Raw genomic sequence first — 57,671 nt, 5'->3', positions numbered from 1 at the left:
TGACCGTTTCACACTGACCACCTCGACCTTCCCGCTTGATAACAAGGAAAAGGGCGGCGTGCCGACGGGTGGCAATTCGGCGGTGATCCTGACGCAGGATAAGGCGAAGCAGGAGGCCGCGTGGAAATATCTCAAATGGATCACCGGCCCCGAGGCGCAGAACGTGATCGTACGTATCACGGGCTATCTGCCGACCAACAAAAACGCCACCGGCGAGGCCTATCTCGCGCCCTATTACGCAGAGCATCCCAATGTGAAGACCGCCTCGCTTCAGGCCGATAAGTCGCTGCCTTGGGCGGGTTATCCGGGTGGGGACTCGGTCCGTATCTGGCGCACCCAGCGTGACATTATCGGCACCGTCATGCGTGGCGAGGTCTCGCCCGAGGATGGCCTCAAGCAGATCGTCGAGCAGACCAACGCGCTGATGGAATGACCCAACTGATGCGGGGGGCTCTGGCCTCCCGCATGACCTTTGAAAGCAGAGCCATGAAGATCATCCAGCTGACCGACACCCATCTGATGCCCGCGGGCCAATTGGCCAATAGGGTGGACCCCGAGGCGCAGATGCGCGCGGCGATTGACGATATCCTGACCCGCCATGCGGATGCCGACCTGATGGTGATCACCGGCGATCTCTGCAATCACGGCGACGCGCAAGCTTACGACCTTCTGCGCGAGATCCTCGCGCCTGTGCCCTTCCCCGTGCGGCTGATGCTGGGCAATCATGATGATAGGCCGAATTTCATCGCGGCCTTCCCCGAGCATCCGCTGGACGGAAATGGCTATGTGCAGGGCTGGCAGGACACGGATTTCGGGCGGCTGATCTTTCTGGATACCCATGAGGCGGGCGTCATCGGCGGGATCTTCGGGGCCGACCGGATGGAATTTCTGGATGAGGCGCTGCAAGGCGCGGGGCCATTGCCGCCCACGATCTTCATCCACCATCCGCCGATGGACGACGGCATCGGCCATTTCCGGCAGATCAGCCTGCATGACGAGGGCCGCGTGATGGCGCGGTTGGCCGCCCACCCGCAGGGCATCCGCCATATCGTCTTCGGCCATATCCATATGCCGCTTGCGGGCACCTCGCCCGAGGGCATCGCCTACAGTGCAGGTCAGGCCTGCGCGCATCGCTTCATCACCGAGATCGACCGACCCGACCCGTGGTGGACCACAGGCCACGCCCATTACCGCGTGATCTTCCTCGACGGGCTGGGCTTTCGGGCCTTCATGGCCGAGGCCGGACAGCTGCCCACGGTGCAGGCCCCCATCTGCGACGGCCCCTGAGCCGCCGCCGCCCGTGCCGCTCTGTGTCCCAAGGCAACGCATCTTCCGGTCAGGGGGCCGTGACGACAGGGGACCTTGACGACAGGGGGCGCGCGGACGGGTATATAGCAACAGGCGCTTTGCGACTGGCGGGAGGTTTGCGACTGGCGCGACCGCAGCTGGGAATGGGCCGGTTCCAGCACGACCACGGCGGCGGATGGAAGGCGGAGGCGGCTCGACAAGGCGAGAAAACGCCTCTCCTGTCAGAATGTTGGCGGTGTACAGGCGCTAATGACGACGCAGGGTTCGGCTCCGACCTGCCGGAAACGGTGCGGCAGACGGCTGTCGAAGTAATAGGCATCCCCCGGCCCGAGCACCTTGCGTTCCTCGCCCACGGTGATCTCGACACGGCCCGAAATGACGATCCCGCCCTCCTCGCCCTCGTGGCCATACATCACACGGCCCGTATCAGCCCCCGGTTCATAGGTCTCTTGCAGGATCATCATCGCGCGGCCAAACAGCGTGCCGCCGATCTGGCGCAGCGACAATTTCCCCTTGCCGATCTCTGTCAGCTCGGCGGATTCATAGAAAATCTGCCGTTCCGCATCGGGCTGGAATTCGAAAAAAGCCGAAAGGCTGATCGGTATCCCGTCAAGGATCTTACGCAAAGCCCCGACCGAGGGGTTCATCTTTCCCGATTCAATCAAGGAGATAGTCGAATTGGGCACCGCCACCTTTTTGGCAAGGGCGCGCTGCGACAACCCCGCACGCTCTCGAATCACGCGCAGCCTGTGGCCAAGCTCCTTATCCTGAGAAGTCGTGTTGTGAGTGTTCACCATTGATCAAACCTTACAAATTCATGACGAGTATACAACACCTTACCCGCAACAAGAAACAGACTTTTTAAGTTTCCAAATCCCGATAGGCTGGGTTCCAATCATTGCTTCTCAACAGGATCACCCTCATGGCAAACGCAGACATCGAATCCCGCCGCAAAGCCGCCCTCGCCCGTGGCGTCGGCGTTCTGACCGACCACTATGCAGTTCGCGCAGAAAACACCGAAATCTGGGATGCCGATGGCAACCGTCTGCTGGATTTCGCCTCCGGTATCGCCGTGCTGAACACCGGCCACCGTCACCCGAAAGTCATCGAGGCCGTCAAGGCGCAGCTGGATGCCTTCACCCATACCTGCCACCAAGTCATCCCCTACGAGAACTATGTGCGTCTGGCAGAGCGCATCAACGCCCTGGCACCGGGCGATTTCGCCAAGAAAACCGTCTTCGTGACGACCGGCGCAGAAGCGCTTGAAAACGCTGTGAAAATTGCACGCGCTCACACCAACCGCTCGGCTGTGATCACCTTCCAAGGCGGCTTCCACGGCCGGACCTTCATGACCATGGCCATGACCGGCAAAGTCGCGCCCTACAAAATCGGCTTCGGTCCGCTGATGGGCGATGTCTTCCACGCGCCCTACCCCTATGAAGCACATGGCGTGTCGATCGATGACAGCATGAATGCCATCGAGAAACTGTTCAAAGCCGATGTCGATCCGGCCCGCGTGGCCGCCATCGTGCTGGAGCCCGTGCAAGGTGAAGGCGGTTTCGTGCCCGCACCGAAAGAATTCGTCAACCGCATCCGTGCCCTTTGCGACAAGCATGGCATCGTGATGATCGCAGACGAAGTCCAAACCGGCTTCGCCCGCACCGGCACCGTCTTCGCGATGGAACAGCATGAATCGGCCGCGGACCTGATCACGATGGCGAAATCGCTGGGTGGCGGCTTCCCGATCGCAGGCGTCGTTGGCCGCGCCGAAATCATGGATGCCGCAGGCCCCGGCGGTCTGGGTGGCACCTATGGCGGCAACCCGCTGGCCATCGCGGCAGCCAATGCCGTGCTGGATGTGATCGCGGAAGAAAAACTCTGCGACCGTGCAAACCTTCTGGGCGACAAGCTGAAAACCAAGCTGGAAGAGCTCAAGACCATCGTGCCGGAACTGACCGAAGTGCGTGGCCCGGGCTTCATGGTTGCCGCAGAATTCATGAATGATGACGGCACCCCCGCAACCGAGCTGACCAACAAGATCCGTCTGGCAGCCCTGGAACGCGGCCTGCTGCTGCTAACCTGTGGCGTCTATGGCAACGTCATCCGCTTCCTCGCGCCGATCACCATTCCGGATGCGCAATTCGACGAAGCCATGACCATCCTGACCGACGCGGTGAAAGCCGTGAAAGGCGCCAAGGAACTGGCCAATGCTTGATCGCGCAGATCTCGCAGCAAAACTGAAGGACGCGTCTCTGCTGGAGACGCGCGCCTATATCAATGGCGAATGGGTGGCTGCGGCCAAGACCTTCACGGTCGACAACCCCTCGACCGGCGAGAAACTGGCCGAAGTGCCGGATCTTACCGTCGAGGACACCCAACGCGCGATTGACGCAGCCTTCGCAGCGAAAGCGGCCTGGGCGGCGAAAACCGGCAAAGAGCGTGGCGCGATTCTGCGCAAGCTGTATGACCTGATGGTGGCCAATGCCGATGATCTGGCCACGATCCTGACCGCCGAGATGGGCAAGCCCTGGGCCGAAGCCCGCGGCGAAGTCCTGTACGGGGCCTCCTATGTCGAATGGTTCTCGGAAGAAGCCAAACGTCTTTATGGCGACTTCATTCCGGGCCATGCGACCGATATCCGCATGGTTGTGATCAAGCAGCCGGTGGGCGTTGTGGGGGCGATCACGCCGTGGAACTTCCCCAATGCGATGCTGGCCCGCAAGCTGGCTCCCGCCTTGGCCGCAGGCTGCACGATGGTGGCCCGCCCCTCCGAGTTCACGCCGCTTTCGGCGCTGGCTCTGACGGTGCTGATCGAGCGCGCAGGCGTGCCCGCAGGTGTGTTCAACATCGTCACCGGTCTGGATGCGTCGGGCATCGGCAAAGCCCTTTGCGACAGCCCGAAGGTCGCCAAAATGACCTTCACCGGCTCCACCCGCGTGGGCAAGATCCTGATGCGTCAGGGGGCCGACACGGTCAAGAAGATCTCGCTGGAACTGGGCGGCAATGCGCCGTTCATCGTGTTCGACGATGCCGATCTGGATGCGGCGGTGCAAGGCGCGATGATCGCCAAGTTCCGCAATAACGGTCAGACCTGCGTCTGCGCAAACCGCATCTATGTGCAGGCAGGCGTCTATGATGCTTTCGCCGAAAAGCTGGCCAAGGCGATGGGCGCGCTGACGCTGGGCGATGGCTTCACCGAAGGCACCACCACCGGCCCGCTGATCAACACCGCGGCTCTGGCCAAGGTCGAGGATCACATTGCCGATGCCGTGTCCAAGGGCGCGACCGTTCTGACGGGCGGCAAACGCTCCAATCTGGGCGGCACCTTCCACGAGCCGACGCTGCTGGCAGGGGTGACGCAAGAGATGAAGGTAGCCTCGGAAGAGACCTTCGGTCCTTTGGCACCGCTGGTCAAATTCGACACCGAAGCCGATGCGGTCGCCTTTGCCAATGACACCGAATTCGGTCTGGCGAGCTATTTCTACACCGGCGATCTCAAACGTGCATGGCGCGTGGGCGAGGCGCTGGAAACAGGGATGGTGGGCATCAATACCGGTGCCATCTCCTCGGAAATCGCTCCCTTCGGCGGGATCAAGCAATCCGGTCAGGGGCGCGAAGGCTCCAAATACGGCTGCGATGACTATCTCGAAATCAAGAATCTCTGCTTCGGCGGGATCAAATAATCTCAAAAGCCCCCGGTCATACGGGGGCTTTTTTCTTGGCCCCTCTTCTTGGCCCGTCTTTGCTGGCTCGTCGCACGCGCCCCCCTGCCGGAAGACAGGCCGGATATGGCAATCCAAGCCGGCATCACATAATAAATTACATTTTAGCTTCTCTCGCGGATGCAGCAAAAATAGCCCCCGAAGCTGCATTCTATTCCAAATGCTTAGGGGGAATATGCTGCAATCGGAGGCATTTTGATACACGCGGCGCGGGAAAGAGGACTTTAATATATCGCGCCTAATGCTGACAGCACTCCAATAAAGGTGATCCGCAGATGTCAGCTCCGAAACGCCATGTCTCTTTGAAACAGAAGATCTCGCGCCTGCTTGTTCTCCCGCTTCTCGCCGTGATCCTGCTTTCCGGACTCATGATTTTCGAGCGGATTTCCAGCAGCCAGAAAGCCAGAAACCTGAGCACCCTCATGGAATTCGCGTCCTCCCTGTCCAATCTCGTGCACGAGCAGCAAAAGGAACGGGGCGCGACGAGCGTCTTTCTCAGCAGCAAGGGCAGCCTGTTCAAAGACGAGCTGGCAGCGCAGCGCGGCCAGACGGATCAACGCCTTAAAGCGTTCACACAGATGGGCGACCGCCTCGCCGGCACCTTCACCCCGCGTCTGGCGGCAAGCTATGCCAATCTTCAGGCGCAAATCGCGCAACGTGCGAAGATCCGCGCGCAGGTCGATAGCCTGACACTCCCCATACCCGAAGCGCTTGGCCATTATACAACGATCAATGCGGATGCGATCAACATCATCGGCCAGCTTTCCAAACTGGCGATCAGCGCAGAGCTGGCCAAAAAGCTCGGGGCATTGACCTCTTTCATGGCCACAAAAGAACGCGCCGGCATCGAACGGGCCATTGGTGCGGGCGGCTTTGCCTTGGGCAGTTTCGACATGGCCCGACTGGCCTCGCTTTACAAACTGGTGTCACAGCAGGATATGGGCCTGGAGTTTTTCCGCGATTTTTCTTCTCAGGCACAAGCCGCCGAGCTGGACACGCTGGAACACAGCCCCGAATTCACAGATGTCGCGCGACTGCGCGACATCGCCTTTGCCTATCCAGAAACCCGAAGCACGCAAGGCGTGACCGCGCAGGAGTTCTTTGATGCCACGACAAAACGTATCGGCATGCTGAAGACCTTCGAGGACGGGATTTCTGCGGATATCATGGCCTCTGCAAAAGAGTTTGTCCGGCATCAAATGGTTCTCTTGGCGCTGAATATCGTGGCGATGTTTGGAGCCTGTGGCATGATCCTGCTTCTCGCACGCCGCATTTCCACAAAAATGGCGCAGGAAGTCGGCCATATCTCGCAACGGGCGACCCAGATGGCAACCGGTCAGATGGATAGCGAGATGCCGAAGACGACCATTCTCGAATTCGGTCGGATCAACGACGCCATCGAAGCCTTCCGTCAAAGCATCCTGCGCGCGCGGCGACAGGAAGAGGCCCATGCCAAAGAGACCCAGATGCGCGAACTCTCGGAGCGGGAGCATGCCGAGCATCTTCTGGAGCAGGAAAAGCTTGCGGCAGAGCAACAGCTTGCCCATGCCGCAGCGAAACAGGCCGAAGATGAAGCGATTGCCGAAGAAATCAACGAGGTTGTCACGGCCTGCGCCAGAGGCGACTTCACCAAGCGCATTCCGCTCCAAGGCAAAACAGGCCTGATGGCCGAACTCTGCAAGGGCCTGAACGAGATCGGCAGCTGCGTCGAACAGGGCATGACCGAGGTCGAAACCTCGATGCGGAGCTTCGCACAGGGCAATTTCACCTATCGCATGCCCGATACGTTGCGCGGCAGCTTCCATCGTGTCGCGCAATCCAGCAATCAGGCCGCCAATGCCCTTTCGATGACCATGCAGACCATCTCCGCGTCCTCGCAACGCATCGAAAGCTCGACGCAGGAAATCGCGGATGCCTCTGCCGATCTGGCGCGCCGGTCGGAGAAGAATGCCGCCGTTCTGGAAGAGACGACTTCGGCCCTGACAGAGATGTCCGCCTCGGTCACCAGCTCGTCGCGAGCGCTTGACGAGGCCCAGAAGACCATTGGCGATATCAGCGAACGTGCCGAGCGCGGACACCAGATCGTGGTCAATGCAATCGCGGCAATGGACAGTATCGAAAGCTCGTCTGCACAGATCGAACGCGTCTTGCAGGTCATTGACGATATTGCTTTCCAGACCAATCTGCTGGCGCTCAATGCGGGGGTAGAAGCCGCACGCGCGGGAGAGGCGGGACGCGGTTTTGCGGTTGTCGCCTCGGAGGTGCGGGCGTTGGCGCAGCGCTCGGCTGATGCCTCGCAAGAGATCAGCAACATGATTTCGACCTCGGGCACGGATGTCCAGCGCGGCGTCTCCATGGTGAACTCCACCGGATCGGCCTTGGCGGATATCGTCAGCGGTGTACATGACATCCGTAGCCGGATCGAGAGCATCGTGACGGCCACGCGGGAGACGACGATCGGCATCAATGAAATCTCCGGCGCGACCCTGGAACTGGATCAGACCACACAGAAAAATGCCGCCATGTTCGAAGAAACCAATGCCGCCATCGCGACCTTGCGGACGGAAACGGAGGCTCTTGCTGCGGAAATCGGCACCTTCCAGATTGATCCCGGAGATGTCGAATTTTTCGCCCCGCCCGAACGTCTGGCCAGCTAGGCGCGAAAAAACGCAGTTCCCGCTTTGCACATCGGCTGCGCCTGAGAGAACATCCGGCAACCTTGCGGCACCGCCCTGCGCGCGCCTACATGCAGGGGAAACGGAAGGATCACTCGTATGAAAAAGATCGGCTTTCTCTCTTTCGGACATTGGGCGAACGATCGCGGCTCGCAAGTCCGCTCGGCGTCGGATGTCCTGTTGCAATCCATCGATCTGGCTGTCGCGGCAGAGCAGATGGGGCTGGATGGTGCCTATTTCCGCGTGCACCACTATGCCCGTCAACTGGCCTCTCCCTTTCCGCTTCTGGCGGCGGTCGGTGCCCGCACCACCAGCATCGAGATCGGCACCGGCGTCATCGACATGCGCTATGAAAACCCGCTCTATATGGTCGAAGATGCCGGAAGTGCCGACCTGATCGCGGGCGGCAGGTTGCAACTGGGCATCTCGCGCGGATCGCCCGAGCAGGTCATTGATGGCTGGCGGCATTTCGGCTATCAGCCCGCCGAAGGCGAGACCCCTGCCGATATGGCGCGCCGTCATACGCAGGTTTTCTTGCAGATAATCGAAGGGGAAGGCTTCGCCCAGCCCAATCCCCGCCCGATGTTCCCCAATCCGCCGGGCCTTCTACGGCTGGAACCGCAAAGTCCGGGCTTGCGCAACCGTATCTGGTGGGGGGCGGGTTCCAATGCCACCGCCGAATGGGCTGCGAAACTGGGGATGAACCTGCAAAGCTCGACGCTCAAGGATGACGAGACGGGCGAGGCCTTCCACATCCAGCAAGCCAAGCAGATCCGCGCCTATCGGGCCGCGTGGAAAGAGGCCGGCCATAGTCATGCGCCACGGGTCTCTGTCTCGCGCTCGATCTTTGCGCTGATGAACGATCAGGACCGGATGTATTTCGGGAACGGCTCGAAAGATCAGGACCAGATCGGCATTATCGACCAGACCCGTTCTGTATTCGGCAGGGGCTATGCTGATGAGCCGGACCGCTTGATTGACCAGCTGCGGCAGGACGAGGCGATTGCCGAAGCCGATACGCTGCTGCTCACCGTGCCCAATATGCTGGGGGTTGATTACAACACCCATGTGCTTGAAAGCCTTCTGACCCATGTCGCGCCCGCATTGGGTTGGCGTTAACCACCTTAAACCGCGCCTTGCCTTGGCGCGGTTTTCTTGCTCTGATCCGGCGAAAATACCACAGCAGGGATTACTATGAGCATCGTCGTCTATCTTCCAAGCCCGAAAACCAGTGCCAAATGGGTGGCGCGGCTGCAGACCGTTCTGCCCGAGGCCGAGGTGATTTCAGGCCATGAGCCGTTCGACGCGGCGCAGGTGGAATATGCCGCGGTATGGCAACCTGCCCACAGCTTTCTGGCTGGCCTGCCAAACCTGAGGGCGATTGTGTCGCTGGCCGCGGGGGTCGATCATCTTGCCGCAGATCCCGAACTGCCGCGCCAGATCCCTGTCATTCGCACGATCGGGTCGGATCTCACCCAGCGTATGCGGGAATATGTGGCGATGCAGGTGCTCAATCTCCATCGCGGCATGCCCGAAATGCTGGCCAGCGCGCAGCAGGCAAAATGGACACCGATTGTGGCGCCGGTCGCAGGTCAGCGCAAAGTCGGCATTCTCGGCCTTGGCAATCTGGGTGCAGCGGCGGCAGCGCTGCTGGCGCAGATCGGCTTCGAGACCAGAGGTTGGGCCCGCAGCCCCAAGGATATCGCCCAAGTGACGTGCCATCACGGCCCCGAAGGCCTGAAGAGATTCCTGCAAGATTGTGAAATCGTAGTAAATCTTCTGCCACTCACCCCCGAAACCCGCCATATTCTGGACGCTTCGCTGTTTCAGGCCCTGCCAAAGGGGGCCTGTCTGGTGAATTGCGGGCGCGGCGATCACTTGCACGAGGCCGATCTGCTGGCCGCATTGGACAACGGGCAGATTGCCCATGCGATCCTTGATGCCTTCCCTATCGAGCCGCTGCCCGAAGAGCATCCTTTCTGGACGCATCCCAATGTGACGGTCACGCCGCATATCGCCTCGCAGGTCGATCCCGATACGGGCAGCCGGATCATTGCCGAAAATATCCGCCAGTTTGCCAAAGACGGGCGCTGCGGCGATATGGCCGATATGCAGCGCGGTTATTAACTCCCGCTGAGGGAAAACGGGCGCGAAACCCTCGCGCCCGTTTCCTCTGCATTTTCAACATGGCGGAAGCTTCAGAAGCTTAGCATAGCGCCATCGCCCGACGGCGCTCTTTTGCAACGTCAAAACGGTCAAGCATCATCACTTTGTGCCAGGCTTTCACGAAATCGCGCACCAGATAGGCCTCGCCATCATCTGCGGCATAATATTCGGCCAGTTGGCGCAGCTCGCTATTGGAGCCAAAAACCAGATCGCAACGCGAGGCGGTATAGGATGCCCCCTCTCCCGCACGCGGTCGGATATCGAACATCTCTTCACCGTCCTGCGGGTGCCATGCATAGTCCATCGATACCAGCACGCGGAAATAATCGTTGGTCAACTGACCCTTACGATTGGTGAAGATCCCCGTTTCCGACCCATCATAATTCTGGTCAAGCGCCCGTAGCCCACCGGCTAGTGCCGTCCATTCCGGCGCGGTCAGCGCAAGTTTTGCGGCCTGATCAAGGAAGAGCTGCTCTGCCGGAACCTGATAGCGGATGCCCGGATGCCGGTAATTGCGGAACCCGTCCACCACGGGCAGCAACCAGTCGAAGGTCTCGGCATCGGTCCATTCGTCGCTGGCATCCGTGCGTCCCGCCACGAAGGGCACGCAAACGTCATGCCCCGCCGCCTTGGCCGCAGCTTCAACGGCCGCACAACCTGCCAGAACAATCAGATCGGCCATCGAAACCTTGGCCGCCCCCTTGGCGTCAAAGTCGGACTTCACCTGTTCCAATGCGGACAGCACCCGCGAGAGTTGGGCGGGGTTGTTCACCGCCCAATCCTTTTGTGGCGCAAGGCGGATGCGCGCGCCGTTGGCACCTCCGCGTTTGTCGGTATCGCGATAGGTCGAGGCCGAAGCCCATGCCGTAGCAATCAGCTCGCGCAGCGGAAGGCCGGTCGTCAGGCAGGTCTTTTTCAGCTCTGCAATATCGGCCTCGCTGATCGGCGGATACTCTGCCTCGGGCGTCGGGTCCTGCCAGATGAACGTGCCGCCGATCTCCGGCCCGAGCCAGCGCGAGGTCGGCCCCAGATCGCGGTGGATCAGCTTGTGCCATGCCTTCGAGAAGCAATCGGTGAAATAGTCGAAATCCGCCAGAAAGCGCTCGCAGATCTTGCGGTATTCGGGATCGACCTTCAGCGCCAGATCCGATGTCATCATCATCAGCGGATTCATCTGGCCCTCGACATGCGCATCAGGCGTTTTCGGCGCGTCGGGGTCTTCGGGGGTCCATTGCACGGCCCCCGCCGGAGATGTCTCCTGCTTCCATTCATATTTGAACAGGTTTTCTAGATAGGAATTGTCCCACATCGTGGGGTCGGGGGTCCAGCTGCCCTCGATCCCGTTGGTCATGGTATATTGCGCAAACCCGAGGCCTTCGGGGTTTTGCCAGCCCAGACCCTGCGCCTGAATCGGCGCCCCTTCCGGCGCAGGACCGATTTCATCGGCGCTAACCATCCCGTGCGATTTCCCGAAAGCATGCCCGCCCGCAATCAGGGCAACGGTCTCTTCGTCATTCATCGCCATGCGGGCAAAGGTCTCGCGGATATCGCGGGCGCTGTCTTGCGCATTCCCGTTGCCATTGGGGCCTTCGGGATCGACATAGATCAGGGCCTGATTGGCATTGGCCAACGGCGCTTCGAGATCATAATGATCAGACCGGACATCCCCTTCCCAACGCAGGTCACGGGTGACCATCTGGTTCGGATGGCCTTCCAGCGGACCTTGCCCGACCTCCGAAGGACGCTTGCCGTTCCACCCCTCGGGGCCCCAATATGTGGCGCGATCTGCTTCCCACGCATCCACGCGACCAAAGGCAAAGCCTTGGATCGGCAGGCCCATATCCTCCAACGCAAGCGTGCCGGCCAGCATCATCAGGTCGGCCCAGCTCAGTTTTGCCCCATATTTCTGCTTGATCGGCAATAGAAGACGGCGGGATTTATCGGTATTGCCATTGTCCCACCACGAGTTGATCGGCGCGAAACGCTGCATCCCTTCGGCCGAACCGCCACGCCCGTCGGCGATGCGATAGGTGCCCGCCGAGTGCCACGCCATACGCACCATTTGCGGCCCGTAATGCCCGTAATCCGAAGGCCACCAGTCTTTCGAACTATGCAAAAGCGCGCGCAGGTCGGCCTTGAGCGCGGCAATATCCAGATCCTTGATCGCTTCGGCGTAATCATAGTCCGGTCCAAGCGGGTTGGCCTGCACCGGATTCTGATGCAGAAGCTCCACTTTCAGCCGGTTGGGCCACCAGTGATCCAGTTGCGGCTCGGAGCCGATTGCCCCCCCGATACGGGTTCCGCGAAACGGGCAAGCGCCTTGGGTTGCGCCATCATGGTCTTTCATGGGGGGTCTCCTTGCACAGTGACTTGGCCCCGAACCGCACCCGAAACTGCGCCAGAGCCTTTGCTACTGTTCCAACACCCGAAAGCCCGATCAGTTTCATAGAGGGCCGAGGAAATTCACCCTCGCCCCGCGATCCACGCAAATGACGCTACGGCAAAACTGAAAAAGGACGGCCTGCAAGCAGACCGCCCTTCTTCACTGGAGATGCACATCTCCTGATGTGCAGCGTGTGGACCTAAGGCCTTATTGGTCCCGGCCTTGGCCCAAATAGGGAACCGGCAGCGGCGTAACTTCGTGACGGGCATCGCCCGACAGGATGAAGGCCGCGTCTTGTGCGTTGTGGTCACGCAGATCGCTATCCACCGTCACCAGCTCGGCCAGCGTGTATTTGCTCGGGTCAACGCCAAGCTGCGCAGCCAGCTGTGCTTTACCGGCAGACACTTCCTGCGCAGGAGCCGCGACACGGTTATCGTGGTTGAGGAAGTAGTTCACGGTGCTGTTGTCGCCGTCGCGGCGGGCCTCGTCGATCGAGGTCAACTCGGCGGTGGTGAAGTCGGCCCCGTTCAGACCAAGCTGTTGCGCCAGTTGGGCATGGCCTGCCCCCTCGGCGGACGCGATCCCTGCACTGGCGGTAAGGGCGACAACTGCGGCAATAACGATATTTTTCATGATCAATCTCCAAGTGATCCGCAAATCGTCAGCACCCTGAATGAAGCGGGCGATCTGCTGTGTTTCTTTCTGAAGACTTATCTAGGAGTGTTCCTCCGAATGTTAAATATACAAAATTAGCACGCTAAGCGTTTATATATGCACATATCTGTTTTCGGGCTTTTTCCCCTGTCGCGCATGAAAACGCGCCCGAGGTTGCCCCCGGGCGCGGCGAAAGCCATCGCATAGGCGTGGATTATTTGGCGTCGGCCATTTGCTTGGGCAGACGGAAGGTCCAGACGGTGCCACCTTGATTGAGGTAGTTCACACGCTTGGCAACCTCACCACCCCAAAGCGGCACGGCGCCCCCCCAGCCGGAAATCACCGAGACATATTGCTCGCCATCCTGCTCCCAGGTGATCGGCTGGCCAACAATGCCCGAACCGGTCTGGAAGGACCAAAGCTTGTCACCGGTCTCGGCGTCGAAGGCCATGAATTCGCCTTCGGGGTTGCCAGTAAAGACAAGGCCACCCGCCGTGGACATCACCCCGCCCCAGAGCGGTGCAGAGTTCTTATATTCCCATTTCACCTCGCCAGTATTCGGGTCCATCGCTTTCAGCGAACCGATATAGCTTTCGAAAAGCGGCTTGATGGTGAAGCCTGCCCCAAGATAGGCCGCGCCTTTCTTGTAGGAAATCGGCTCGTTCCAGATATCCATGCCCCATTCGTTGGAGGGCACATAGAACAGGCCTGTCTGCTGGCTATACGCCATCGGCATCCAGTTCTTGCCCCCAAGGAAACTGGGCACCGAGAAGACCTGCTGGCCCTTGCCATCCTCGGAGGCCGTATCCGGCGCACCAGGGCGATTCTGCTCGTTATAGATCGGGCGACCGGTCTCATCGATCCCGCTGGCCCAAGAGATATCCTTCACGAAAGGATAGGCCGCGACGAATTTGCCGTCTTCGCGGTTGAGGATGTAGAAGAAGCCGTTCCGGTCGGCAGTCGCATAGCGCTTGTTGCCATCCTTATCGACAAAGCCCACGACCTCGTTCACACCGTCGAAATCCCAGCCTTCACGCGGGGTGGACTGGAAGTGCCACTTGATCTCGCCGGTCTTGGGGTCGATGCCGAGGCGGGACGCCGCGTAGAGGTTGTCGCCCTTATTGCCCTCAACTGGGGTGCCCGCATTGCGCAGGTGGCTGTTCCACGGCGCGGGGTTACCGGTGCCGAAGATCAGCGTATCGGTATCGGCGTCATAAGAGCCACCCAGCCATGTTGCCCCGCCACCGGTTTTCCACATATCGCCCGGCCAGGTCGCGTTCAGCTCGCCGGTCATGGTCGAGGGTTCGCCATTGAGCGTGCCCATATGGCCTTCGATCACCGGACGGGTCCAGACCAGCTCGCCGGTTTCCGCATCGCGCGCCTGCACCTCGCCCACGATCCCGAATTCACCGCCCGAATTGCCGGTGATGACAAGCCCGTTTACGATCAGCGGCGCGGCGGTATAGCTGTAACCCTCTTTGTAATTGGCGATTTTCTTGTTCCAGACGACATCGCCGGTTTTCCGGTCAAGCGCCACGATCCGCGCATCCAATGTGCCGAAATAGATATTATCGCCATAGATAGCCGCACCGCGATTGATCACGTCACAGCAGGGCAGAATGCCCTCGGGAAGGCGGGCATCATATTGCCACAGCTCTTTTCCGGTATGGATATCAATCGCATAAAGGCGCGAATAGGAGCCGGTGATATACATCACCCCGTCATAGACGATCGGCTGGCTCTCCTGCCCGCGCTGCTTTTCTCCGCCAAGGCTGAATGCCCAAGCCGGAACGAGGTTTTTCACGTTGTCACGGTTCAGCGTTTCCAGCGGGCTGAAACGCTGCAAATTGCGCCCCATCCCGTTGGTGAGCACATCGCCCACCGTCTGCTGATCCGCGCGAAGATCCTCCTCGGTAACCCCTGCTTGAGCGTCTCCCAAAGCCCAGCCGCAGGAAATGGCCAGCACTGCGGCCAAAACGAAACGGTTCATTGCGTAGTCCTCCCTGTCGTCCTGTCCGCGCCTCGGAAAAAGAGGGCGGATCAGACATTCCCGAAGTATTGGACAGGGGCACACGGGCGGATATTGTCCATTGGTCTTACTTAGACGTCACGCATGCCCCTGATGAGGGTTACTGACTGTTCAGATAGGTTACGATAAAGTCCTGAACCGTCGGATCGACAATGCCGACATGACGCATTTTCGTACCCGGAATGAAGGCGTCATTATCTTCCATCCAAGCCCGCAGCGCCCCTGGCGTCCAGACGAAATTCGCCTGTTTTAAAGCGTCGGAATAGGGGTAATCGCCATAGCTTCCCGCCTTGCGCCCCACGACCTTCTCCAGCAGCGGCCCATAGCTTGCCCGATCCGCATCGACCGAATGGCACCGCTGGCAATTCGCCTCGAAGAACTGATGCCCCGCGTCGATCTTGATCCGCTCCGTAGTGTCGGCCTGCGCGACCTGCACGCAAGCGGCTGCCAGTATTGCACTCAGAACAAGGCTTGTTTTCATGACCATTCTCCTACTTTCTACCCGTCTCGAAAGTAGGTCCGCTGCAGGTCGGCACGGTTGATCCATATCAATGGCCGCATACGACTTTGGTCGCGATTCTGGCTGTTATCCCTGTGGCAGATAGCGCGCTTCGTCGGCATCCGGGGTCACCGCGCGCCAATCATAGTGCGCGCCCTGCAGCTCTTGGGCCTGTGGCAGGCCCGCCCGCGCCGCACGGTCGATCATCGCCTGTCCCTGAGCGATGTCGCGCACACCTCCCCGACCGCGCAGCAGATCCAGACCACGGTTGAACTGCCCGACCGGATCGCCCGCCTCAGCCGCGCGCCGGTCCCATTCGGCCGCAGCCGCCGGATCTTCCACGGCGCCCAGACCATTATCCTCCAGCGCACTCATCCACGTCATAGCCCCTGTCCAACCACGCTCGGCACATAGGCCGAAGACCTCGCGCGCCGCAGCATGATCGCCGGATTTCGTCATGAAATAGCCCGAGGCGCAATTCATCATCGTGACCTCGCCCCGCGCTGTATCACGCAGCACACGGTCCAGGCTCATCTCGGGCGGATTGAGGTCGCCGCCCGGCTCCTCGGCCAAGGCATCCGCCAGCGCGGGACAGGCCAGAAACGACCCAAGAAGCAGGGCCAGACAGCCCCTGTGCAAACCTGCCATCATGGTTTCCTCCCTTGACAAAAAACAGGCTAACACGGCGCACCGCCCCCCGGCCCTAGACCTTAGTCCTATTGCATCCGCCCACCCGAGCAGATGCAGTGTCCTCAGGGAGAGAGACATGAAATTTTTAACAACCGTGGCGGTTGCATGGTTGGCATGTGCTTCGGCGCAGGCCGAGGTGCTGCGCCTTGACTGGCTTGAACGTCAGGTCACGCCACCCCCCGTTTTATCCAATCTTGCCGGTGACCCTGACGATCTGGGCATCGCAGGTGCCCGTTTGAGCCTTGAAGACATTACAAAGACAGGAAAATTTCTGGGAATCGACTGGCAGCTTCACGAAACCCGTGTGCCGCCGGACGCACCGTTTCTGACCGCCGCGAAAAAGATTCTGGCCGAGGGGGCACAGATATTGGTGACGCGCGCTCCGGCGGAAGACCTCTTGGCGCTGGCGGATCTGCCCGAGGCAAAGGATGTGCTGATCTTCAATACCAGCGCCGAGGACATGCCGCTTCGTGGCACGCAATGCCGCGCCAATATCCTGCACAGCATCCCTTCCGTCGCAATGCGTACCGATGCGCTGGCGCAGGCACTGGTGGTCAAACGCTGGACGAAGCTGGCGCTTGTCACCGGCCCGCATCCCGAAGACAAAGCCTTTGCCGAAGCGCTCAAGACCAGCTTGGGCAAGTTCGGGCTGGCCCTGGCTGGCGAGAAGGACTGGCCCCTGACCGCTGATATGCGCCGTTCTGCCGCCGCCGAGGTGCCGCTGTTCATGCAGGATCTGCCCGAGCATGACATCCTGCTGGTGGCCGATGAACGCGGCGATTTCGGGCGCTATCTGCCCTATAACACATGGCTGCCGCGTCCGATTGCGGGCTCCGAAGGGTTGCGCCCGCTTGGCTGGGCCGGTGTGGTCGAGCAAAACGGGGCCGCACAGCTACAGGACCGGTTCCGCATGGCCAGCGGTCGCGACATGCGCGCCGCCGATTACGCGGCATGGGTGGCGGTGGCCGCTGTGTCGGATGCCCGCACCCGCTCCGGTGCCGGTGACCCGCGCAGCCTGCGCGACTATCTGATCTCCGATAAGGCACGGATCGCGGGCTTTCTGGGCCAGCCGCTTTCCTTCCGCCCGTGGGATGGCCAGATGCGCCAGCCCCTGCCACTGGTCACAGAGCGCGCGGTCATCGCGACCGCCCCCTTCGAGGGGTTTCTCCATCACGCCAACGAGATGGACACCCTTGGCACCGACCGTCCCGAAACCCTCTGCAAAGCTTTTGGAGGCTGAATGCTGCGCATCCTGTTCCTGACGACCGCCCTTGCGGCCAGCCCCGCCCTTGCCGACGAGATCTGGGTGACCAACGAGGCCGATGACACGGTCAGCGTGATCGATGTCCAGACCCTCGAGGTGGTGCGCAGCTATCCTACGGGCGAACGCCCGCGCGGCATCACCTTCTCGCGCGATTTCAAGCGGCTTTACATCTGCGCCTCCGATAGCGACGCCGTACAGGTGATGGACCCCGAAACAGGCAAGATCCTGCATGACCTGCCCTCGGGGGAAGACCCCGAGCAATTCGTGCTCGCCCCCGATGACCGGCTGCTTTACATCGCCAATGAAAACGACGCCGTGACCACCGTCGTCGATACCCAGACCCGCCGTGTGGTGGCCCAGATCGATGTCGGAATCGAACCCGAGGGCATGGGCATCTCGCCCGATGGCAAGGTGCAGGTGACCACATCGGAAACCACCAATATGGCGCATTGGATCGATACCGCGACCCATCAGATCGTCGCCAACTCGCTGGTGGATGCACGCCCGCGCCACGCCGAATTCTCGCCCGACGGGTCCGAGTTATGGGTCAGCTCGGAAATCGGCGGCACGGTCAGCATCTTCGATACCGCAACCAAGACCGAGAAGGGCAAGATCCGCTTTGCCATTGCGGGTGTGCGCTCGGAAAAACTGCAACCCGTGGGGATGCTGTTCTCGCCCGATAAGACCAAGGTGTTCATCGCCTTGGGCCCCGCCAACCATGTGGCTGTCGTGGATGCAAAAACCTTCGAGGTCGAGCAATATCTGATGGTCGGGCGGCGGGTCTGGCATCTGGCCTATTCCCCCGATGAAACCCTGCTGTTCACCACCAATGGCGTTTCGGGCGATGTGACGGTGATCGATGTCGCCACATTGGAACCGAAAGCCACGATCAAGGTGGGCCGTTTCCCTTGGGGGGCCGCAGCCCGCCCCACCCCTCCCCAGCCGATTGCAGACTGACCCAAGCCTATACAGGAGTTTTCCATGCGTTATTTCCTTTCTGCCCTAGTGATTGCCGCCCTTTCGGCCACCACCGCCTTTGCCGATGCCGATGATGACAACGAGGCCGGTCCGCCCGCGGGTCTGATGGCGGCAGGCAATCGCGACAAACTGCCCGAGGTGATGCTCTCGGTTGGCGAGCCTCTGGGCGGGCCGTGGCATCTGAAATCGGGCCGCTATTACACCGTCGAGATCACCTCGGACGGGTCGGGCGAGATCGGCCTGTCGGGGGCCGATTTCTTTCATGCTGTCTGGATCGACGAGGTCGTGGTCGAAGGGCTGGAAGTCCGCCCCACCGGCCTCAACTCGGTAGAATTCGATGAACCCGGCACAATGAAAATCACCTTTGTGGCGGTCAAGCCGGGAAGCTATGCTTTGTCCATTCCCGGCTCGTCGGGCGAGGATCAGCGGCTTGACATCACCATCGACTAACCCCGCGCTGAAGGTCAGCGGACTCAGCCACCGCTGGGGAACGAAGCTGGCCCTTGACGGGGTCGGCTTTACCCTGCCCGCAGGATGTTTCTGCGCCCTTCTGGGGCCGAACGGGGCGGGGAAATCCACCCTGATGTCGGTGCTGACAGGGCTGATCCGGCCCCGTCCGGGCGTGGTCGAGGTGGCGGGCACGGATATGGGGCGCGCGCCGCGCAGGGCCTTGGCGGGGATCGGCGTCGTTTTCCAGCAACCCACCCATGATCTGGACCGGAGCGTGGCGGCAAATCTGCGCTATTTCGCGGCGCTTCAGGGCCTCAGCCGTAGCGAAAGCGAGACCCGTATCGAAGAGGCGCTCACCCGCCTTGGCATGGCGGAGCGGGCAGGCGAGAAAGTCGGCAAGCTGAACGGGGGCCATAGGCGGCGCATGGAGATTGCCCGCGCGCTGATCCACCGTCCGGGACTGCTGCTGCTGGATGAGCCGACCGTCGGGCTTGACGCCCCCGCCCGCGCCGCAATCACCGCCTATGTGCATGACCTGACCTCCAGCGGCATTACGGTGCTCTGGGCCACCCATCTGGTGGACGAATTGCGCGATACGGATACGATGGTGCTCCTGCATCGCGGGCAGGTTGCGGCAGAGGGGCAGGTGGGCCGCCTCAGGGGTGGGGTACCGCTGGCCGACTGGTTCCTGAGCCGCACCGGAGCCCTCCAATGAGCGCGCTGCGCGCCGCGGCGGCGATCATGACACGCGAGCTTGCCCGCTTTCTGACCCAGCGCGAGAGGTTCTTTGCCGCTCTGGTCCGGCCTCTGGTCTGGCTGGTCGTCTTCGCGGCAGGCTTTCGCGCGGCTCTGGGCATGTCGATCATTCCGCCCTACCGCACCTATATCACCTACGAGACCTATATCGCGCCGGGCCTCTGCGGGATGATCTTGCTGTTTTCCGCCATGCAAAGCTCGCTCAGCCTTGTCAATGACCGCGAAAGCGGCACCATGCGGCTGATGCTGACTGCCCCTTGGCCGCGCTGGTTCCTGCTGGGCGCGAAGCTGGTAGCGGGGGCCCTGGTGGGTCTGGTCCAGGTTGCGGCCTTTCTGGCCATTGCCTATCTCTATGGTATCCACCTGCCACCGCTCGGATATCTGGCCGCGCTGCCTGCGCTGGTGCTTGCAGGATTGATGCTGGGGGCGCTCGGGCTGTTTCTGTCCGCCCGCATCCGCCAGCTGGAAAATTTCGCAGGGGTGATGAATTTCGTGATCTTCCCGATGTTCTTCCTGTCCTCCGCCCTCTATCCGGTGTGGAAGATGCAGGAGGCCTCGCCGGTTCTGGCCACCATCTGCCGGCTGAACCCGTTCACCCATGCCGTCGAGCTGATCCGCTTCGCGCTTTACGGCCAGTTCGCGGCCATGTCCTTCGGGGTCGTGGCAGGGGCCGCCGCCGTGTTTTTCGCATTGGCACTCTGGGGATTCGAACCGGCCAGAACCCGCCCGCCCAAAGCGCGCTAGGCCCCGCGTCCCGTCGGGCCAAGCCCTTTGGGACGCGCCGTTTTTAAGGGCCGGTTTACATATTAGACCATTGGACAATACGCGCCGATGCCGCTCTCGGGCAGGATAAGGTGAAACGCGACGAAGGTCGGATGGAGGAGCCGTCCCTTGTCTCGTTATCTGCTGACGAGCAGCCATCAAGAGGGAGAGAGAAATGCTTGATAGCCGGACCCGCCGCAGCCTTGCGGCAATCGTCTTTGCCGGAATTCTGACGCCTGTGCAGCTGTTTGCGCATGGCGATGTGGCACCGCAACCGATCAATACCGACGCCCTGCCCGATGTGGGAGAAGAATGGCTGACCGAGAACCCCTATCGCGCCGACGCCGCGGGCGAAGAAGTCTGGCGCGCCGCTGTGCGGATCGGGGATTCCGGTTTCAACCAGAACTGCGCACGTTGCCACGGGCTTGGGGCGGTGTCGGGCGGTCTTGCCCCCGATCTGCGTTTCCTTGAGGCCGAGGAATATGGCGATGAATGGTTCGTCGAGCGGTTCCAGCACGGCTATACGCAAGACGGCACCACCAAGATGCCCGCGTTCGGCGAAGTGCTGGGCCAGAAAGCCGGATGGGCGATCCGCACCTATATCGAGACCCGCCCCGAGGATGACGCGCTGGAACCCTATTCCGACCGGCTGCACAAGATCCGCGATGACCTGATGGCCGGCAAGGCCGATGCAGGCCCCGTGCACGAGGAACTGGTCGAGATCGCTAGCAAGGTGCAGACCTTCTCGGGCGCACCGGTGGCCGATAGTGCCGTCAGCCGTGCGGCAGAGGCCCTGACCGACGATCCGGCCAGCCAGAAACACGCGGCCGAACTGCTGACCATCGGCCTTTCGGCGGCGCAATGACGATGCGGGGGCGGAGCCTGATGATCGCCTTGGCGCTGGCGGCATGGCCGCTGGCGTCATATGCGGCCTGCGAGGGCGTCGCCCCCGAACAGAAGCTGCAAAACACCTTCGCCCGCGATATCGGGCGCGATCTGGACCGGATTCGGGAGGATGGCTGGATAGAGGTCGCGATGTACGAGGATTTCGCGCCGTGGTCTTGGGAAGACGGCGGCAAGCCGCGGGGAATCGATGTGGAGATCGCGCAGCTGATCGCGCAGGAACTGGGCGTGACAGCGCGCATCCGCATGGTGACCCCCGGCGAGACGCTGGATGCGGATCTGCTGAACTATGTCTATCGCGGGGCGGTTGTGGGTGGCCATGTCTCGGACCTGATGCTGCATGCGCCCTATGATGTCGCTTATGCCTGCCGCTTCGATCAGGTGGTCTTCACGGGTCAATATGCCGTGGACCGTCTGGCGATCGCCTATAAGCCCGCCGATTACCCCGACAAAGGCCCGACGCCGCCGGTCTTCCGCTATGATCCGGTGGGGGTGGAAAACGACTCGATCTCCGACTTTTTCCTGACCTCGGTGGCGCATGGGGCCACAGCGGATAAGGTGCACCGCTACCCCTCGACCCAAGCCGCGATGAAGGGGCTCGAGGCGGGCGAGGTGATGGCCGTCATGGGACCGCGCGCCGAGATAGACGCCGCTTTGCAACCCGACGAGGCCGTGCACGAACCGCCGCTTCTGGGCCTTGCGCGCAATAGCTGGACCTTGGGGGCCGCGCTGTCGATGCAGCACCGCCCGCTGGCCTATGCAGTGGATGATGCGATTGCGGCGGGGCTGGAGGATGGGCGGATCGCGACCATCTTCAAATCTTACGGGGCCGATTTCCGCCCGCCAGAACGCTAGACCCTAAACGTCTCAAGGTTCCCGTCCATATCCACCAGAGAGACCGCGCGCAGGCCAAGCCCCTTGGCCGCGCGCGATATCGCGTGACGGTCCATCAGCACGAAGGCCGTCGAGGCCGCATCGCAGATCATCGCGCTCGGGCCTTCCACACTGACCGTCGACCAATGTGGTTTCTGCCCCGCCGGACCAAGGATATGACTGCCCCCCGCCAGCCAGAGCGCCGCAGGCGACGAGGTCGCGATTGCGCCACGGCTCAGGCTGCGCTGTCCGAGACGTCCGGCCTGCGGATCTTCCAGCCCGATATGGAACGGCCCGCCCAAGGCGCGGAATTCCCCCATATCCACCAGACACCGGCCCAGACCGGCCTGCGCGCACAGCTCGGCCACGCGGTCGGCGGCATAGCCCTGCACGATGCCGTTCAATGTCAGCGCCTGTGCAGGGCCAAGGCGCACATGCGCGCCCATCCGCAGCCGGTCAAAGCCGATCAACGCGCGGGCCGCCACAGGGTCGCCCCCCTCGGCCAATGCGCGCCAGAGCGGCTGGATACTGGGGTCAAAGGCGCCCTGCGTCTGTGCATGCACCTGTCGGGCGGCATGAAGGACGGTGCGCAGCCGCGCCGATCCCGCGACCCTGCCGCGCTGGTTCAGCTCTTGCAGCTCGCTCGGACGAAAAAGCGAAAACACCGCCTCGATCTGCGCAATCTCCTCGCGGATGCGGGCCAGAGGCAGAGCGCCTGCCGCCGTGATCTGCAGATCCGCCCCGAAGGCCCGCCCCTGCCATGTCTGCGCCTGCACGGCCCCGCCGCAAAGCGCCATTCCCGCCACAATCCGAAGAAACCGCCGCCGCTTCATGAAGGCCTCCTTGCGCGTTTCGCCTCTAGCACCAGTGGCACACAGAGCGTCGGGTCGTCATGGATTTTGACGCAGTCAAGACATTGGAAACATTCCGAATAGCGGATCTTGCCTTGCGGGCTGATCGCACCATAGGCACAGCGCACGCGGCAAAGCTGACAGGGGCTGCCGCATTCGGGCCTGCGCGGGATCCATTGCCGCAGGCGCAAAAGCCCGCCGATCCGCATCATGGCCCCCAGAGGGCAGAGCGAACGGCAGAAGCCTTTGAACCAGACCATCGACACCAGAAGCCACCCCGCAGCCCAAAGCGCATAGGGCCAAGGACGCGCGAAATGCATGGTGATCGCCGTCTTGAACGGTTCGATCTCGGCTATGGTCTCGGCATGCTGGGGGGCCACGAAAGCCGTGGCAAGCAGCCCCGCAAGGGCGACAGGACCACTCCAGAGAAGGGCGCGGGCAAGGCTGGGGGGCGGCTCTATGCGGGGTAGATGCAACAGGCGGCCCAGATGGTGCGCAAATTCCTGCAAGGCACCAAAGGGGCAAAGCCAGCCACAGAAAAACCCCCGCCCCCAGAGCACGAAGCCCGCCCCTGCTGCCGCCCAGACCAGCAGCCCGAACGGATCATAGAGCAGCACCTCAAGCCCGCCCGCCACCAGCCCGCGCGCCACCGCCATGACCGTCACGATCGAAAGCTGCCCCTGCCCCCAGAACCCCACGAACCCGACCACAAATGCCAGTATCGCCAGACGCACGGGCGTATAGGCCCGCAGCCCCGCAAGGCGCGACTGTGCCAGAAGCGCCACCATCAGCAGCGCCAGAAATCCGGCCAGCAGCCACAGATCGGGGGCGCGGTTGCGCACGGCCTCGGCAAAGGGGCTCAGCCGTTCGGGCGGGGAGGGACGCAGGAAGAACCGCTCGGGCGTCTGCAGGCCCAGCGGAAAATGCACCGACCCCGCCTCGGGCATCAGCATCCCGTGCAGACGGATGGCCTGCAGGTTCAGCTCCCACGGGCGGGTCGGGTCAAAGCCCAGACGGCGGTCCAGACGCAGCACCATTTTTGTCGCGTCCTGCAAAGAGGCAGGCAGATCCTCGGCCAGTTCGGGCAGGATATCGGCATCACGTAACGCCAAGGGCAGCCCGTCCTGCGTGGCCGTCATCCGGTCGGGCGCGGTATTGCGCACGAAATCGGGCGAGACCAGCCCGTGCTGTCCGGCCTCGATCAGCAGATACAACTCGTCGTCGGGGGCGCGGGCGCGCACATCGGCGATCTCGTCCAGACTGTCCTGTGCCAGCACCGCACGCGCCAGCGCGGGCGGACCAAGGTCGATAACATAGAGGTCGATATAGGGGCGCGCTGGGTCCAGATCGCCGCCATCATCGGCCCATTTCGTCCCCTTGAAGGCTGCATCCAGCGCCGGTTCCGCCACGCGCAGCCGCCCGACGAGCCCCTGCTCTATCAGGCTGCGCCACTCCAGCGGCTCGTCATGCGCCAGATCGGGTTCGGGCGCAGGCCCTGCCCCCACGCCTTGCATCTTTTCACGTGCCACCGCCAGCGTGGCGGCAAGGATGGATTCATGCGCGATCCGGACCGAGGCCGTGGCTTTGGTCACCCCGTCCAGATAGACATTATCGGAGGCCGCGCCCCCCGCGCCATAGGGCGTGCCGACAACCAGCGGCTCGTTGATCGAGTGACCGCGATACTGTTCCAGAAAGGCACGAAACGGGGCCTCGCCAAGGCCCGAGACAAAGATCGGCTCGTTCTGCGCGATCAGCCGGACATTCAGAAACCGCCCTTCAAGGTCGAGCATCACCAGCATATTGATCGGTGCGCCGGAGAATCCCGGCAAAGGCGCAAGCGGTGCGGTCTCGAAAACATATCCGGCCTCGCCGCCGCCGGAATTCCGCAAGGACCAGACGCCGCGATCATTGACCGCCTCGCCCAGTTCGTAGGGCGCAAGGACCATCGGGGCCAGATCCGCACGGGTCAACGGTGCCGCATAAAGCGGCCCCGCCAGAAAGAAGAGAAGGATCAGAGCACGCCACATAGGCAAACTGTGACCCTGCTCAGAGCCATTGGATATAGGACTTTGGTGGTGTTAGCGCCCCAAATACCCCCGCCCCCGAGACATAGGCCGCAGGGGCGGGGCGAGCTTTAGCCGTAGAACTCGGGGGCCTGTTTGAAGTTGGCCCATGCATCGGGGTCATGCCCCGTAACCACGGTCGCGCCGGTCTTCTCGGCCAGCACCCGCAGCTTCTTGACCGAACGCACGGCATCCACCGTCGAGGCAAGGAAACCCGGCAACGAGCGCTCTTCCCAGTGGTCGGTCGTATAGGCGGCATCGACGGTCAGCAGCATCGGCCCCGAATGCGGCAGGGTCACAAGGAAGGACATGTGCCCCGGTGCATGGCCCGGCGTGAAGACGGTCTTCAGAACGCCATCGCCATAGATGTCGTAATGGTCATCCGCCGTGCCTTCGAGGAACTGCCAATCAAGCCCCGGCTTGTCGAAGTCCTTGCGGATATAGCCGCCCGCCGCGAACCAGTCCGGCGTATAGGCATATTCATACTCGGACCGCTGCACGATATGGGTGGCATTGGGGAAGCGACCAATGGCACCGGTATGGTCGAGATGCAGATGCGACTGCAGGACGTATTTCACATCCTCGGGCTTCACACCGATCTTTTCCAGCTGGGCAACGCAGCCCTCTTGCGCTGTCATCTCGGGCCAGTAGACATCACAGATCCCGCCCCAGTGACCGCGCGGATCGGTGGCACATTCCACCGCATTCCCGCCATCAATGATCGTATGCCCCTTGGGATGGGTGATCAGGAAGAACGGCACCGGAATGGCATAATCCGCCCCCGCGCCCTCGTTCATCTTGATGTTATGGACCTTGCATTTCAGAGACCCGCTCTGGAACATGTAAAGACGAATATCATCGGTCATTCTAAGACCCCCTTGATAGAAATGGCCGTTACCCTCCCCCGCAAGCGGGGGCTTTCCTGCGGCAGGTGGGAAAGGTCCCGCCTGCAACAAGCACTCAGTACGCTTCGCGATAGAGTTCGAGAGCGACTTCCTCTGTCACTTCGACAGGGTTGTTCACCAGAAGGCGCTGCTGTTTCATTGCGTCACTTGCCAGCATGGCAAGGCTGTTATCGGTGACCTTCACATCGCGCAGGCGGCGCGGCGCCCCGCTGTCATCCATGAGCTTCAGCATATGGTCCACGAAGGCCTGCGAGCGGGTGGCGGCATCGCCCGTGCCCTCGACACCCAGCACATCGGCCAGCTCGGCATAAAGCGGCGCGGCGACCTTGGCGTTATAGCGCAGGACCGGCCCCAGCATCAGCGCATTGGTCAGCCCGTGCGGCAGGTGGTAATGCCCGCCCAGCGGATAGGCCAGCGCATGGACCGCCGCCACCGGCGAATTGGCGAAGGCCTGCCCTGCCAGCATCGCGCCCAGCAGCATGTTCTCGCGCGCCTCGCGGTTGGTGCCATCCTGACAAGCGGCGATCAGATTGCCGCCCAGAAGACGCAGCGCCTCGCGTGCCAGCGCATCCGACAGCGGGTTCTTCTTGAACTTCGAGGTATAGGCCTCGATCGCATGGACCATCGCGTCGATCCCCGTGGCCGCGGTATGGATCTGCGGCAGACCCACGGTCAGCTCGGCATCCAGCAGCACGAAATCGGCATAGAGCTGGCGCGAGACAACGCCCATCTTGGTGGTCTCGCCGGTGGTGATGATCGAGATATTGGTGACCTCGGATCCGGTGCCTGCGGTGGTGGGCACAAGCGCCAGCGGCAGGCGGCTGCCTGTGACATTGCCGATACCATACATCTGCGACAGATCCTGATCCGAGCCGATCATCACCGCCACCAGCTTCGCGATATCCAGCGACGAGCCACCGCCCAGCCCCAGCACGATATCCACCCCTTCGGCCCGTGCGGCCTCGGTGCAGCCGCGCACGATCGCCTCGGGCGGGTCGGCCACCACCTCGTCAAACAGCGTCACACGGAAACCTGCGGCCTCGAGCGCCTCACGGATCGGGCTGATCAGCCCTGCATTGACCAGCCCGCGATCCGTGATCAGCAGGAGATTGCGCGCCGGAAACCGGCTGCCAAGCAGCTCGCCCAGTTTCGTCGCACCGCCCCATTCCAGATGGATGTCGCCCACTGTCGAGAAACTGAAGGGTGTAAGTGTCATAATGCTATCCTCCCCATTAAACCTGCCCGGCCGGTGGCCAAGCACACATATGTCAACCCAAGATATCCTTCGATGCCCTCACAGGCCCCTGCCCGTCCCCGCTTGGATGGCCTGCCCCCTCAGCGCCGCACGACCTCGCTTGAACGGGTGGCCACGCGGATGGACCACGGGCGGATGGACCACGGCCGGTGATCACCCGAAGCCCCGCCAGTTCGGCAGTCCTGACGCAGAAGCTGCGGATCGTTCAGTTTGATCATTGCGCCGCCTCCTGTAGTTCAATATATTGAACCAAATTCCATATATTAACTGTGCGAAGGAGTCTGGCGTGTCGTCAACAGAAAATCCGCCATCCTTACCGCTAACATTCACAACCAGAGGCGGAGCAAGCGTGCCCGCCCTACGCCGCGCAGTCGCCGTTCTGGACTATATATCAGAGGCTTGCGGAGAAGTTTCCGCAGCACGTCTGGCGCAGGACCTAAAGATCCCCAAAAGCACACTTCACGGTTTGTTGAGCGCAATGGAAGAGCTTGGCCTGATCTATCGCGACCGGCTGGGGCGCATCCAGACCGGTGCGCGCCCGCTGGCATGGAGCCGCGACTTCGTGGCCAAATCCGATCTGGCTTCGGCATTCCACCGCTATTTCAACAGTCCTCAGGCCCAGCAGGGGATCCTGGCGGGCTATACGATGACCATGACCATTCTCGATGGTGCCAATGTCGTCTATATCGCCTGCTCGCAGGCCCATCAGCCCCTCGGGGTGACCTTTCAGGTGGGGATGCGCCTGCCTGCCCCCTTCACCGCAACCGGAAAGATCCTGCTGGCCGCGCTGCCCGAAGCCGAGCTTGCCACAACCTTCGCCGGAACCTTTCCCCCGCCTCTGACCCGCCTCAGCGTCCGTGATCTGACTGCCCTCAGGGCGGTGTTTCCGGCGCAGGAGGCCCGTGGCTATTCCGTGGATGATGGTGAGGTGCGCGAGGGGATGATCTGCCTTGGCGCGGCGATCTGCGATCATAGCCGGCACGTGAAGGCGGCACTGGCGCTTTCGGTCACGCGCCCCGAGGCGAAGGCGGCGCAGATTTCCACGCTGGGCATGGCGCTCAAGGGGGCCGCCGACCAGATCTCGCATCTGCTGGGAGCGCCCTGATCAGGGGCCGGCCACCTGCGGCTGCGCCCGCAGGAAATCCACAAAGGCGCGCAGCGCGGCAGGCGGGCGGCGCCCGTAGAAATACAGATACGGGCCTTCGAATTCCTCCCACCAATCGGGCAGGACCGGCACCAGATGCCCCGCCTTGAAATGCGGCTCCAGCCAGTTGCGGAAGGTCAGGCATACTCCCAACCCCGCAACCGCATGGCCAATCAGGGCCGCCGACCCGCCCGTGCCGATGATCAGCCGCGCCTTCGGATCAAGGCGGATCTCTTCGCCCTCCTTCTCGAAGGTCCAGGGCACCAGCGCGCCACTGCTGAACCGCGCCCGCAGGCAGGCATGGTGCAGAAGGTCACGCGGATGGGCCGGACACCCCTCCCGCGCCAGATAGGCCGGTGCCGCTGCCAGCGCCGCTTGCTGCCGACGCGGCCCGATGGGCACCGCGATCATGTCCTGCGCCAAGGCCTCGCCATAGCGGATACCGGCATCACATCCTGCGGCCACCGCATCAACCATGCGGTCATCCACCATGATCTCGATCTCGACCTGCGGATACAGGGCACAGAACGCCTCGACCAAGGGCGGCAGGATATCCACCATCACCGCCCCCGGCACATTCAGCACCAAACGGCCATGCAGCGCACCGCTCTGGCTGCGGGCCGCATGCAGGCTGTCTTCCATCTCGGCCAGAAGCGGTGCGACACGGCGGGCCAGCGCCTCGCCCGCTTCGGTGGGCGTGACCGCGCGGGTGGTGCGGGTCAGCAGACGCAGCTCCAGACGCGCCTCCAGCCGCGAGATCGTCTCGCTGACAGTGGCGGGGGACAGGCCAAGCTGGCGCGCGGCCCGCCGGAATCCTTTGGCCTTCACCACCGCCACAAATACACCGAGGTCATCAAGATTGTTCGCCATACCGATCAGCCTATTCGGACTGGCCTGTATTTTCAAACAGACAAATGCGCGCCATGTCTTGAGCCACAACAAAGGAGATCTTCCATGACCACTCTCGCCACCGCCGCTGGCCGCTTTACCTTTCCCGGAACGCAGCTCAGCGTGAACCGCATGGGATATGGCGCGATGCAGCTGGCCGGTCCGCATGTGATGGGCCCGCCCAAGGACCGCCCCGAAGCCCTTGCCGTCCTGCGCGAGGCGCTGGCCCTTGGCATCGACCATATCGACACAAGCGACTTCTATGGCCCCCATGTCACCAACGCGCTGCTGCACGAAGCGCTGGCTCCCTATCCCCGCAACCTCGTGCTGGTCAGCAAGATCGGCGCATGGCGCGATGCACAGGGCGGCTGGAACCTGCGGCGCGACGCCGAGTTTCTGCGCCAGTCGGTGCTCGACAATCTGACGCGCCTCGGGCTGGAGCAGATGGAAATCGTCAATCTGCGGATGGGTGGCCCCGAAGACGACATCGCCACCCCGATGAAAACCATGCGCGCGCTGCAAGACGAGGGGCTGATCGGCCATATCGGGGTCAGCACCGTCAGCGCAGAGCAGTTGCGCATCGCCCGCGACATCGCCCCCGTTATCTGTGTGCAGAACCAGTATAATCTGGCCCATCGCGAGGATGACGCCATGATCGATGCGCTGGCCGAAGAGGGCATTGCCTATGTGCCCTATTTCCCCTTGGGCGGCTTTACCCCGCTGCAATCGGCCAAGCTTGACAGCATCGCCGCCGATATGGGGGTCAGCCCGCAACAGGCGGCACTGGCTTGGCTGCTGGCGCGCAGCCCGAATATTCTGGTGATCCCCGGCACATCGCGCAGGGCGCATCTGCGCGACAACATCGCCGCCGCCGGATTGCGGTTCAGCCCCGAACAGAAAGCCGCCCTCGACGCGCTCTGAGTGGTGGCGCCTTTGCCCGCCACACCCTGACCCGTCCGGCTGTGCCGCGCCCCTAAAGATCCGCTTTCGCGACATAGGGGGCGCGGAGCGGGCGCGCCACATCTCAAAGCCTGCGCCACGCAGCAGGCACAGGCATCGCCAACGGTTCAGGCATCGCCAGCGGTTCAGGCCCCGAAGATCTTGACCGCCTCAAGGCACAGGATACCCAGAAGATCATTGGGAAGCACCGCCCCCCGCCCCAGCGGATTGCCATCGACGAGGTTCTTGATACGGGCCTCGGCGACCTCCAGCGGCTCGCCATATACCACGGAATCGACATAACGCCCGTTTTCGTCGAACAGCATCACGAAGGCCGAATGGTCCATCGTGTAGCTGCCATCGTCAAACACGACCTTCTTGGCATAGACGTTATAGGCCTTGATCGCCTTGTCGATCTCGGCCTGCGTGCCGGTGACACCGATCACACCAGGGATCCAAGAGACATAGTCGCGCAGCTGGTCCAGCCGGTCCCGCGCGGGATCGACCGTCACGAAATAGACCCGCAGATCCGTCGCCCCCGGAATATCCTCTTTCCATGTCGCCAGATCGCCCATCGTGGTCGGGCAGACCTCAGGACAATGGGTAAAGCCGAAGAACACCGCAGAGGGGCTGCCCTTGAGGCTGTCATAGGTGAAATCCTGCCCGTCGGTGGCCTGCAGGACATATTCCCCCTGCCCCATCACTGCCGCCTGCGCGGCGCGATATTTGGGCAGAACCACCTTGTCATAGACCACCATCCCCAAGGTCATGACGAGCGCGAGGCCCGTCATGAACAGTGCAAAACGTTCGCCGCTGCGGAACATCCTACTGCACCTCTTTCGGCATCGCGTGGGTCATGCCATGCATCGGTGCCGCCCCGCCTGTCGCATTGGGCGCCATCACCGGCAGATCCACTGTCACGGTTCCGGCCTGTTCGAAGGTGAGCGTCACCTGCACGGTGCTGTCCTGCACCAGCGCCTCTTTGAGCTGCATGAACATCAGGTGATAGCCGCCCGGCTGCAAGGTGACGGTCTTGCCTGCAGGCAGCGCAATCCCGTTTTCCAGCTGGCGCATCACCATGACCCCGTCTTTCATGGCCATCTCATGCAACTGCACTTCCCCTGCGACGGGGCTTTGGGCCGCGATCAGACGGTCATCGCTGGTGCCGGTATTGGTCAGCGCCACATAGCCGCCGCCCACCGGCTGGTTGGGCAGGGTTGCACGGGCAAAGCCGCCGCTCAGCGTGATGGCCCCGATCTGGGCGCTTGCCCCCGATGCCGCGCCCTGCGCGTCTTTCGCCATCGCGGTCTCATGGGCCGAAGCCAGACCGACCGAAGCCATCAGGACAAGAGTTGCAAGAACAAGTTTCATAGGAAGATCCTTTATCAGTTGGGAAAATAGTCTTTGGCCCCGCAGGATGCGACGCCACAGATTTCAGGAGAACGCGCGCTTGAGAAAGGACACGCGCGCAATCAGCACGACATCCAGCACGATCACCGAGGCCAGCGCGACCCCCGCCATCGGGAAGGCGATCGCAATCAGCACAGCCACCAGAATGCCGCTTTTCCAAAGCGGCATGTCGCGCGGCACGGGCGGGGCGGCCAGACGGCCAGCCCCTGCCGGACGGCGCATCCACCACATCACGATGCCACTGGCACAGATCGCGATGACCAGCAGAAGAACGACGAAATTCAGGGCGAAATTCCACGGACCGACCAGCCCTTTATGCAGCCCGATCCCCCAAGCCATCGCCTTCGCCATCGGCGTGTAATCGGCATAGCGGATATCGCCCAGGATATGTCCGGTGAACTGGTCGATATGGGTGGTCCGGTCCTGCCACGGCATCACGCCATCCTCGTTACGGACCTCGGCCATCAGCGTGTAGACACCGGTCTCCCCTTTGGGCAGGGTGATCTTGTACTGGCCGTGGAAGCCATTGGCCTGCGCCCATGCGCTGACGCTATCAAGCGTCACCGGCCCCTGCACCGCCTCAGTTCCTGCCGCGCTGCCCGATGCGGGCATCGGCACCAGCTCCACCCCCCAAGGCACGTCCTGATAGCCCGAATGGTTCATCGAGGCATGGTTATGCCCCGAAAGCGGCGTGCCCTTCCATGTTTTCTCTGCCGGAAACGACGACCACGGCTGGATGAACTTGCCGCCCCAGATCCCTGCCCAAGACAGGCCCGACAGCGCGAAGAGCACCAGAAACACCGCGACCAGAGTGCCAAGGCTGGCATGAAGCGACTTGTAGAAATTGCGCCCGCGCGCGCGCATGTTCGGCACCATCGCGCGCCACCCCGCTTTGGGCAGCCACATCCACAATCCGGTTACGATCAGCAAGATCATTAGCGACACGGCCATTTCCACGATCCGGTCTCCGGTATCGCCCAGCAAAAGCGTGCCGTGAATGCGGTTGGCGATGGCATAGAGGGTGGTGGTCTTGTCCTGTGCGTTCAGCACATCGCCGGTATAGGGGTCGATCGCCACCGACATCATGGCCGCCCCGTCGCGGATCGCAAAGAACGCGGGGCGGTCTGCGGCCTCGGGCGCCACATACTGGTCCAGCACCCCGCCCGGAATTGCGTCCAGCGCCGCCTGCGCCTGCTGGCTGACCGGCATGGCCGGACCCGCAATCACCACATCGCGCACATCGCCCAACTGGTTGGACGAGGCGGTGGCCAGCATCATCACCATCCCCGTGACCGCAAGGATCAACAGGAAGGGCACCACAAACAGACCGGCATAGAAATGCCAGCGCCATGCGGCGAAATAGAACGGGCTGATCGTGGCGCGCGCTCCGGCCTTGGAGGAATGTTTCGTCATAGGGATCTCGCTTCGTTAAAAGGTCTTGCTGATCGTCAGAAGAACCTGCCGCTCCGGCCCCGGCGCGACGCGCCCGTCGAGATATTTCCAGAACGGAAGGTCGTAATCGCGGTTCAGCAGGTTCTTGATGGCCAAGGCATAGGTCATGCCGTTTCGGGTATAGCTTCCCGAGGCATTGACTGTAGCGTAGCCGCCTGTTTTATATAGGTTTTCAAGGTCGATATAGGCGGAAGACGCCGCATGGAGGCCAACCCCCGCCTGCCAGCCCTCGCCCGCCGGATCACGCGGATCATAGGTCAGCCAAAGCCCGCCCGAATGTCGTGGCACCCCTGCCAGCGAAGACCCTGCGCGGGCACCATTGGGGATGTCGGCTGTCAGGACAGCGGCGGTATAGGCATAATTGGCCACCAGACGCCAAGGCCCCTCTGACTGCCACACCAGATCGGCCTCGACCCCACGCGAGCGTTGCTGCCCCTCGGTGATCGAACTCAGCATCAGGGGGTCGTCGGGATCGGTCACCGGAACATTGCGGCGCTGGATCTGGAATGCCGCCACGCTGCCCGACCATGCCCCTTGGTCAAACTTCACCCCCAGCTCTGCCTGACGCGAATATTCGGGTTCGGGCATGTCGGAATAGAAATAGAAGGCATTGGCCTTCATACCCTCGCTATAGCTGGCAAAGGCCGACACCTGCGGCGCCAGATCCCACACCGCGCCGATCCGTGGCAGCAAGCGGGCTTGCTGCAGGCTATCGCGGCGGCCATAGCCTTCGGACTCGTAGACGGTCTGGAGATAGCCGAAACGGACACCGCCCAGCAGATGCCATGCTCCGACATCCGATTGCAGCTGCGCATAGGCTCCGGCGGTGGTGTAACGGCCATGACCTTCCCCCATTGCAAGACTGGCAGGCATGGTCCATGCGGGCCAGGCAACAGGATCAGTCAGATCCACGCTGCCCGCATAATCCATATACATCAGCGAATAGTCTTTGATCCGCGCATAATCGACGCCCAGCAGCAGCGTATGATCGACGGCGCCAGTGCTCAGATGCCCCTCGACCGATGCGTTGAAATTATATTCGGTCTGCTCGCCCGGCACATAGGAATTATATAGCGACCAGCGGCTATCCCCTGCATCCGGCACATTCGACAGGATGATCTGGGTGATCTGTTCCACCCTGGTCCTGCCGATCCGGAACTGGCCCCGCGCGCTCCATGTCTCGTTGAAACTATGGTCCAGCGTGAAGGTCAGCTTGCGGGTGCTGGTCGTGCTTTCGGGAATATCGGGATCGCCAATGAACAGGTCCCGATCCAGCGCAAACCCGCCGGTCACTGTGCCCGTGGCCGGTAGCCCCTGATATTCCTGCTGCTGCCAGCGCGAAAGATAGCCCTGAACCGTCAGCTGCGTCGCGCCGCCATATCCCAGCGTCAGCGCGGGGCTGAACGCATAGCGTCGGGTCTCGAGCACATCGGTCTGCGCCCCCGAACGTGCGGCACTACCGGTCATCCGGAAAAGCGCCGTCTGGCCCAGACGGGCATTCACATCGAAAGACGGTGCGATGAGGGCCTCGCTGCCCAGCGTCAGGGCCGCCGTGGCGAACCTGTCCGGCTGGGGTTTCTTCGTGACCAGATTGACGATACCGCCCAGAGGCGTGCCTGTCCCTCCACCGTAGAGGATGGCATTGGGCCCTTTGAGCACGTCGACCCTCTCGATCCCTGCAAGCGCATTGGCATCGCCCGCATTGATATAATTGGTGATCCCGTCGCTATAGATCTCGGCGGGAAAGCCCCGCAGCAGAGTGGATTCGAAAGCGGGCGTCTGCAGCGCCACGCTGCCCTGTGCGCCGCTGGCATTATAAAGCACCTCGGCCAGACGCGCGGGCAACTGGTCGGCCAGCATCTGGGACGGGATCACCTGAACCGATTGTGGCGTAGCCCGTAACGGCGTGGATGTGCGCGTCGCGCTGGAGATCGCAAGACTATGATATCCGTCGATCTCTGCCCCCTCGTCGGCGGCATAGACGGAAATCCCGTCCAACGGGATCGGCGGGTCTTCCTGCGCCCATAGCGGACAGGCCCATAAGGCCGTGCCTGCCAGCAGCGCTTTGGCAGTCGAATGATAGAACATGGTCATCCGGTCTCAGATCCGCATGCGGCGCACCCGCGCCCGACAGATGCGGGACATCCCAAAAACCGCGCAGCGAAAGGCTACGCATGGCGCATGAAAAAGCCGCGTTCCGGTGGAAGATCAGACGGAGGTCTGGCCGCGGCCCTGATTACAGCGCCACGGGTGGGGCACGGGGGATGCGGGCATGGTCGCGGCTATGCGGGGCCGTGCGGAACTGGACAGGCACCAGCCATTGGGCCTGAAACACACGGCTCCAGCGGATGGCCGCAAGCACGGGCAGATCGACATCGGGCAAAAGATGGCAGAAGGGGCAGCGATACTCGGGTTTGCCGGACCCGCCGCAGAGATCATCCCCCGAAAGACCAAGAGCTTCGGCCTGTGCCTTGATCAGCAGATCCCGATCCGGCGCCATCGCCGAAGCCGAGCCGATACTGACCGTCGCAAGCATTGCGACAGTGACCGTTATAAAAAGCATTTTCCAAAAACGGATCAACATGTGCCCAGCCATACACGATCCCGTGCGCCGAAAGATAGATGGAATCGACTACCCTACCGGCAAAGGCGTGCGGCAAGGACCGCCTTTCGGTTGTATTCCGCCTAGACGACGGGGGCCTCCACCAGCTGGCTGCCCGCCCGCAAGCCCCCCGACAGCATCTGCCGCACCTCTTCGGGAATACGCGGATCTTGCGGAGAATACAGCGAACAGCGCCGCATCATCGCGCGCAGATCAACCGATTTTCCCAGATATTCCATCACCATCTGCGTCGCCGAGGGCGGACGCGGAGCACGGGCCGCTACGCCAGAGACCACACCGCCAAGATAGCGGATCCGGTTATTGTAGCTGGGATAGAGGATGATCTGCATCACCTCGTTACGGGTCAGCGTCTCCATCACCGTCATAAACAGCCGGTCGCCCAGCAGGAAACAGGCCCCCTCGTATTTACAGGTGAACTTCCGCGCACCTGGCCGCCCGACACTTTCGACGCTTTTGACATTCACGCCGAAAGGTGTGTCATACAGCTTGGACAGCGCGCAGAGCACCTGACCGGGATGGGACATGGAGTTATACCATGTCAGATAATATCCGAGATAGGGCACCAGCGCCTTGGCCGACTGCATCCGCAGCTCGCCTGCCGTCAAGGACACGATGTCGCGCTCGGCCCGCACGCCGGTACTTTGGGGCCGCAGCCGCACCAGTTCCACGAATTGCCCATGCGCAAGCAGCAACTCGGCCTCTTCGACCCCGAAAAAGTCGCAGATCCGGCGCATGGACCGCAACGAGGGAAAGGTCTCTCCGGTGAGGTAGCGGTTGAACTGGGACCGATTCACCCCCAATTGCTGACACACCGCGACGATCGAAGCGTGATAGCTGCATAACAGGCGCAGGTTCCGTGGCAAATCTTGGGACAAGGCCCACCTCTTATGCTAGTTGACGCTACTTATGTATCCGTTCGCGTCGCCGTGATGCAAGATAGACCATAGCAATCCGCCCACGTATCCCTAGTTTGCACCAAATTCGCGACATCGAAATTATGCGCGCAATAAAGGGGGATATCATGGATTTTCTAGAGCTGATCTTTACCAAGATCGGCGATCTGACTTGGGGGTGGTCTCTGATCCCCATTCTCGTCGTCTTTGGCGTTTTCATCACTCTGGCAACCGGGTTCGTCCAGGTCCAATTCTTTGGGCGGATGTTCCGTGTGCTGCGCAAATCCAACAATGCGGCGGATGCCGACAAGATCTCGGCGCGTGAGGCGCTGCTGGTCTCGGTCGGCGGGCGCGTCGGCGGCGGCAATATTGCCGGTGTGGCTGTGGCCATCACGCTCGGGGGGCCGGGGGCGGTCTTCTGGATGTGGGTCGTGGCGCTTGTCGGCATGGCCACCAGCCTTGTGGAATGTTCGCTGGCACAGCTGTTCAAACGCCGCACCGGCGAGCACAGCTTCCGCGGCGGTCCGGCATTGTCGATCATTCATGGTCTGGGCAAGGAATACAAATGGCTGGCGGGCATCTATGCTGTCTGCCTGATTGCGGCATTCGGCTTTGGCTTCAACGCGTTCCAAGGCAATACCGTGGCCGGCGCGATGCTGGACAGCTTCCATATCGCCCGCTCCTGGACGGCCATCGGTCTGGCCATTCTGGCCGCGATCATCATCTTCGGTGGGATACACCGGATTGCCAAAGCCTCTGACGTGATCGTGCCGATCATGGCCGTTGGCTATCTGGCGATGGCGCTGGTAATCATCGTGCTCAACATCTCGGAAGTGCCGCATGTGCTGTCGATGATCGTCAAGAACGCCTTCGGGATCGAACAGGCCGTTGGCGGTGGTATGGGGGCCGCGATCATGCAGGGCATGCGCCGTGGTCTGTTCTCGAACGAGGCCGGTCTGGGCTCGGCGCCGAACGTGGCCGCCACCGCAGAGGTCCGCCACCCGATCAGCCAAGGCATCACGCAGTCTTTCTCGGTCTTCATCGACACCATCGTGATCTGCTCGTGCACGGCATTCGTGATCCTCTTGAGCGATGTCTATGTACCGGGTGCCGAAGGCATTGATGGCGTGGCACTGACCCAGCAATCGGTCACCAGCGAGCTGGGCAACTGGGCGCAATATTATCTGTCCATCGCCGTTCTGCTGTTTGCGTTCTCGTCGATCATCTACAACTACTACCTTGGCGAAAACGCATTGTCGGTCTTCTCAGAAAACCCGATTGCGATCACCATCCTGCGTGTGGCGGTTGTGGGCATCGTCTTTATCGGCGCTCTGGCACCGGGGGCGACCGATGTGTTCTTCTTCTCGGACCCGATGATGGGCGTTCTGGCACTGGTCAACCTGCTGGCGATCATGATGCTGTTCCCGGTGGCCATGCGGCTGCTGCGCGACTTCCGCGCCCAGCTCAAGGCGGGCATCGACCGTCCGGTTCTGGACCCCGATATGTATGCGGATCTCGATATCGACCGCAGCGCATGGGAAAAGCGGGACTGATCCTGTCCGTCGCGGGCCTTGCACCAAGGACGGAGGAGAAACGCCAAAGGGTCGCAGCAATGCGGCCCTTTTTTCATCGCGGCAGCAGGCAAATGCCACGGAAAACCGCTTTTGGCGCAGCCGGTCTCTCTCTGGCTAAAATTGTGCACAGATTTAGCAATCCCGCTGAAAATTATCCTGCTTAGGAATGCGCGCATTTACCAGTTGTTTGGGGCTTTGGGAGCACATGTCTATCGTACAGGTTTCTTATACAGGTAGACAATGCGAGTCATAAAAACCGTCTCGGGCAAGCTGATCTTGGCCGCCGGAACTGCAATCACGATGATTGTTCTTGCCTATACGGTCTTTAGCGGATGGTCGGAAACGCGGAAGGTGCATGATCAGGTCATGAACCTTGCCGAAATCAAGACGCGCCGTGCCGCAGAACAGGTCATGATTCCCATTACTCAGGCCACCTCTGCGGCCACGGCCCTGTCCAGCTCGCTTGCAGGCTATCTTGCAACCGGCGAGGCCACGACCAAAGGCCTGACCACCGTCCTGCACGATCTGGCCCCGCAATATGACGATATCTTCGCATCATGGATGAACGAGCTGGAAGGCCGGACGCTGGACGGGCTGGCCAGCGGCACGGAGGGCCGGAACGAGAAAGGCGACTTTGCCGCCTTCTGGACCAAGAATGACAGCGGCGGAATGGATTTCCAGACCTATAGCCTCAATCCGACCGCGCAATGGTATGCCGGCCCGACCTCGACAAAACGCGGATTGATCACCGATCCCTATCTGACAGAGAAGGGGATCCTGCTGACCTCTGTCGTCATTCCGGTTGTGGTAAAGGGCACGATGGTGGGTCTGGCAGGGGCCGATATCACGCTCGACAATCTCTCCACGATTCTGGGCGCTATCGATACATTCGAGGGCGGGCGCATGATGCTCTTGGATGCCGGCGCGAAATGGGTCGTTGCCCCCACGCCGGACGAGAAGCGCAAACCCTATGAGGGCGCGGGTCTGGACGCCGTCAATGCCGCGCTGGAAGATGGCAAGATGCATATCATCTCCGATATGCCCGACGGTGCGACGCGGCTGGTTCTGCCCTTCTCGGCACCGGGGATGAACCGCACATGGGCCGCCGTGCTGGATGTGCCCGCCGCGACATTCTCCGGCCCCGTCCATGCCGCAATCAAAGCCTCGATCCTCAGTGGCCTGCTGATCCTGCTGATGGCACTGACCACGATCGCTCTGGCCACCAGCACCGTTGTCCGCAAGCCGATGCAGAAAATGCTGGATGTCGTCAAAGGGCTGGCCGAGGGCCAATATGACCACCCCGTTCCGGGGACGGATCGCCATGACGAAATGGGACAGATGGCCACCGCCGTCGAGGCCCTGCGCAACGGCTTGCTGGAAAAACGCGCGCTTGAGGTCGAACAGGAACTGGCCCGTCAGGAGCGCGAGATCGAAAGAGAACGCCGCACGCAGGAAGATGCCCGCCTGCGCGAGGAACGCGAAGAACGTGCACAGGCCGATCAGGAACGCGAACATCAGGCCATTCTGGCCGAAGAGGCCAACCGTCGCCGTCAGGAAGAGCATCGCGCAGCCCTTGCTGCCGAGCAGGAGGCCGTGGTGAAACGTCTGGCAGGATCGCTGAGCGGGCTGGCCGAAGGCAATCTGGATGTCATGATCCATGACCGCTTCCCCCAAGGCTACGACCAGCTGCGTCAGGATTTCAACAATACCGTCCTGCGTCTGTCGGAACTGGTTCAGGCCATCACCCAATCGGCCAATGCGATTGTCGGCGGGGTGCAAGAAATCACCGGTGCAGCCACCGGCCTGTCGCGCGAGACCGAGCGTTCCGCCGCAACTCTGGAGCAGACCGCCGCAGCCCTGAACGAGCTGACGGTCTCGGTCCAGACCGCCTCCGCAAGCGCGACCCAAGCCAATAATCTGGTCAAGGATGCGGCACAAAACGCCAAAGAGACCGCAGGCGTTGTGGGCGATACGATCACCGCCATTGACGAAATCCGTGACTCCTCGAACCATATCTCGCGGATTATCAGCGTCATTGACGACATCGCCTTCCAGACGAATCTTCTGGCGCTGAATGCGGGCGTCGAGGCCGCGCGGGCCGGAGATGCCGGACGCGGCTTCGCCGTGGTGGCCTCGGAAGTGCGCGGTCTGGCCCAGCGGTCTTCCGAAGCCGCGCTGGAGATCAACGCCCTGATTTCGAAATCCGGCGTGCAGGTCGAGAATGGTGTGGCCTTGGTCAACCGTGCCGGCGATGCGTTGCGCGCGATCGTCAAATCGGTCGAGGTGATCGAGCATCACATGGGCGATATCGCCTCTTCGGCCAATGAACAGGCCTCGGGGATTTCCGAGATCAACTCGGCGGTGGGGCAGCTTGACCGTGCCCAGCAACAAAACGCCGCCTCCTTCGAGGAAACAAGCGCGGCCTGCCTTGCACTGGATCAGCAGGCACATGAGCTGAAAGATCTGGTGGGCCAGTTCCGGCTTGGTTCGGCAGACGCACCGATCACACAGGCGGCCTAAGACTGTCGGGCGGCTTCGGCCGCCCTTCCTGACATCGCGAGATTTCCCTTGCCGGTGCATCAGTGTGAACATATGATGAACATCATGGTGAAACGCACGATCTCAGACAAGCTGGCCATCCTTGCCGATGCCGCGAAATATGATGCCTCCTGCGCCTCTTCGGGCGGGCAGAAACGGTCGTCGACAGACGGCAAGGGGCTTGGCTCTTCGGGCGGGGCGGGCATCTGCCATGCCTATGCGCCGGACGGGCGCTGCATCAGCCTGCTGAAGATTCTGATGACGAATTTCTGCATCTATGATTGCGCCTATTGCATCAACCGCGCCTCCAGCCATGTCGAGCGTGCCCGCTTCAGCGTCGAGGAAGTCGTCAGCCTGACGGTCGAATTCTACCGCCGCAACTATATCGAGGGGCTGTTTCTTTCCTCGGGCATCATCCGCAGCCCCGATGACACGATGGCCGATATGGTCCGCATCGCGCGGACGCTGCGCCAGCAGGAGAACTTCCGCGGCTATATCCACCTCAAGACCATCCCCGATGCCGCCCCCGAGCTGATCGACGAGGCGGGCAAATGGGCGGACCGGCTGTCGATCAATGTCGAGCTGCCCACCGATAAGGGCCTCTCGGATTACGCCCCCGAGAAAAGCGCGCAAACCATCCGCACCGCCATGGCCGAGGTCCGCAACCGCCGCGAGGCCGCCAAAGAGCGCAGCCATAAGGGCCGCCGCGCGGGCCGCTTTGCGCCTGCGGGCCAGTCGACGCAGATGATCGTGGGGGCGGATGCGGCGCATGACGGGGAGATTTTGCATTCGGCCTCGCGGCTTTATTCGGGCTATCACCTGTCGCGGGTCTATTATTCGGCCTTCTCGCCGATCCCCGATGCCTCGAAACTGCTGCCTTTGAAACGCCCGCCCCTGATGCGCGAACACAGGCTCTATCAGGCCGATTGGCTGATGCGGTTTTACGGGTTCGAAGCGGGCGAGATCGCGCCGCCCTCGGGGATGCTGGACCTTGAGGTGGACCCGAAGATGGCATGGGCGCTGGCCCATCGCGAGCAATTTCCGGTAGATGTGAACCGCGCGCCCAAAGAGCTTCTGCTGCGGGTGCCGGGCTTTGGCACGCGTTCGGTCGAGCGTATTCTGGCGGCGCGTCGGCATGGGGTGCTGCGCTATGAAACGCTGGTGAAGATCGGCTGCGTAATGAAACATGCCCGCCCCTTCATCACCCTTCCCGGCTGGACCGCGCGCAGCCTTGACGCGCAGGACTTGCGGGCGCGGTTTGCGCCGCCGCCCGAACAGCTGAGCCTCTTCTGATGGAAGAGGTCATCCTGCCCCATATCGGCACGGTGGCCGCATGGCGCGAGACGGCGCGCGGCTTGGCGGCGCGGGGCGTGCCTGCCGAGGCGGTGCTCTGGCGGGTGGGCGAGGCGGCTCCGGATCTTTTTGGCCCAGATCTTTTTGACGGGATGGCCGCGCCTCAGGCCGCCCCCGTTACCCTGACCCTGCCCCGCGCGACGCTTGGCGAGATCGAATGCGCGCTGCATCATTCCGACCCCGAGCGGTTTGCCCGCGCCTATGACATCGTGCTGCGGCTTTCACGCGGGGACTTGCGCTGGGGCGACCGCGAGGACCCTGCCCTTCACAGGCTGATTGCGCAGGCCAAACATGTGCGGCGCGACATCCACAAGATGCATGCCTTCGTGCGCTTCCGCGAGATCACCGCCGAAGATGCCAACCGCCGCGCCTTTGCGGCATGGTTCGAACCCGACCACCCGATTGTGGAACCCGCGACGCCGTTCTTTGCCAAGCGTTTCGGAGATATGGATTGGGTGATCGCGACCCCCAGTCTGACCGCGCGCTTTGAGGCGGGCCAACTGAGTTACAGCGAGACCGAAGACCGCAGCCCACCGCCCGAGGATGCCACCGAAGAGCTATGGCGCACCTATTTCACCCATATCTTCAACCCCGCGCGGCTGATGGTGAAGGCAATGACCTCCGAGATGCCGCGCAAATACTGGAAGAACCTCCCCGAGGCGCAGCTGATCCCCGAGATGATCCGCCAAGCGCCTGCGCGGGCGCGTGCCATGCAGGACGCCATGCCCACGCCCAAGGCGGCCTTGGCCGACCGTTTGCGACCCGCGCCGAAAGAGCTGCCCGAAGAGATCACGCTTGAGACGATGAAACCCGCGCTGGACGCCTGCCGCCGCTGTGCGATTGGCCCCTGTGCGACGCAGGGGGTGGCGGGGGAAGGTCCGGCCTCGGCGCGGGTGATGGTGGTGGGCGAACAGCCCGGAGAACAGGAAGACCTCAAGGGCCGCCCCTTCATCGGCCCTGCGGGGCAGCTCTTTGACCAATGCGCCCGCGCGGCGCGGCTGGACCGTGAGCGGATCTGGCTGACCAATGCGGTGAAGCACTTCAAGTTCACTCCGCGCGGCAAACAGCGGCTGCATCAGGCACCGAATGCGGGCGAGGTGAAGGCCTGCCGCTGGTGGCTGGATCTTGAACGCCAGTTGATCAAGCCCGATCTGGTGGTGGCGATGGGGGCAACCGCCGCGGCCTCTCTGACCGGCACCGGCAAGGGGCTTGTTGAACGCGCCGGACAGATCGAGACGCTGCCCGATGGCACCCCCTGCCTGATCACCTATCACCCCGCGCATCTTCTGCGCCTGCCCGATCCGCAGCTTGCACAGGCGCGGCAGGCCGCCTTTACCGCCAGCCTGCGACGTGCCGCCGATTGGCCGTTGGCCTAGTCAGGCCGAAGCTGCCTGATGACGGGACAAAGCCAAGGTCGGAACGCAGCTTGCCAATCGCGCCAGATACCTGTCGGTCCAGACGGAAATCCGGCTGTCCCGCACCACGGCCAGACAATCCGCATGGCGCTTGCGCCGTTCGTCCAGCGGCATGGCCAGCGCGTAATCGATCGCACCGGCGGTCTCGTCCAGATCATGCGGATTGATCAGCAGCGCCCCTTTCATATCCTCTGCCGCACCGGCAAACCGCGACAGCACCAGCACGCCCGGATTATCAGGGGCTTGCGCGGCCACAAACTCTTTGGCCACAAGGTTCATCCCATCCGCCAGAGGCGTGACCAGCCCCACCTCGGCGCGGCGCATGAGACCAATCAGCCGGTCCCGCGCGACCGAGCGGTGCACAAAGCGCAAAGGCTGCCAGTCAAGCTCGGAATACTGACCGTTGATCCGACCCGAAATCGCCTGAAGGTCATTGGTAATCTGCCGATAGGCGGCCACATCGGCACGGCTGGGCGAGGCAATCTGCAGGAGGGTCGGTCGCGCATCGCGGTCCACCCGTCCTTGCAGAAGGCGACCGAAGGCCTCGAATTTATGCGGCAGCCCCTTGGTATAATCCAGCCGGTCCGCGCCGATAATCAGCTCACGCGGGTTGGCAGCCCCAAACGGGCCGGGATCGGCGCTGCGGGCGGTGGCTTCGATCTGGTCACAATCGATGCCGATCGGAAAAGAGGCCACGGTGACGATATGTTCGTCGAATTTCACGGTTCCGTCGCGCAGGAATTCCGCCCGTGGATCGGCGCGGAACATCTCCAAAGCGCGCGCCACATCACCACGGGTCTGCAGCCCCAGCAGATTATAGCTGGCCAGCCAGCGGGCAAAATCCTCGGGGCGGGGCAGGATCGCAAGATCGGTGATATTGGGAAACGGAATATGCAGGAAGAAGCCGATGCGGTTGGTCACCCCCAGCGAGCGCAGCATCATCGCCAGCGGCAGGAAGTGGTAATCATGCACCCAGACCACATCCTGCGGGGCAAGGTCTTGCGCAATCAGGCGGGCGAGGCGCAGATTGACCGCCAGATAATCGGCGCGATATTCGGATTTCATCTCGATCAGATCGGTGCGCCGGTGGCAGATCGGCCAAAGCACCGAATTGGCAAATCCGCTATAATAGTTCTGCCGCTCCGTCTTGCTCAGCCGGAACGCACGTTTGCGATAGGGAACATCTCCCAGCTCGTGCAGGCACTCGCGCCCCTCCTCCGACGGATCGGGATCGGCCCCGACCCATACCCCTCCCCGCGCCAGCAGCGCATCATGCAGCGCCACGACAAGCCCGCCAGACGGATCCACCGTGGGTATCCTGTTCGATATCACAATCAACCGACCCGCCATGACCTTCTCCTCGATGCCCGCTCGCGTTCTGAATTATGCGCCAAACGCCAGTCCGGGCACTCTGTTCCCTTGCAAGGCATCACGAATGCTCCTTAGCCGTTTTTCGTCGTAACGTCACATGCTTGTGTAGCCTCCTGACGGGACCCGAACGCCCTGCCACCCGTTCTAAAGCAAGATTTCAGCCTTAGGGGACCAATCATGTCAAAATCCGTTGCCAAGATTATCACCGAGACCTTGCAGGCGGCGGGCGCGAAGCGCTGCTACGGCGTGGCCGGCGATACGATCAACCATTTCACCGATGAAATCCGCAAATCCGATATCCGCTGGGTCCATGTCCGCCACGAAGAGGTGGGCGGCTTTGCCGCAGGGGGCGAGGCCTATATGACGGGCGAGCTGGCCCTGTGTGCAGGCAGCTGCGGTCCGGGATCGCTGCATTTCGTCAACGGCCTTTTCGAGACCCATCGCAACGGCGCGCCCGTGGTGATGATCGCCTCGAACATCGCCCGCAATGAAGAGGGGCTGGGCTTCCCGCAAGAGGTCGACCAGAAGGCCATCTATCAGCAATGCTCGGTTTTCTGTGAAAAGATCAACCATCCCGATCAGGCGCGGCGGATTACCGCAATGGCGGCCCAAGCGGCCCTGACCAAGCACGGGCTGGCGGTGATTATCGTCAATGGCGACATGTTCACCGAAACCTCGTCGGATGCGCTGGCATGGTCGGTCCATCGCCCGCAGCCGGTCACCGTGCCCGCTCCGACCGAGCTTGCAGAGCTGGCACAGATGATCGATCAGGCCCAGCGTCCGGTGATCTATGCCGGAATCGGGGCGCGCAAGGCCCGTCCCGAGCTGATCGCGCTGGCCGAGAAAATCCGCGCGCCAATCGTGCATACGACCCGCGCGAAAGAGTTCATCGAACCCGATAACCCGTGGCAGGTCGGCATGACCGGCATTCTGGGCAATCGCGCAGGGATGGAGGCGGTGGCCCATTGCGACCTGATGCTGTGTCTGGGCACCGATTTCGCCTATACGCAGTTCTATCCCGATGCGGCAAAAATCGCGCAGGTCGATATCGACCCTGCCGCCATCGGACGGCGCGCGCCGGTTGATCTGGGGCTGGTCGGGGATGTGGCGGCCACCGTACAGGCCCTTTTGCCGCAGCTCGCACCGCATTCCGATACCAGCTGGCTGCGCAAGGCGGTCGAGCAATACCATAAGGATCTCGAAGGATACGGGCGCGAGGCCCGCGAACCGGACCCGAGCCTCATCCACCCGCAGGCTCTGACCCTAGCCCTGAATTCCCATGCTGCCGAAGATGCGATCTTCACTGCCGATGCGGGGTCCCCGATGGTGTGGATGCTGCGCCAGATCCGCGCCAAGGGGCAGCGGCGCTTCCTGACCTCGCTGCTGCACGGGACAATGGCCAACGCCTATCCGCAGGCGATCGGCATCCAGAAAGCCTATCCCGAACGGCAGGTCATCGCGATGTGCGGCGATGGCGGTCTGTCGATGCTGATGGGCGACCTGCTGACATTGCGTCAGGAAAATGTGCCGATCAAGATCGCGATCTACAACAACTCGACCTTGGGCTTTGTCGAGATGGAGCAGCGCGTGGAAGGGCTGCTGGATGCCTTCACCGATCTGGAAAACCCCGATTTCGGCGAGGTCGCCCGCGCGATCGGCCTGTGGGGGCAGCGTGTCGAGACTGCGACGGATCTGCCGCAAGCGGTTACCGACTGGCTGGCTCAGCCCGGCCCGGCGGTTCTGGATGTCCGCACAAGCCGGATGGAACTGGTGATGCCCCCCAAGATCCAGGCGGCACAGGTGGCCTCGACCGCGCTGTTCGGCGCGAAAGCCGTGGCGAAGGGCCGCACGAAGGAAGTTGTCGATCTGCTGGCCGATAATTTCCTGCGCTAACCCTAATCAAGGCCGTGCGGACCAGCCGAAGGCGTCCGACCATGTCCCCTGCGCCGATCGGCGCGGGGGCTACGGGCGTGGAGGCGGCCGCATGCTCCCCGCAAAACAGCCCTTGGACATAGCCCGTGGGGAACGGCCCGCGCAAAGCCATCAGGGCAGGTTCCGACAAGGTGGGAAGGGAGGCAAGGCGGTGTTGTCGGCCAGCTTGGGGGCAATGGGTGTAGTGGTGCGCTGGCCGACAACGAATTGCTGCTTGCGGGAACAATATGTGAACAAAAGCCCGCGATTTCAAGCGATTTCTTATGCCCGCCGGAAAGAGAATAGCTAAAGATGTCATCAATCCGGTAAGGCTCTGGTCAGGTTTGCTCACCCCCCCGCGCGGCGCTCTGTGCAAGCCATGCAATCAACCTCTGGCCCTCGGTCTCGTCGTGCCACCATGCCGCATCCGCTGCCGCTTGCGCATCCCGCGCGCGAAAGGCCGCAATCAGCGGCGCGTGCTGGGCGATAATATCGTCGGGGCCGGTGGCCACATGCAGGTTGCTGGTGGAAATGAACATGCGCACCTGCTGTTCGACCACCCGATATTGCGCCGCCAGACGGGCATGGTCGGCACTGTCGATGATCACCTGATGCAGGGCGAAATCGGCGGCACTGATGGCGCGCATATTGCCCCGCGCGCAGGCGCTTTCCAGTTCGGCATACGCCTCTTCGACAGCCGCGAAAACCTGAGGATCATCGCGACTGACCGCCAACCGCGAGGCAAGGCTTTCCAGCGCGCCGCGCAGGGTCCAGATTTCCCAGATATCCTGCTGCGACAGCTGCGCCACCTGCCAGCCGGTATAGGGGATCTGTTCAATCAGCCCCTCCCCCGCCAACCGGTGCAAAGCCATGCGCAGCGTCGCCCGCGAGACCCCCAGCTGTTCGGACATCGCGGCCTCGGTCAGCCGCCCGCCCGCGGCGACCTCGCCCGACAGAATGAAGGCGCGCAAATTGTCGATAACAATGGCTTCGGTCGATTGCCGCGTGACGGGGCGCAGGTTTTTCAATGTCATAGCGTCTCTTTCTACACGGCGCCGGATATGTGACCGGCAGATCATGTCAGGGCAGTGCGACCGAGACCCGCTTGCCTCTGGCCTCGATTGCCTCTGCCGCCTTCAGCGCGAGATCCTCACGGAACTTGCCGGCCACGATCTGCACCCCGACCGGCGTGCCATCCGCCAGCAGGCCGGTGTTCAGCGTCAACGCGGGAAGTCCGGTGACCGGCAGGCCGATCATCGACATCTGCGCCGCCCAGACCCGCCTATACGAGGCCTCATCCACCAGATCAAGATTATCGGCAAAAGGCAGCTCTGCCGAAGGCGGCAAAAGCAGCACCGGATAGCGGGCCATAAACAGCCCCCAGTCCCGCGCAATCGCCATGCGTGCGGTCAGGGCCTTGGCGATGCAGTCAGGCCCGAGGGACCTGACAAACTCTGCCTGCCCTTCAAGGGCGGCCAAAGCGCCGCGATCCCCCTCGGCCCGGGCGCTGGCCAAAAGCCCGTCATACCCGTCGCCCATCCACAGCGTCAATTGCAAGGGCACCGCCGAAGCCAGATCCGGCAGGGTGTCAAGCACCTCCACCTGCCAGCCCGCCTCCCGCAGGCGGTCCGCCGCCGCATGGAGTTCGGCCACCAGTTCGGGCGCGGTCTGCGCCCCTTCCGGATGGGTGCAGACCGCCGCGCGCCTGGGCATTTGCGGCCCGTGAAACGGCGCAGGCACGGCCCAAGGATCGCAAGGGTCGGGACGCAGCATCGCCTGAAAGGCCAGCCGCAGATCGGCCACGTTACGGGCCAGCGGCCCCGAGACCGCCATGATCTGCCCGCCAATCGTGCGGTCGGGGCCGGAAGCATTCCACGCAGCCACCCGCCCGACAGAGGGGCGCAGCCCGTGCACACCGCAGGCATAGGCCGGATAGCGCACCGAACCCGCAATATCGGTGCCATGACCGATCGCTCCCAGACCCGCCGCCACCGCCGCCCCCGCGCCGCCTGAAGAGCCCCCCGGCGTCAGGCCTTTCTTGCGCGGGTTATGGGTCGCCCCGTGCAGCAGGTTATTGGTGAACCAGCGATAGCTGAAGGCAGGCGTATTGGTGCGCCCCAACGAGACCGCCCCCGCCGCCAGAAAGCTTTCCACCACCGGATTATTGCTTCGGGCGATCAGGGCCTGCTGCGCCTTCAGCCCGTTGGTCGTGGCATAGCCGGTCTGGTCGACATTGACCTTGATCGTTACCGGCACCCCCGCAAGACAGCCTGCCTCATCCCCGCGCGCAAGCCTTGCATCCACCGCATCGGCTGCGGCCAAGGTCTTTTCGGGCTGGAAATCGACGATAGCATTGATCTGGCCATTGACCGCCTCGACACGGTCGATATGGGCCTGCGCCACCTCGCGGGCGCTAAGTGCGCGCGCCTTGATCGCAGCGGCCAGACGGGTGGCGGGCCAAGCCCAGAGGGCCGGATCGGTCGGCATGTCTTTCATCAGATCTCTCCTCGACAGGGGGGAACAGGCATCAGCGGCGCGCCTTCGACCACCGCCTCGGCCCAGAGGTGCCACGGCTCGGCCATGCCTTCATTGACCGGCCCATCGGGCCCGTGCTGGCGGCGCACCGCGCCCAAAGTGGTAAAGCTGTTGGGCTGGATCTCGCGGTCGGCCAGCACCAGATCGAATGCCGCCGCAAGCGTCCTGATGGTGGGCTGCCCCAGCCGCGCATCCGCCACCAGAACCGGCGGGGCGGAAAGGTCGTAGCGGGGGGCGGCAATCGCGTCGTGCAGGCCATAGCCATGATCGACCAGATGGATCAGCGCCTGATAGATGGCGGGCAGGATCTTGCGCCCGCCGGAGCCGCCAATCGCCACGGTCTCGCCCGCCCCTGTCATCATCATCGGCGCATAATTGGCCAGCGCCTTGGTGGCAGGCGCAAGACCATTGACCCGTCCCGCCCGCGGGTCGAACCAGTTCACCCCGTTATTGAGCAAGATCCCCGTCGAAGGCGACAGCACCGCCGAGCCGAATAGCGACAGAAGCGTCTGCGTCATCGAGACACACATGCCCTCGGCATCAACCACGCTGAAATGGGTCGTGCAACTGGGCAGGCTACGTTCGGCCCCGTCGCCCATTTCGCTGAAGCGATGCGCCCATGCCCGCGCCAGCGCCTGGGCACTGGCCAGACAGCCTTGCGGCGATGGAACCGCCGCCCCATCCGGCGGTGTCTCGTTGAAATAGCGCAGGGCCAAGGCCACCGTGACCCCGCCATTGAGAACCGGCACGAAATGCACCTTGCGGTCGCGGAAGGGGGCCGTGGCGGCGGGCGAAATCTCGGCCCGGAACCCCGCCAGATCCGCGCAGTCCAGATAGCCGCCCAAGGTCTGGATATCGGCGCATAGTGCTTTGGCAACCGGCCCGTGATACAGCGCCTGCGCCCCTTCCTTGGCGATCACCGCAAGGGTTTCGGCCAAAGCGGGATTGTGCAGCCGTGTCACACGCCCCGCCACCGCCGCAGGGGCAACAGGCGGCAGGCCCTCGGGCAGGAACCACGCGGCCAAAGCCTCGTTGCGGCGGAGACGTCCCATTTCCTGCGCCGCCCATGCGGTAACATGGGCATCCACCACCAGCCCGTCTTGCGCCAGCGTCTGCGCTGGGGCCACCAGATCGGCCCAGGGCAGGCGGCCAAAACGTTCATGCGCCGCCTGCACCCCCCGCAGAAGCCCCGGAACACAGATGGATTTCGCCCCGACCACATTACGGTCTTCCAACACATTGGGCCAACCGAACAGATCGCCATCCTTCCCCTCGACCAGCGGAAAATCCTGCGGGTCCAGCGCCGCCGGAGACACCGCCCCCGCATCGATCGCCGTGACGCCCTTGCCGTCGGGACGTATCAGAATGGCCCCCACCCCGCCGATCCCGCTCATCCACGGCTCCAGCACCCCCAGCGCGAAAGAGGTCGCAATGGCGGCATCCACCGCCGTGCCCCCTTTGGCCAGAATATCCGCGCCGATCTGGGCCGCATGGCGGTTTTGCGCCGTGACGATACCCCGCGGGCTGCGGACTGCGGGTTTGGTTAAAGAGAGGCTGCGCGACATATGCGGCGAGCGGATATCGGTCATCGTCATCAGGACCCCATTCTGGCAAGCGGATCAGGCAGGAAGGCGGAGCGCCGCAAGGTGTTCGGCCCGATGTTCGGCTTGCGTCGGGCCTTCGGGCATCAGCCGCAGGTCATCGCGCAAATGCGCCCACTGCCAGTCGGTGGCGCGCATCATCATCGCGCCTGGAGCGGTGGCGGTGATGATCTCACCCGCAATCGGGGCAAAATCGGCACGGAAATGGATGGCGCTTTTGACAACAAGGATCGGCGTCGTCTCGGGGGTAATCCCTGCAAAGCGGAACATCTCGCGATCGGCCATCTGCGCCTTCTGGCTGGCCACCACGATCCGCACGCCATTAAGGCGCAGGCAGGCAGCAGGGCCAAGATGCATCTCGCGCGTGCCATAATAGGGGCCAAGCGTGCGCAGCTGCCCATCCGACAGATGCTCGACGGTGAAGCTGGCCTCAAGGGGGCTATCGCCTGCAACATCGCTATGGCCACCAAGAGACAGCGTAACCTCGGCCCCCTCGCCCGCCTGATGCGCCAGCGCCACGGCCTTCGGGTCCCACAGCACGCCCACCGCCGCATCGGGCACATCCGCCGCCAGAAGCGCCTTGATCAGACCCATGGTATCCGAGCTGCCGCCCGCACCGGGGTTGTCCTGCGCATCGGCAATCACCACCGGCGCGCAGCCTTGCGCATTGCGGGCAAGCGCATGGGCCACGGCCCCCTCTGGCGTGTAAAGCGCGCCTTGGAAGGCGCTTTCCGCGGCCTCGACCCGAGCCAGAAGTGCGGCCACTGCAGCCTCAGCCTCTGGTGCTGCCGCGCCATAGGCCCAGATCAGCTGGCCGCATTCGTCGAAATCCGCCGCCGGAAAACCCATCGCATAGGAGAGGCTGATCGCGCCCGTGTCCTCTTCGATCTTCGGCAGGGCAGCATAAAGCCCGTCGGCGGGCGCATTCATCGTAGATTGCCAGCAGATGGGGATCATATAATCCGGCGCCGCCATAGCCCGCGCGAAAGGCCGCCCCAAGACCACCCGCTTTTGCAAGAGATCAAAGGCCGCCGCCCCTGTATCGGCGCTATCCACATGCGGGTAGGTCCGATAGGCCACCAAGGCATCGGTCATCTCGACCATCCGGCGGGTCACATTGGCATGCAGGTCAAGGCTGACAACCAGCGGCAGATCCGGCCCGATGATCTGACGGATGCGCTCGATCAGCTCGCCCTCGCCATCGGGGATATGTTCGGCACACATCGCGCCATGCAGGTCCAGATAGACCGCATCGGCAGGCAGGGCTGCGGCGATCAGGTCACAAATCTCGCCCGCGATTGTCTCGTAACAGCCGCGCGTCACCGGACCCGAGGGCACCGCCATCGCCCATAAGAGCGGGTCCACCTCGACCCCTGCCGCTTTGGCCGCGCGCAGGAAACCGGCGGTGGGCAGATTGACGGTCTCGGTCATCACCTCGGTGATCGCCGACCCTCGGCAGAGCGCGGGAAAGCCGCCGCCATGTTCAAAGGCCGCCATATCGGCGCGATCCTTGGCGAACGTATTGGTCTCATGCTGGAAACCGGCAAGCAAAACGCGCATGTCTTCTCCTCTCAGACGGCCCGCAACAGCGGGCGGAAGTTCTGGAAATCCCACTCTGGCGCGGGGGCGGCCTCGATCAGCGCGCGGGTATAGGGATGCGAGGGGGCCATCAGCACATCCCGCGTGGCACCCTGTTCGACGATCTGCCCCTTCTGCATCACCACAAGCGCATTGCAGATCTGCGCAGCCACCCGCAGGTCATGGGTGATAAACAGCACCGACACGCCGGTGCGGTCGCGGATATCCTCCAGCAGATCCAGCACCTGCGCCTGCACCGACACATCCAGCGCCGAGACCGCCTCATCCGCGATCAACAGATCCGGCTCCATCACGATGGCCCGCGCAATGGCGATCCGCTGGCGCTGCCCGCCCGAGAACTGATGCGGATAGCGGTCCATCACCGAGGCCGGAAGATTGACCATCTCAAGCGTCGCCGCAGCCTTGGCCCGCGCCTGAGCCTCGGGCATGCCGTAGTTCAAAAGCCCCTCCATCAGCGATTGCGCGATGGTCCGGCGCGGGTTGAGCGAGCGGTAGGGGTCTTGGAAGATATACTGCACCTGTTTGCGCATCTCGCGCAGATTGCGCATCGGCACGATATCTTTGCCCTGCAGGCGCACTGCACCGTCACTCGGGTCTGTCAGCCGCATCACACAGCGCGCCACGGTGGATTTGCCCGAGCCGCTTTCGCCGATAATCCCCGTAATCTCGCCCTTGCGGACGGTGAAATTGATGTTCTGCGCGGCCTTCACCTCGGTCCTGCCCTTGCCATAGGTCTTGGCAAGGCCGATCACATCCAGCACCTTGGGCTGATCCGGCAGTGGTGCGAAACGCGGCTGCACCGAGGAAATCAGCATCCGCGTATAGTCCTGTTTCGGGCGCGCAAGGATTTCATCGCGCGTGCCGGTTTCCACCAGATCGCCACGGTTCATCACCACGATCCGGTCGGCAATATCCGAGACCACACCGAAGTCATGGGTGACAAAGACCACCGCCGTGCCTTCCTCTTCCTGCAACTCCTTGATCAGCTTCAGGATCTGCTTCTGCGTGGTCACATCCAGCGCGGTGGTGGGCTCATCGGCCAGCAACACACGCGGTCGCAGGATCAGCGCCATGGCGATCACGATGCGCTGGCGCTGCCCGCCCGAGAGCTGATGCGGATAGCTGCCATAGATGCGCGCGACATCGGGCAGATGCACGCGCTCCATCATCTGCAAGACCGATTTCCGGCGCTCGGCCTTGGACAGCTTGGTATGCAGACGCAGCACCTCGTCGATCTGCTCGCCCACCGTCTTCACCGGATTAAGCGCGGTCATCGGTTCCTGGAACACCATCGACACTTTGGAGGCCCTGAGCGCCCGCATCCGCGCGGGCGTGGCCTGTAGCACATCCTCGCCATCCAAGAGGATACGCCCCGTGGTGACCTGAAGCGCATCCTTCGGCAGAAGCCCCATCACCGCCATAGAGGTGATCGACTTGCCCGAGCCGCTTTCGCCCACCACACAGACCGTCTCGCCGGCCTTCACGGTAAAGCTGATATTGCGGGTGATCGGGCGGGCGCCTTTGGGACGGGTGTCGATGCTGACATCCTCGACCGAGAGCACAACATTTTCATCCTTCATAACACGTCCTTTCAGAGGCGTTTCGCCATGCGCGGGTCCAGCTGGTCGCGCAGCACATCGCCCAGCATGTTCACGCTGAGCACGGTCAGCGACACCATCACACCGGGGAAGAAGATCAGCTCGGGCTTGAGCAGGAAGAACTTGCGCCCGTCGGCCATCATATTACCCCAAGAGGGGATTTCCGGCGGCACGCCTGCGCCCAGAAAGGACAGGATGGATTCCGTCATGATCGCGGCGGCAAAGATATAGGTGCCCTGCACCAGCAAAGGCGCCACCGTATTGGGCAGCATATGCCGCCAGACCATCTTGCCCATCGAGGTGCCCAGAACCGAGGCCGCCTCGACATAGGGTTCATTGCGCACCCCCATGATGACGCCGCGCACCATCCGCGCCACGCGGGGAATTTCGGGGATGGAGATCGCAATCAGCACTGTGGTCAGCGTGCCGCCCGAAATCGCCACCAGCGCCACCGCCAGAAGCACGCCCGGAATGGCCATCAGCCCGTCCATCACGCGGCTGAGCACCGCATCAATCCATTTGAAATAGCCGGTCAGCACGCCGATCACCATCCCGAAGAGGATCGAGATCACCACCGTCCCCGCCCCCACCGCGAGCGAGATCCGCGACCCGTAGATGATGCGCGCGAACATGTCGCGGCCATAGCTGTCGGTGCCAAGGAGGTGCTCGGGCGATGGCGGCTTGAGCCGCACCGAAGGGTCAAGCTGGATCGGGTCATGGGCGGTGATCAGCGGCGCAAAGACCGACATCAGCACGATGACCAGTAGCACCGCGCCGGAAATCTTGGCAGGCCAGCTGGAGAAGACGCCGCCAAGGGCTGCCATCAGACCGGATTTCCGGCCATTGCCCTCCATCTCCGGCAGGCTGAGGGGCGCATCATCAAGGGCGGAAGTATCGGATTTCATGAAAGTCCTCCTGAGCTTGGTCAGTGACGGATGCGCGGGTCGAAGACGCCATACAGGAGGTCAACACAGAGATTGATCACCACATAAATGGCGGAAAACAAAAGGATCACGGCCTGAATGACGGTGTAATCCCGCGCCAGAACGGAATCGAGCACCAGCCGCCCGAGGCCCGGAATATTGAAGACCGACTCTGTCACCACCACACCGCCGATCAGCATGGCAATCGACACGCCGATGATGGTGATGATCGGCACGGCGGCATTTCCCAGCGCATGGCTCATCAGCACGGAGCGTTCGCGCAAGCCCTTGGCGCGGGCGGTGCGGATGTAGTCCTCGCCCATCACCTCGATGACATTGGTGCGCACGATGCGGGCAATCAGCGCGATATAGGGAAAGCTTAGCGCGACCGAGGGCAGCACCAGCCGTTCGATAAAGCCGCCAAAACCATTGGCCAGCGGCTGGTAGCCCTGCACCGGAAACCAGCCCAAGATACGCGAGAAGACCAGTATCAGCACATAGCCGATGATGAAGACCGGCACCGAGAACCCCACGACCGACCCCGCCATGACCAGACGGTCCAGCCATTTGCCCTGCTGCCACGCCGCAATCACGCCCAGCGGGATCGAGACGGCAATCGCCAGCACCACGGTGCAGAGGCTCAGCGCCAGAGTCGGGCCGAAACGGTCCATGATCAGCTCGGTCGCGGGTTTGCCGGAAATCAGCGAGGTGCCCATATCGCCATGAGCCATATTGCCCAGCCAGATCACCAGCTGTTCAAGCAGGGGCTTTGTCAGCCCCATGCTCTCGCGCAGTTGCTCAAGCTGCTCGGGGGTCGCATTGGGCCCCGCAATCATCACCGCCGGATCCCCCGGCGACAGGCGCAACACGAGAAACACGATGATCGCGACCATCAACAGCACCGGAATGGCCGAGAGGATACGTTTGGTGATGAACAGCAGCATGTCAGGATCACTCCGACTTGGTCACATTCCAGAAGACGGGGGCTTCCGCTTCGGGCATGCCCTGCAGCTTGGCCGAGACCACATTGATATTGGCGAATTCCCCCATCGGGATCATCACGACGTTATCAATGGCCAACTGGTCGATCTCCTTGGCGATCTGCACCTGAGACGCGGTGTCGGGCGCTTCGGCAAAGGAGGCACGCAGCTCTTCGATCTTCGGCACATCCGGCCAGCCGAACCACGCGCTATCCCCGCCTGCCGCCGTGCCGATAAAGCCCACCGGATCACCCACATCGGGCAGCACATTGGTCGTCGAGAAGATGTTCCAGCCACCCTCGGCCACCGGCGCCTTGGACGCGCGACGCGCCACGACACTGGCCCAATCCATCGCGACCACATCCACCTTGAAGCCGCCATCGCGCAGCTGCTGGGCAATCACCGGACCCTGCGGTGCCAGAGACGCCAGATCGGTGGCCTGCATCAGCATGATGGGCTTGCCGTCATAGCCCGCCTCTTGCAGCAGTTCCTTGGATTTCTCGGGATTGGCCTTGATGATCTCCTCGGCCTTATAGTCGGTGGCATAAGGGCCGGAACAGCCGAAGACGGCAGCACAGGTGCTGGAGCTGTCTTCAGCCGTGCCCACCTGCGCGTTCAGCATGGGTTTCTGGCCAAGCGCGGCCATCGCGGCCTCGCGGTATTTGAGGTTGTCAAAGGGCGGTTGCGTCCAGTTCAGCCGCACGAGGTTCTGGCTGCCCTGTTTGGCGAAGGCCTGCGTGTAGAAATCGGGGTTGCCATCGACCAGCGGCAGAAGATCCTGCTGCACCTGTTCCACAAAATCGACCTCACCCGACATCATGGCGGTCAGGGCGGTCATCGGGTCGGGCATGGCGGTCCAGATGACCTTATCCACCTTCACGACCTTGCCGCCCGCCATCCCGCTGGAGGGTTCGTCACGCGGCACATAGTCCTCGTTTTTCAGGAAGACCGCCTGCACCCCCGGCTGATAGGACGCGCTGTCGAATTTGAACGGGCCGGAGCCGATGGTCGAGGTGATCGGCGTGGAAATCGGCGTCTCGGCCACGGCCTTGGGCATCATGAAAGGTGCAATCCCCGAGGGCTTGGACAGCGCCAGAAGCGCGATCCCCGTCGGTTCGGCAAAGGTCATGGTGAAGGATTTATCGTCCACGACCTCCATTGCGCTCATCAGCTTGGCCATCACCTGACCGGTCTTGTCGACCTGATCCCAACGCGCGATCGAGGCCACACAATCCGCCGCCGTCACCGGCGTGCCATCATGCCATTTCAGCCCGTCGCGCAGGGTGAACGTATAGGTGAGCCCGTCCTCCGAAACTGCCCAGCTGGCCATCTGCGGCTGGACCTTGCCCGCCTCGTCGCGCGCCAGCAGCGTGTCATAGACCATATAGCCGTAATTGCGCAGGATATAGGCCGTGCTGATCGCCGGATCGAGCGCGCGCAGGGGCGCATTCATCACGGCGGTAATGGTGGTTTCGGCATGGGCGGCGACAGAGCTGGCTCCCAAAAGCACTGATACCAGCGCACCCTTGAGCAGCCCCGAAGAAGACTTCGGAAGAAACATGATGATCTCCTGTTGGACGTCGTGCTTTGGATTGTTGGTGATTGTCGACAATCACTCGTTCAGGGTAAGGGCAGATCTTTTCTCCAAGCAAGCCCCAGTTCTCAAAAGCTCAAATTTTATGTGATCGGTCAAAGGGATGCCCGAGGATCGCGGCGTAAAAATCAAACCATATCATAC

Annotated in this window: 48 protein-coding genes and 1 pseudogene (1 of these 49 running past the window's edge); 22 read left to right on the top strand and 27 right to left on the bottom strand. The window is 62.4% G+C overall.

Translation table 11 applies throughout. The features are described 5' to 3' along the window. A protein-coding gene (locus WDB86_RS17330; RefSeq protein ID WP_341486127.1) for an ABC transporter substrate-binding protein crosses the window boundary here: on the top strand, positions 1–433 show its 3' portion. It extends 857 nt beyond the left edge of the window; 433 of the gene's 1,290 nt are visible here — the last part of the coding sequence; its start codon lies off the left edge, out of view; its stop codon occupies positions 431–433. Beyond that, the gene (locus WDB86_RS17325) at positions 430–1,287 is read left to right on the top strand and encodes a phosphodiesterase (protein ID WP_341486126.1); all 858 of its coding nucleotides are present in this window, start codon (positions 430–432) and stop codon (positions 1,285–1,287) included. Before WDB86_RS17330 ends, WDB86_RS17325 begins: the two co-directional genes overlap by 4 nt. A gap of 242 nt (positions 1,288–1,529) precedes the next feature. On the opposite strand, the gene WDB86_RS17320 is transcribed toward WDB86_RS17325, so the two are convergent. Further along, complete coding sequence (locus tag WDB86_RS17320; protein ID WP_330629415.1) at positions 1,530–2,105, bottom strand: cupin domain-containing protein; 576 nt, start codon at positions 2,103–2,105, stop codon at positions 1,530–1,532. Positions 2,106–2,230: 125 nt separating this feature from the next. On the opposite strand from WDB86_RS17320, the gene WDB86_RS17315 reads away from it, so the two are divergent. The 5 genes from WDB86_RS17315 to WDB86_RS17295 all read left to right on the top strand — a co-directional run bounded on the left by WDB86_RS17315 (position 2,231) and on the right by WDB86_RS17295 (position 9,832). Beyond that, entirely contained in the window at positions 2,231–3,523 is a 1,293-nt protein-coding gene (locus WDB86_RS17315) for a 4-aminobutyrate--2-oxoglutarate transaminase (RefSeq protein ID WP_330629416.1), read from the top strand. Then, entirely contained in the window at positions 3,516–4,991 is a 1,476-nt protein-coding gene (locus WDB86_RS17310; RefSeq protein ID WP_330629417.1) for an NAD-dependent succinate-semialdehyde dehydrogenase, read from the top strand. The genes WDB86_RS17315 and WDB86_RS17310 overlap by 8 nt, the downstream gene beginning before the upstream one ends. A 314-nt stretch (positions 4,992–5,305) precedes the next feature. Beyond that, the gene (locus WDB86_RS17305) at positions 5,306–7,687 is read left to right on the top strand and encodes a nitrate- and nitrite sensing domain-containing protein (RefSeq protein ID WP_341486125.1); all 2,382 of its coding nucleotides are present in this window, start codon (positions 5,306–5,308) and stop codon (positions 7,685–7,687) included. 117 nt (positions 7,688–7,804) lie between these two features. Next, a complete protein-coding gene (locus tag WDB86_RS17300; protein WP_341486124.1) occupies positions 7,805–8,824 on the top strand; it encodes an LLM class flavin-dependent oxidoreductase in 1,020 nt (339 codons plus the stop codon). A 75-nt stretch (positions 8,825–8,899) separates the two neighbouring features. Then, positions 8,900–9,832 (top strand): glyoxylate/hydroxypyruvate reductase A, encoded by a 933-nt coding sequence (locus WDB86_RS17295; RefSeq protein ID WP_341486123.1) that lies wholly within the window; start codon positions 8,900–8,902, stop codon positions 9,830–9,832. Positions 9,833–9,911: 79 nt separating this feature from the next. Here WDB86_RS17295 and katG read toward each other — a convergent pair whose 3' ends face one another. The 5 genes from katG to WDB86_RS17270 all read right to left on the bottom strand — a co-directional run bounded on the left by katG (position 9,912) and on the right by WDB86_RS17270 (position 16,087). Further along, positions 9,912–12,218 (bottom strand): catalase/peroxidase HPI, encoded by a 2,307-nt coding sequence (gene katG, locus WDB86_RS17290; protein WP_341486122.1) that lies wholly within the window; start codon positions 12,216–12,218, stop codon positions 9,912–9,914. 243 nt (positions 12,219–12,461) lie between these two features. After that, complete coding sequence (locus tag WDB86_RS17285; RefSeq protein ID WP_330629424.1) at positions 12,462–12,887, bottom strand: hypothetical protein; 426 nt, start codon at positions 12,885–12,887, stop codon at positions 12,462–12,464. Between the two features lie 235 nt (positions 12,888–13,122). Continuing rightward, positions 13,123–14,898 carry a PQQ-dependent methanol/ethanol family dehydrogenase gene (locus tag WDB86_RS17280; RefSeq protein ID WP_330629425.1) on the bottom strand — a complete coding sequence of 592 codons (1,776 nt, stop codon included), beginning with the start codon at positions 14,896–14,898 and terminating at the stop codon, positions 13,123–13,125. Between the two features lie 139 nt (positions 14,899–15,037). Beyond that, positions 15,038–15,418 carry a c-type cytochrome gene (locus tag WDB86_RS17275; RefSeq protein ID WP_339109939.1) on the bottom strand — a complete coding sequence of 127 codons (381 nt, stop codon included), beginning with the start codon at positions 15,416–15,418 and terminating at the stop codon, positions 15,038–15,040. 105 nt (positions 15,419–15,523) lie between these two features. Beyond that, complete coding sequence (locus WDB86_RS17270; RefSeq protein WP_330629429.1) at positions 15,524–16,087, bottom strand: sel1 repeat family protein; 564 nt, start codon at positions 16,085–16,087, stop codon at positions 15,524–15,526. 115 nt (positions 16,088–16,202) lie between these two features. Here WDB86_RS17270 and WDB86_RS17265 point away from each other — a divergent pair, with 115 nt between their 5' ends. The 7 genes from WDB86_RS17265 (at position 16,203) to WDB86_RS17235 (ending at position 22,094) form a co-directional block, all read left to right on the top strand. Then, the gene (locus tag WDB86_RS17265) at positions 16,203–17,366 is read left to right on the top strand and encodes an ABC transporter substrate-binding protein (RefSeq protein WP_341486121.1); all 1,164 of its coding nucleotides are present in this window, start codon (positions 16,203–16,205) and stop codon (positions 17,364–17,366) included. Next, positions 17,367–18,347 (top strand): YVTN family beta-propeller repeat protein, encoded by a 981-nt coding sequence (locus WDB86_RS17260; protein ID WP_330629431.1) that lies wholly within the window; start codon positions 17,367–17,369, stop codon positions 18,345–18,347. A 24-nt stretch (positions 18,348–18,371) separates the two neighbouring features. Further along, positions 18,372–18,818: a hypothetical protein gene (locus tag WDB86_RS17255; RefSeq protein WP_341486120.1), complete on the top strand. Its 447-nt coding sequence runs from the start codon at positions 18,372–18,374 to the stop codon at positions 18,816–18,818. Beyond that, on the top strand, positions 18,799–19,533 hold the full coding sequence (locus WDB86_RS17250; protein WP_330629433.1) for an ABC transporter ATP-binding protein: 735 nt from the start codon (positions 18,799–18,801) through the stop codon (positions 19,531–19,533). Before WDB86_RS17255 ends, WDB86_RS17250 begins: the two co-directional genes overlap by 20 nt. Continuing rightward, positions 19,530–20,318: an ABC transporter permease gene (locus WDB86_RS17245; RefSeq protein ID WP_339109942.1), complete on the top strand. Its 789-nt coding sequence runs from the start codon at positions 19,530–19,532 to the stop codon at positions 20,316–20,318. Before WDB86_RS17250 ends, WDB86_RS17245 begins: the two co-directional genes overlap by 4 nt. Positions 20,319–20,511: 193 nt before the next feature. Further along, a complete protein-coding gene (pedF, locus tag WDB86_RS17240) occupies positions 20,512–21,201 on the top strand; it encodes a cytochrome c-550 PedF (protein ID WP_330629435.1) in 690 nt (229 codons plus the stop codon). Positions 21,202–21,203: 2 nt separating this feature from the next. Continuing rightward, positions 21,204–22,094: a transporter substrate-binding domain-containing protein gene (locus WDB86_RS17235; RefSeq protein ID WP_341486155.1), complete on the top strand. Its 891-nt coding sequence runs from the start codon at positions 21,204–21,206 to the stop codon at positions 22,092–22,094. Here WDB86_RS17235 and WDB86_RS17230 read toward each other — a convergent pair. The 5 genes from WDB86_RS17230 to WDB86_RS17210 form a co-directional block, all read right to left on the bottom strand. Further along, positions 22,091–22,945: an FAD:protein FMN transferase gene (locus WDB86_RS17230; RefSeq protein WP_330629436.1), complete on the bottom strand. Its 855-nt coding sequence runs from the start codon at positions 22,943–22,945 to the stop codon at positions 22,091–22,093. The genes WDB86_RS17235 and WDB86_RS17230 overlap by 4 nt on opposite strands. Further along, positions 22,942–24,990, bottom strand: a complete 2,049-nt coding sequence (locus WDB86_RS17225; protein WP_341486119.1) for a 4Fe-4S binding protein — start codon at positions 24,988–24,990, stop codon at positions 22,942–22,944. The genes WDB86_RS17230 and WDB86_RS17225 overlap by 4 nt, the downstream gene beginning before the upstream one ends. Positions 24,991–25,097: 107 nt before the next feature. After that, positions 25,098–25,892, bottom strand: coding sequence for an N-acyl homoserine lactonase AttM (gene attM, locus WDB86_RS17220; protein ID WP_330629438.1), 795 nt, complete (start codon positions 25,890–25,892; stop codon positions 25,098–25,100). Between the two features lie 94 nt (positions 25,893–25,986). Then, positions 25,987–27,147 carry an iron-containing alcohol dehydrogenase gene (locus tag WDB86_RS17215; protein WP_330629439.1) on the bottom strand — a complete coding sequence of 387 codons (1,161 nt, stop codon included), beginning with the start codon at positions 27,145–27,147 and terminating at the stop codon, positions 25,987–25,989. 119 nt (positions 27,148–27,266) lie between these two features. After that, positions 27,267–27,404, bottom strand: a complete 138-nt coding sequence (locus WDB86_RS17210; RefSeq protein ID WP_341486118.1) for a hypothetical protein — start codon at positions 27,402–27,404, stop codon at positions 27,267–27,269. 68 nt (positions 27,405–27,472) lie between these two features. On the opposite strand from WDB86_RS17210, the pseudogene WDB86_RS17205 reads away from it, so the two are divergent. Both WDB86_RS17205 and WDB86_RS17200 read left to right on the top strand, forming a co-directional pair. After that, positions 27,473–27,634: pseudogene (locus WDB86_RS17205) on the top strand (hypothetical protein); the annotation flags it as partial. A gap of 30 nt (positions 27,635–27,664) precedes the next feature. After that, on the top strand, positions 27,665–28,291 hold the full coding sequence (locus WDB86_RS17200; protein ID WP_341486154.1) for an IclR family transcriptional regulator: 627 nt from the start codon (positions 27,665–27,667) through the stop codon (positions 28,289–28,291). Here WDB86_RS17200 and WDB86_RS17195 read toward each other — a convergent pair whose 3' ends face one another. Further along, on the bottom strand, positions 28,292–29,200 hold the full coding sequence (locus WDB86_RS17195; protein WP_330629442.1) for a LysR family transcriptional regulator: 909 nt from the start codon (positions 29,198–29,200) through the stop codon (positions 28,292–28,294). Positions 29,201–29,284: 84 nt separating this feature from the next. Between WDB86_RS17195 and WDB86_RS17190 the strand changes: the two genes are divergently transcribed. After that, positions 29,285–30,139 (top strand): oxidoreductase, encoded by an 855-nt coding sequence (locus WDB86_RS17190; protein ID WP_341486117.1) that lies wholly within the window; start codon positions 29,285–29,287, stop codon positions 30,137–30,139. Positions 30,140–30,303: 164 nt separating this feature from the next. On the opposite strand, the gene WDB86_RS17185 is transcribed toward WDB86_RS17190, so the two are convergent. From WDB86_RS17185 to WDB86_RS17160, 6 genes are all read right to left on the bottom strand, one after another. Then, entirely contained in the window at positions 30,304–30,981 is a 678-nt protein-coding gene (locus WDB86_RS17185; RefSeq protein ID WP_341486116.1) for an SCO family protein, read from the bottom strand. A 1-nt stretch (position 30,982) separates the two neighbouring features. Next, positions 30,983–31,528 carry a copper chaperone PCu(A)C gene (locus WDB86_RS17180; protein ID WP_341486115.1) on the bottom strand — a complete coding sequence of 182 codons (546 nt, stop codon included), beginning with the start codon at positions 31,526–31,528 and terminating at the stop codon, positions 30,983–30,985. A gap of 63 nt (positions 31,529–31,591) precedes the next feature. Next, positions 31,592–32,980 carry a PepSY domain-containing protein gene (locus tag WDB86_RS17175; protein WP_341486114.1) on the bottom strand — a complete coding sequence of 463 codons (1,389 nt, stop codon included), beginning with the start codon at positions 32,978–32,980 and terminating at the stop codon, positions 31,592–31,594. 15 nt (positions 32,981–32,995) lie between these two features. Continuing rightward, positions 32,996–35,113 (bottom strand): TonB-dependent siderophore receptor, encoded by a 2,118-nt coding sequence (locus WDB86_RS17170; RefSeq protein ID WP_341486113.1) that lies wholly within the window; start codon positions 35,111–35,113, stop codon positions 32,996–32,998. Between the two features lie 142 nt (positions 35,114–35,255). Then, positions 35,256–35,603 carry a hypothetical protein gene (locus tag WDB86_RS17165; RefSeq protein WP_406737106.1) on the bottom strand — a complete coding sequence of 116 codons (348 nt, stop codon included), beginning with the start codon at positions 35,601–35,603 and terminating at the stop codon, positions 35,256–35,258. Positions 35,604–35,704: 101 nt separating this feature from the next. Then, a complete protein-coding gene (locus WDB86_RS17160; protein WP_330629450.1) occupies positions 35,705–36,517 on the bottom strand; it encodes a helix-turn-helix transcriptional regulator in 813 nt (270 codons plus the stop codon). A gap of 146 nt (positions 36,518–36,663) precedes the next feature. Here WDB86_RS17160 and WDB86_RS17155 point away from each other — a divergent pair, with 146 nt between their 5' ends. The 4 genes from WDB86_RS17155 (at position 36,664) to WDB86_RS17140 (ending at position 43,376) form a co-directional block, all read left to right on the top strand. After that, positions 36,664–38,088: an alanine/glycine:cation symporter family protein gene (locus WDB86_RS17155; protein ID WP_330629451.1), complete on the top strand. Its 1,425-nt coding sequence runs from the start codon at positions 36,664–36,666 to the stop codon at positions 38,086–38,088. Positions 38,089–38,349: 261 nt separating this feature from the next. After that, complete coding sequence (locus tag WDB86_RS17150; RefSeq protein ID WP_330629452.1) at positions 38,350–40,629, top strand: methyl-accepting chemotaxis protein; 2,280 nt, start codon at positions 38,350–38,352, stop codon at positions 40,627–40,629. A gap of 72 nt (positions 40,630–40,701) precedes the next feature. After that, positions 40,702–41,940, top strand: a complete 1,239-nt coding sequence (locus WDB86_RS17145) for a putative DNA modification/repair radical SAM protein (protein WP_406737105.1) — start codon at positions 40,702–40,704, stop codon at positions 41,938–41,940. After that, the gene (locus WDB86_RS17140) at positions 41,940–43,376 is read left to right on the top strand and encodes a UdgX family uracil-DNA binding protein (RefSeq protein WP_341486110.1); all 1,437 of its coding nucleotides are present in this window, start codon (positions 41,940–41,942) and stop codon (positions 43,374–43,376) included. Before WDB86_RS17145 ends, WDB86_RS17140 begins: the two co-directional genes overlap by 1 nt. On the opposite strand, the gene WDB86_RS17135 is transcribed toward WDB86_RS17140, so the two are convergent. Beyond that, positions 43,377–44,765, bottom strand: coding sequence for a trehalose-6-phosphate synthase (locus WDB86_RS17135; protein WP_341486109.1), 1,389 nt, complete (start codon positions 44,763–44,765; stop codon positions 43,377–43,379). A gap of 198 nt (positions 44,766–44,963) precedes the next feature. Between WDB86_RS17135 and WDB86_RS17130 the strand changes: the two genes are divergently transcribed. Further along, the gene (locus WDB86_RS17130) at positions 44,964–46,679 is read left to right on the top strand and encodes a thiamine pyrophosphate-dependent enzyme (protein WP_339109958.1); all 1,716 of its coding nucleotides are present in this window, start codon (positions 44,964–44,966) and stop codon (positions 46,677–46,679) included. A gap of 356 nt (positions 46,680–47,035) precedes the next feature. Here the strand turns inward: WDB86_RS17130 and WDB86_RS17125 are convergent, their stop codons facing one another. The 8 genes from WDB86_RS17125 to WDB86_RS17090 are packed head-to-tail and all read right to left on the bottom strand — an operon-like array spanning position 47,036 to position 57,467. Then, positions 47,036–47,731 (bottom strand): GntR family transcriptional regulator, encoded by a 696-nt coding sequence (locus WDB86_RS17125; protein WP_341486108.1) that lies wholly within the window; start codon positions 47,729–47,731, stop codon positions 47,036–47,038. A gap of 46 nt (positions 47,732–47,777) precedes the next feature. Then, positions 47,778–49,193 carry an amidase family protein gene (locus WDB86_RS17120; RefSeq protein ID WP_341486107.1) on the bottom strand — a complete coding sequence of 472 codons (1,416 nt, stop codon included), beginning with the start codon at positions 49,191–49,193 and terminating at the stop codon, positions 47,778–47,780. Continuing rightward, the gene (locus WDB86_RS17115; RefSeq protein WP_341486106.1) at positions 49,193–50,827 is read right to left on the bottom strand and encodes a gamma-glutamyltransferase; all 1,635 of its coding nucleotides are present in this window, start codon (positions 50,825–50,827) and stop codon (positions 49,193–49,195) included. Before WDB86_RS17115 ends, WDB86_RS17120 begins: the two co-directional genes overlap by 1 nt. 24 nt (positions 50,828–50,851) lie before the next feature. Further along, a complete protein-coding gene (locus WDB86_RS17110; RefSeq protein ID WP_341486105.1) occupies positions 50,852–52,393 on the bottom strand; it encodes a M81 family metallopeptidase in 1,542 nt (513 codons plus the stop codon). 11 nt (positions 52,394–52,404) lie between these two features. Further along, entirely contained in the window at positions 52,405–54,012 is a 1,608-nt protein-coding gene (locus tag WDB86_RS17105; protein ID WP_341486104.1) for an ABC transporter ATP-binding protein, read from the bottom strand. Between the two features lie 11 nt (positions 54,013–54,023). Continuing rightward, positions 54,024–54,935 (bottom strand): ABC transporter permease, encoded by a 912-nt coding sequence (locus WDB86_RS17100; protein ID WP_406721713.1) that lies wholly within the window; start codon positions 54,933–54,935, stop codon positions 54,024–54,026. Positions 54,936–54,955: 20 nt separating this feature from the next. After that, positions 54,956–55,897 (bottom strand): ABC transporter permease, encoded by a 942-nt coding sequence (locus WDB86_RS17095; protein ID WP_341486103.1) that lies wholly within the window; start codon positions 55,895–55,897, stop codon positions 54,956–54,958. Between the two features lie 7 nt (positions 55,898–55,904). Continuing rightward, the gene (locus WDB86_RS17090) at positions 55,905–57,467 is read right to left on the bottom strand and encodes an ABC transporter substrate-binding protein (RefSeq protein ID WP_406737110.1); all 1,563 of its coding nucleotides are present in this window, start codon (positions 57,465–57,467) and stop codon (positions 55,905–55,907) included. Between the last annotated feature and the right edge of the window lie 204 nt (positions 57,468–57,671).

Source organism: Thioclava sp. GXIMD4215 (assembly GCF_045291555.1).
Lineage (GTDB): Bacteria > Pseudomonadota > Alphaproteobacteria > Rhodobacterales > Rhodobacteraceae > Thioclava > Thioclava litoralis.
Note: the sequence above shows the minus strand (reverse complement) of the source record. Positions and strands in the feature narration are given on the sequence as shown.

Bases quoted from the DNA above. Each gene is read 5' to 3' on its own strand.
- WDB86_RS17325 (WP_341486126.1), top strand. From the start codon at position 430: ATGACCCAACTGATGCGGGGGGCTCTGGCCTCCCGCATGACCTTTGAA.
- WDB86_RS17320 (WP_330629415.1), bottom strand. From the start codon at position 2,105: ATGGTGAACACTCACAACACGACTTCTCAGGATAAGGAGCTTGGCCAC.
- WDB86_RS17315 (WP_330629416.1), top strand. From the start codon at position 2,231: ATGGCAAACGCAGACATCGAATCCCGCCGCAAAGCCGCCCTCGCCCGT.
- WDB86_RS17310 (WP_330629417.1), top strand. From the start codon at position 3,516: ATGCTTGATCGCGCAGATCTCGCAGCAAAACTGAAGGACGCGTCTCTG.
- WDB86_RS17305 (WP_341486125.1), top strand. From the start codon at position 5,306: ATGTCAGCTCCGAAACGCCATGTCTCTTTGAAACAGAAGATCTCGCGC.
- WDB86_RS17300 (WP_341486124.1), top strand. From the start codon at position 7,805: ATGAAAAAGATCGGCTTTCTCTCTTTCGGACATTGGGCGAACGATCGC.
- WDB86_RS17295 (WP_341486123.1), top strand. From the start codon at position 8,900: ATGAGCATCGTCGTCTATCTTCCAAGCCCGAAAACCAGTGCCAAATGG.
- katG (WP_341486122.1), bottom strand. From the start codon at position 12,218: ATGAAAGACCATGATGGCGCAACCCAAGGCGCTTGCCCGTTTCGCGGA.
- WDB86_RS17285 (WP_330629424.1), bottom strand. From the start codon at position 12,887: ATGAAAAATATCGTTATTGCCGCAGTTGTCGCCCTTACCGCCAGTGCA.
- WDB86_RS17280 (WP_330629425.1), bottom strand. From the start codon at position 14,898: ATGAACCGTTTCGTTTTGGCCGCAGTGCTGGCCATTTCCTGCGGCTGG.
- WDB86_RS17275 (WP_339109939.1), bottom strand. From the start codon at position 15,418: ATGAAAACAAGCCTTGTTCTGAGTGCAATACTGGCAGCCGCTTGCGTG.
- WDB86_RS17270 (WP_330629429.1), bottom strand. From the start codon at position 16,087: ATGATGGCAGGTTTGCACAGGGGCTGTCTGGCCCTGCTTCTTGGGTCG.
- WDB86_RS17265 (WP_341486121.1), top strand. From the start codon at position 16,203: ATGAAATTTTTAACAACCGTGGCGGTTGCATGGTTGGCATGTGCTTCG.
- WDB86_RS17260 (WP_330629431.1), top strand. From the start codon at position 17,367: ATGCTGCGCATCCTGTTCCTGACGACCGCCCTTGCGGCCAGCCCCGCC.
- WDB86_RS17255 (WP_341486120.1), top strand. From the start codon at position 18,372: ATGCGTTATTTCCTTTCTGCCCTAGTGATTGCCGCCCTTTCGGCCACC.
- WDB86_RS17245 (WP_339109942.1), top strand. From the start codon at position 19,530: ATGAGCGCGCTGCGCGCCGCGGCGGCGATCATGACACGCGAGCTTGCC.
- pedF (WP_330629435.1), top strand. From the start codon at position 20,512: ATGCTTGATAGCCGGACCCGCCGCAGCCTTGCGGCAATCGTCTTTGCC.
- WDB86_RS17235 (WP_341486155.1), top strand. From the start codon at position 21,204: ATGCGGGGGCGGAGCCTGATGATCGCCTTGGCGCTGGCGGCATGGCCG.
- WDB86_RS17230 (WP_330629436.1), bottom strand. From the start codon at position 22,945: ATGAAGCGGCGGCGGTTTCTTCGGATTGTGGCGGGAATGGCGCTTTGC.
- WDB86_RS17225 (WP_341486119.1), bottom strand. From the start codon at position 24,990: ATGTGGCGTGCTCTGATCCTTCTCTTCTTTCTGGCGGGGCCGCTTTAT.
- attM (WP_330629438.1), bottom strand. From the start codon at position 25,892: ATGACCGATGATATTCGTCTTTACATGTTCCAGAGCGGGTCTCTGAAA.
- WDB86_RS17215 (WP_330629439.1), bottom strand. From the start codon at position 27,147: ATGACACTTACACCCTTCAGTTTCTCGACAGTGGGCGACATCCATCTG.
- WDB86_RS17210 (WP_341486118.1), bottom strand. From the start codon at position 27,404: ATGATCAAACTGAACGATCCGCAGCTTCTGCGTCAGGACTGCCGAACT.
- WDB86_RS17200 (WP_341486154.1), top strand. From the start codon at position 27,665: ATGGAAGAGCTTGGCCTGATCTATCGCGACCGGCTGGGGCGCATCCAG.
- WDB86_RS17195 (WP_330629442.1), bottom strand. From the start codon at position 29,200: ATGGCGAACAATCTTGATGACCTCGGTGTATTTGTGGCGGTGGTGAAG.
- WDB86_RS17190 (WP_341486117.1), top strand. From the start codon at position 29,285: ATGACCACTCTCGCCACCGCCGCTGGCCGCTTTACCTTTCCCGGAACG.
- WDB86_RS17185 (WP_341486116.1), bottom strand. From the start codon at position 30,981: ATGTTCCGCAGCGGCGAACGTTTTGCACTGTTCATGACGGGCCTCGCG.
- WDB86_RS17180 (WP_341486115.1), bottom strand. From the start codon at position 31,528: ATGAAACTTGTTCTTGCAACTCTTGTCCTGATGGCTTCGGTCGGTCTG.
- WDB86_RS17175 (WP_341486114.1), bottom strand. From the start codon at position 32,980: ATGACGAAACATTCCTCCAAGGCCGGAGCGCGCGCCACGATCAGCCCG.
- WDB86_RS17170 (WP_341486113.1), bottom strand. From the start codon at position 35,113: ATGACCATGTTCTATCATTCGACTGCCAAAGCGCTGCTGGCAGGCACG.
- WDB86_RS17165 (WP_406737106.1), bottom strand. From the start codon at position 35,603: ATGTTGATCCGTTTTTGGAAAATGCTTTTTATAACGGTCACTGTCGCA.
- WDB86_RS17155 (WP_330629451.1), top strand. From the start codon at position 36,664: ATGGATTTTCTAGAGCTGATCTTTACCAAGATCGGCGATCTGACTTGG.
- WDB86_RS17150 (WP_330629452.1), top strand. From the start codon at position 38,350: ATGCGAGTCATAAAAACCGTCTCGGGCAAGCTGATCTTGGCCGCCGGA.
- WDB86_RS17145 (WP_406737105.1), top strand. From the start codon at position 40,702: ATGATGAACATCATGGTGAAACGCACGATCTCAGACAAGCTGGCCATC.
- WDB86_RS17140 (WP_341486110.1), top strand. From the start codon at position 41,940: ATGGAAGAGGTCATCCTGCCCCATATCGGCACGGTGGCCGCATGGCGC.
- WDB86_RS17135 (WP_341486109.1), bottom strand. From the start codon at position 44,765: ATGGCGGGTCGGTTGATTGTGATATCGAACAGGATACCCACGGTGGAT.
- WDB86_RS17130 (WP_339109958.1), top strand. From the start codon at position 44,964: ATGTCAAAATCCGTTGCCAAGATTATCACCGAGACCTTGCAGGCGGCG.
- WDB86_RS17125 (WP_341486108.1), bottom strand. From the start codon at position 47,731: ATGACATTGAAAAACCTGCGCCCCGTCACGCGGCAATCGACCGAAGCC.
- WDB86_RS17120 (WP_341486107.1), bottom strand. From the start codon at position 49,193: ATGAAAGACATGCCGACCGATCCGGCCCTCTGGGCTTGGCCCGCCACC.
- WDB86_RS17115 (WP_341486106.1), bottom strand. From the start codon at position 50,827: ATGACGATGACCGATATCCGCTCGCCGCATATGTCGCGCAGCCTCTCT.
- WDB86_RS17110 (WP_341486105.1), bottom strand. From the start codon at position 52,393: ATGCGCGTTTTGCTTGCCGGTTTCCAGCATGAGACCAATACGTTCGCC.
- WDB86_RS17105 (WP_341486104.1), bottom strand. From the start codon at position 54,012: ATGAAGGATGAAAATGTTGTGCTCTCGGTCGAGGATGTCAGCATCGAC.
- WDB86_RS17100 (WP_406721713.1), bottom strand. From the start codon at position 54,935: ATGAAATCCGATACTTCCGCCCTTGATGATGCGCCCCTCAGCCTGCCG.
- WDB86_RS17095 (WP_341486103.1), bottom strand. From the start codon at position 55,897: ATGCTGCTGTTCATCACCAAACGTATCCTCTCGGCCATTCCGGTGCTG.